We start from the raw sequence: 55979 nt of genomic DNA on the forward strand, positions 1-55979 counted from the left end.
ACCTCCGCAAGTCGCCGGTCGGCGTCACGCTCCGGACCGCCGACGGCCGCGAGGCCGCGGTCAAAACCGGGCCCGACCCCGTGACGGTCGTCGGGGACCCGGTCGACCTGCTGCTGTTCGTGTTCGGCCGGGACGCCGTGAACCTGGACTTCCAGGGCGACCCGGCCGCGGTCACGAAGCTTCAGGCGGTGAAACGGGGCCTCTGAGCGCCCGGTTCACCCACCGCCCCGCCGGCAGCGCGACGACGATCGCGGCCAGCACCAGGTGCACGGCCATGAACGCCACCGCGGCGGGCACACTCGGCGGCCCGCCAAGGAACACGATCATGTGTGACGCCCACTTCAGCTCGGTCGGTTTCGTGCCCGCCGCCCAGACGTCGTTGAGCGCCCAGAACGTCAGGTCGTTGACGCCCGAGATGACGACCAGGATCGACGCGACGCCGGCCTTGAGCACGTTCACCGTCCGGCCGCCGCCGAGGCGGTAGGCCAGCAGCGCGAACAGCACGATGAACGTCGTCACGAACAGCTCGAACTGGTACACCGGCTGGAACGCGTCGTCGTTCGTCGCCGCGTCGCGGGCGAACGCCTGGACCCGCATCACCAGTTCGGTGTCCAAATAGGACATGTAGACGAAAACGGCGAACACGATCAGGGCCGGGCCCAGCTTCGTGCGCGGGAACAGCGAAACCGTGAGCACCGCGAACAGGAACGGGCACAGCTTGAACGCCCAGTCGCCGACGTTGTCCAGCGTCTGGTCCGGCGGCAGCACCACCATGATCAGCAGCGTGGTCACCACGGCCGGCACGGCGGCGGCCAGCCACAGCCACCGCCGTTGCCGGTAGAGCGCGCCGATCCAGTTCGGCGCTTCGACTGCAGGTGCGATCACAGTTCCTTCTCCACCCAGAACGGACCGAGGGCCAGCGCGTCGACGTCGGTCTTCAGGTAACACGCGATGGCGTCGGCCGGGCTTGCCACGATCGGCTCGTTGTTGTCGTTGAACGACGTGTTGACGACCATCGGCACGCCGGTCAGCTTCTCGAATTCGCTGATCATCTTGTAGTACAGCGGATTGTCCGCCACGCTGACCGTCTGCACGCGCGCGGTCCCGTCGACGTGGGTGATCGCGGGCACTTCGTCCCGCTTGTCCGGCAGGACGTCGAACACCAGCAGCATCACCGGCGACGGGTAGTCGCTGACGAAGTACTCGCCCGCGCGCTCGGCCAGGCACGAGGGCGCGAACGGCCGGAACGCCTCGCGGTGCTTGACCTTCTCGTTCATCCGCGTCTTCGACTCCGGGTCGCGCGGGTCGGCGACGAGCGAACGGTTGCCCAGCGCCCGCGGCCCGCACTCCATCCGGCCCTGCACCCAGCCGACGATCTTCCCGTCGGCGATCTTGGCGGCGGTGTGCGCGGCGATGTCGTCGACGCGGGTGTACTCGACGCCGGCGTCCTGCAGCGCCACCTCCATCTCGGCCTCGGTGTAGTCCGGGCCGGTGTAGGTGTAGCCGTCCCGCGGGCGCGGCTTGCCGTACTTGCCGACCGACACCTCCAGGGCCGCGCCGAGCGCGCAGCCGTCGTCGGCCGCCGCGGGCTGGGCGAAGAAGTCCTCGAACGGCGTCTCCAGCAGGATCCGGCCGTTCATGACGCTGTTGAGCGCGACGCCGCCGGCGACGCACAGCCGCTTCGAACCGGTCTCGCGCTGCAGCCACCGCGCCAGGTGCAGGCCGGCTTCCTCCAGCGTCACCTGCAGCGCGTACGCGATGTCGCAGTAGTGCTGGGGAACGGGATTCGCCGCCGTGACGCGGGTCTTCGGCCGCGCCGGGCCGAAGGTGTCGCTGAACTTCTTCGCCATCACGTGCTTGCCGGTGCGGTGGTGGGCGAACCAGCTCAGGTCCAGTTCGAAGCCGCCGTCGTCGTCGAGGTGGATGAGCTGCTTGAACGCGTCGACGTAGGTGTCCTCGCCCAGCGGCGCGAGGCCCATGATCTTGCCCTCGTCGCGGGTCGGGTAGAAGCCGAGGTAGCCGGTGACGCCGGCGTACATCGCGCCGAGGGAGTGCGGGAACTTGATGCGCCGCAGGTCGACGATCTTGTTGCCGCGGCCGTGCGCCAGGTACGTCGCGGTGCCGTCGCTGCCGATGCCGTCGAAGGTGAGGACGGCCGACTCGTCCCACGGCGAGATGAAGTAGCCGCTGGCCGCGTGCGCGCGGTGGTGGTCGACGAGGTGCGTCTTGAACTTCGTCGGGCCGGTCCACTCGACGGCGTCCTTGACGTCCTGCTCCAGCGTGTAGGACCGCTTGATGTGCGCCAGGACCGCGCCGCCGACGTGGTAGTCGTCGTGGCCCGAGCCGCCGCCGGTCATGAAGGTGTCGACCATGCCCGCCGAGCGGCCGCCTTCGTCGCCGTTGGTGTTGCGGAAGACGTCCAGCGTGCCCGGGAAGTAGCGCGCGAACACCTTGGCCGCGTGGATCCCTTCCTTCCAGCGCTGCCAGTAGTAGGCGACGTGGTCGACGTCGGCCAGGGTGATCCCGGCGCGCTCCAGGCAGAACTTGATGGCTTCGGCGGGGAAGTCGCCGTCGTGCTTCTTGCGGGTGAAGCGTTCCTCCTCGGCGAAGGCGATGATCTCGCCGTCGCGCACGAGTGCCGCCGCCGAGTCGTGGACCCTGCTGATGCCCAGTACGTACATGATTCTCCCAGTTCAGAACGAGTGACGGCGGTGGAGCAGGCGCCGCAGGACGGCCGCCTTGACCGCGAGCGCGAGGACCAGGGCGGCGAACCCGCCGACCGGCCCGAGCGGGGGCACGAGCAGCGCGGCGCCGACGGCGGTGGCGGCGAGCGCTACTACGGCGGTGCCCGAGGTCAGGGTCAGCACCTTGCTGTTGGTGTTTTCGATGAGGAAGCTCGCGTAGAGCCCCGTCGCGTACAGCGCCGTCTCGACGAGCACGAGCACCCCGAGCACGACGTAGCTGTCCTCGGTCATGAGCAACGCGCGCGTCGACGGCACGGCGAGACCCGCCCCGAGCAGCACGGCGAAGCCGATCCCGGCCCGTTCGACCAGCTTCAGCAGCTCCGACGCGCGGGCCCGGCCGGCCACCGCACCCGTGCCGCGCATCCGCCGTGACGCCGTCGGCTGGTGCAGTTTCAGCTGGTAGAACAGCAGCGAGCAGAACGCGCTCGACACCAGCAGCGCCAGGTAGAACGGGCCACTGTCGGTCGTCCGCCCGGACAGCGCCAGCACACCGAACACGACCGACGTCGAGATCACGTCGAGCAGTTCGGTCAGGCCGAGCAGGACCGTGCTGCGCCCGTACGCCGGCAGGAGCCGGTGCCCGGGCACGCCGCCGCCGCGCAGCCACGGCCTCGGCAGCAGGGCCACCGACGCGCCGAGGATCACGACGAGCCCGGCGAGCAGCAGCGCGAGGTGCGTCTCGGGGGACCACCGCACCGCCCAGGTCACGCACGTGACGATCCCGACGACGACCGAGCCCGCGGCGAACGCGAGCGCGTCCAAAATGGACTTGTCGCGCAGCCGGTGCAGACCGGACACGGTCATCAACAGCCCACCGGCGATCGACCACGCGGCCGCCGTCAGGTACAGCGCCGCGTCCGATTCCGGCGCGACGACCAGTGCGACGACCATGGCGGCCAGCACCACCAGCACCGGCACGGCGGCGATCCGGACCGCGAGCGCGGCGACCGCGTCCCGGGTCAGGCGCAACCGCGGCAACGCCTTGAGCGCGGACTTCTCCGCCGCGGCCGGCACGAAGTTCAGCCACGTCATCAGGCCGAGCGCGTTCGTGAAGCGCCCGTAGTCGTGGGCGCCCCACGCGGTGATCAGGACCAGCCCCATCACCTGCACCGACAGCCGGAACACCCCGCGGCCGGCGAGCAGGCGCAGCACCACCGCCGGCCGCGGCGGAGCCACGACCGGCGGGGCGGCGGGGGACAGACCCGTCACGGCAGGGGTACCGCCATGTCCTGCTCGTGGAGCAGGAACTTCAGCGTGCCGCGCACCTCGTTCTCCGCGGCGAGCACCTCGGGCACGGACCGGGCGGTGAGCACGACGTAACCGAGCTTGTAGCCCGCCTGCTCGTACGGCTTGACGTAGGACCCTTCGTCGGCGAACAGGTGTAGCCCGACCACGCCGGGCATCGCGGCGACGTCCTCGACACCGTCCACTCGGGACAGATGCCCGCCGCGGTCGGACGCGAGGATGTGCACCAGCGTCGGCTTCGCCGCGTGCAGGTCCAGGCGGACTTCGTCGCCGGTGGCGGCCGCGATCCCGGCGGCGATCAGGTCGGCGCCGTAGCAGTGCTGGATCGCCTCGGCGAGGCCGTTGCCGCCCATCCGCGCGCCCATCTCGATGAGGTAGAGCTGCCCGTCGCGGCCCAGGACGGCGTCCAGCGTGAGCGGCCCGGTCCGGTAGCCGAGCTCGGCGCAGATCAGGTCGAGCGCCTCGATCAGCCGCAGCTCGGCGTCCGCGGGCAGTTCGCCCGGCAGCAGGTGCGACGACGTCACGAAGAACGGCGGCGGCGTGAGCGTGCGTTCGGTGACGGCGTGGAAGACGATCCGGCCGTCGACGACCAGCGCTTCGATCGTGTAGTGCGTGCCGTCGAGGTGCTCCTCCACGACCAGCCGGCCGGACGGTGAGAACGCGAGCGACTCGGTGAACGCCTTGGCCAGCCGGCCGGGGCCGGAGCACGAGACGACCCCGCGGCTGCCGGACGAGTCGACCGGCTTGACCAGCGTCGGGAACCGCAGCTGCTGGGCGGCGTTGACCAGCTCGGGGCCCGGGCGCCCGGCGACACTGCGGTAACCCGGGAGTCCTAAGTGGTCACACAGCGCGCGGAAGACGGACTTGTCCGTCGAGGCCTGGACCGCGTACTCGGGCAGGGGATCCGGCAGGCCCCAGTGCCGGGTGAGCCACGCCAGCGTCGGCAGGCCGACGTCGCTCGCCGGGCAGAGCACCCCGGCGATGTCGCGACGGCCGTCGAGCGCCGCCGCGATCTGCTCCGGCGCCCGCACGCTGACCTGCAGGAACTCGTCCGCGAACGCGACCCCCGGCGCGCCGGGGCGGACGTCGACGCAGATCGTGCGGAAGCCCAGCTCGCGGGCTCGTTCGTAGGTGCTGACCGCACCGTCCGCGCCCCCCAGGATCACCAGGGTTCTCGCGGAGCCTCTCTCGGAACTTGTCACGCTGAAATGCCTTTCCCCAGTTGCACATCGATCCGCCGGGGCCCCTCGGGGTCCTCGGTGGTGAAGAGCCGGTCCTCGACGTCGACCACGACGTTCGTCTCCCGGATGTAGAACTGCCGCGGCTTCGGCTGCCCCGCGCCGACCACGACGAGGTAGCGCACGGTCAGCGACAACACCAGCAGCAGCACGGTGAGCAGCATGAAGAGCGTCACGGCCGTGGCACTCGCGCCGAGCAGCCCGGCCGCCGCGGCGGCCGCGGCGAGCACCCCGAAACCGGCGGCGAACAGCGCCGTCACCGAGGCCGCGGTGGTCAGCCGGCGGGTGAACCCGACGAAGAGCTCGATCGCGTGCGACGACAGGAAGCTCATGCCTACTTTGGACTCACCGCGCTCGCGGGCCCGGTGCGCCACCTGGACACAGGTGTAGCGGCTCGTCAGCCGCGGGACCGTGGCCAGGAAGTACGGCGTGCCGAGCCGCAGGTCCACGATCTTCCGGGCCAGCTCGGCCCGGACCAGCCGGAACGCCGTGGCGCCCGGCGGGATCTCGATGCGCAGCAGGCGGGCGCCGATGAAGTGGAACGCGGCGGTGCCCCACCGCCGCAGCCGCGGGTCCTGCCGGTTCGTGCGGACGCCGAAGACCGCGTCGTACCCCTGTTCGGCCGCCGCGATGAGCTTGTGCGACTCGGCGGCGGGGAACTGCTGATCGGCGTCGATGTGCAGCACCCAGGGCGACGACGCGTACCGGTAGCCGGCCGAGAAGGCGGCTTCGAAACCGAAATTGCGGCTGAAGGACACGTACCGCACACGCGGGTCGGACTTGGCGAGTGAACGGATCTTGCCCAGTGTTCCGTCGGTGCTCCCGTCATCGACGTAAAACAGTTCCAGTGAATAGTCGGCCAGTTCGTTGGTTATTTCCCGATAGGACGGTCCGACGTTGTCGACTTCGTTGAAGCACGGAATGACTACGGTGAGTCCGCATGCCGCCGGACCGGGGAATGCCCTGGTCATCTGCGGCGCCCGCGGGGCCGTACCGGATTCGTGTCCGTACGGTCACCGACAGTGCGAATGGTGCTCATGAATACCCCAGTTGGATCCGGTAAGACCGCTTGCCGATGCGCGGCGTTGCGGAGTTATAAGCAGATGCATCGACCCTTGGGGACGGTTTTTCTACGAATTCCTCCGTTCAGACCCAGACCAAAGTAGTAACCCATCCGTCATTCGGGGTGTCTGCGGACGAAGTCCTTCCGCTACGGCCCGCGATGGCGCAGACTCCCCGGCCATGTGGAGTCTGGGGGCAGGTGTCGGGTGGCGTGCTGCCCATGTGCGGGCGGTGCGCTCGGCGTTCGCCACGGTGCCGTTCTACCGCGAGCGCTGGGCGCTCGACGGCCGCGAAGATCCAGTGCTGGTACCGGGTCGCACCGGGACGAACGGCGGTGCGGCGCCGCTGCCGGAAGCCGTGCACAAGCTCGTGGACCTGGTCCCGCTGGCCGGGGGCGCGCAGCGGACCGACCCCGCGCGGGGTCTCGGCCGGGTGCTGCGGACGGCTCGCCGGCCCGCGCCCGGGAGCTTGATCGTCCTTTTGGGACAAGACGATCTCCGTCCCCCGTCCGACCTGCCGAAGGACGTGCGCGGCTGCGTCGCCGATCCCGACGCGCCGAGCGCGTCCGTGCTCCGCGAGCTGACGGCCGTGCTGGCGCGCGGTCACCGCGTGCTCGCGATCGGCGACGACAAGGCGATCACCACGTTCACGGCCGCGCTGCCCGAAGAGAGCGCGCACCGTGTCGAAGCCGTGCCGCACCGTGAACTCGACTCGCTGGACGCCGGCCCGTACGGCGTGCTGCACGACCCGGCGCTCGGGTACCTCGGCGCGCTGGGCGGCTGCGGCCGGTGGCACCTCGACTGGCCGCACGTCTACGCCCGGCCGACGGCCGGCGGGCTCGCGTTCACCTTGCTGCGCCAGAAGTCCCCGCGGTTCGTGGACGTCATCCCGGCCGGCGGGGTGCTCGGCCGGATCGAGTCGTGCCCGCGGCACGGCACCCCGGTCGTCGTCGCATGAAGTTCGCGTTCCACGATCCCCGCACGGACCCGGCTCCCGCGGGCTGGGCGGAGTTCTCCCGGACCGCGCGGCTGCACCCGGTGTGGGACTACGGCTTGATGGGTCTCGAAGCCTGGGGCGCGCGCAACCCGCAGCTGGTGGCCGTCGCCGTCGAGGGGGACGAGATCGTCGCGGGAATGTCCGTTCTGGTCTGTCGCCTGCCGTGGTCCTCGCGGTTCGCGCCGGCGCCGGGACGTCGGTCGCCGCGCCCGTGCTGGGCCGAGGTCTACCAGCCGTGGCTGAGTGGCTTCCCGGGCATCGTGTTCGCGCCGGACCTCCCGGCCGCCGACCGGCAGCCGCTGGTGCGCGCCTTCGAACGGCAGCTGCGCCGGCACCTGGGCCCCGGGCTGCTGGGCGTGGTCTACCGCGCGATCGGCGAGGAGTTCGCCGCCGGTGTCGGCGGCCGGGCCCGGCTGGTCAAGCGGACCGACCCGACGACAGTGCTGGAAAACCGCTTCACCACCGAAGACGACTGGCTCGCGACGCTCCCGTCCGCCCGCCGGTCGAGCCTGCGCCGCCGCGGCCGGCGGATCGCCGAGGACCCGGCGCTGGTGGTGCGCGGCGGCCCCGGCCGGGACGACGTCGACGGCGCCGAGGTCGCTTCGCTGATCAAGGTGCACCGCGAGCGGTACGGGAAGCTCCCGCTGGACACGCGCACGATGCCGTCGGCCGGCTTCCTGCACCGCTACGTCCGGCGCCCGGACGTCCACACGCTGACCTACCGCGACGCCGACGGCCGGCTGCTGGCCGTGAACACCATGCTCGACCACCCGGACAGCCCCAGCCTGCAGCACTGGGCGGCGTTGCCGCTGGACGAACGCGGCCGGGGCGCGGGGTTATATTTCGACGCGTATGTCCGCGCTGTCCGATTCATGGCGCGACGCGGGGCGAAAGAACTTTCGGCGGGCCGGGGCATGGTCGAACTGAAGCAGGAATTGGGGTTCCGGCCGCGGGCGCTCTTCACCGCGGCGGTGCCGAGGCCGGTGCTGGGCCGATGACCGCGACGGTGACCAGAGTGTCGCAAGTGGACGTCGTCGACCCGCGGATCGACCCGGTTCCGGACGGCTGGGCGGCGTTCCGCGCCCGGTGCCTGCCGCCGGTGTGGGACTACGAACTGCTGCGCCGCGAGGCGTGGTTGGCGAAGAACCCACCGGTGCTCGCCGTTGTCCGCGAGGGCGACCGGGTCGTCGGCGCGCTGTCGGTGATGGTGTGCCGGGGTTGGCGCGCCCGGGAGTTCGGCCCGCTGTCGGGTGGCCGGCTGCGGCCGCGCTGGGCCGAGGTCTACCTCCCGCTGCTGAGCGGTTATCCCGCGATCGTCTTCGACTACGGCGTCGACGAGCATGCCGCCGTCCGGCAGTTCGAACGCGCGTTGCGCGACCACGTCGGACCCGGGCTGCTCGGCGTGATCTACCGGGCGATGAACCCGGACCTGGTGCCGGCGCTGGCGGGCCGCGGCCGGGTGGCCCGCGAGATCGACCCGGCCGCCGTGCTGCGCAACACCTATTCCACAGTGGACGAATGGGAGCGCGGGCTGGCTCCAGGAATCCGGCAGCACCTCCGCCCGGACGTCGGCACCGAAGCGGCGTTCGGCCGCACCGACGTCGACCCGCACGAACTCGCCGTGCTGCTCAACGCCCACCGCGCCCGGCAGGACGAACGCGCGTGGGCGGGTGGCCAGCGGTCGCGGATCGGCGGGCTGCACATGGACACCCGAAGCCCGATCTCGCCCGGGTACCTCGACGCGCTCGTCCGCCGCCAGGACGTCCTGACCCGGACCTACCGCGACGACGCCGGTCGCCTGCTCGGCTTCAACACGATGATCGACCACCCCGCGGGCTGCGCGGTGCACCACTGGGCCGCGCAGCCGAGCGCCGCCGGGGGCCGGAAGGGGCTCTATGTCGACTGTTACGCCCGCTGCGTGGCGCACATGATCGCCGAAGGACGGCCGGAGCTGACCGCGGGCCGGGCGATGCTCGCCGAAAAGACCGCGCTCGGCTTCGGCACGCGCTCGTTGTGGTCGGTCGCCGTGCCCCGCCCGGTGCTGGGCCGATGACCTTCACCGTGCGGGTGCTCGACCCGCGCACCGATCCCGAGCCCGCCGGCTGGGCCGCCTTCCTGCACGCCCAGCAGGCGCCGTTGACCTGGGACTACAGCCTGCTGTGCACGGAGTCGCGGCACTCGCGCAGCCCGTACCTCCTGACCGTGGTCACCGACGGCGCCGCGATCGTCGCCGCGGTGCTCGCCATGCTGTGCCGCCCCGGTTCCGCGACCCATCCGGGCCCGGTCGGCGGCGCCGCGAGGTGGGGGCCGCGCTGGCTGGAGGTCCAGCACGCCTGGCTGAGCAGCTATCCGGCGTGGCTGTTCGCCGAAGACGTCGACCCGGCCGGGCAGCGCGAGATCCTGCGCCGGTTCGAGCGGGCGGTCTGCCGCGTCGCCGGGCCGGGCTGCCTCGGCGTGGTCTACCGCGCGGTCGCGCCGGACGCCACCGGTCTGGTGTCCGGGCGGGGCCGGCTCGTGCGTGAGATCCAGCCGACGCTCGTGCTGGAGAACACGTTCACCGACCTCGACGGCTGGCTCGCGACGCTGAGCCGCAACCGCCGGTCGAGCCTGCGCGGCCAGATCCGCAAGATCGCCGCCGACCCCGGCCTGACCGTCCGCGCCGGCACCGCCCGCGACGACCTCGACGGCGCCGAACTGGCCGCGATGCTGCACGCGCACCGCGCGGCCAAGGGCCCGGTGAAGTTCGACCAGCGCGGCCCGGTCACCGGCGAGTACCTGGACGAGCTGATCCGGCGCCCGGACGTCGTCACGACGACCTACCACGACGCCGACGGCCGGCTGCTCGCCTTCACCGACCTGCTCGACCACCCGGTGATGCCGCTGCACCAGCACTGGGCCGCCCTGCCGCCCGCGGAAGGCCGGCCGAAGCACCTCTACTTCGACGTCGTCGCGCGCGGGGTCGGGCACATGATCGAGCACCGCCGGAAGTTCCTGTCCCTGGGCCGCGGGGTCACCGACCTCAAGACGTCGCTGGGGTTCTCCCCGGCCCCGATGGCCGGGGCCGTCGTGCCGAGGCCGGTGATCCGATGGTGACCGACGTGCTCGACCCGCGTCACGACGCGGAACCCGCGTATTGGACGGCGTTGCGCGAGCGCGCCGGGCTCCGGGCCGACTGGAGCTGGGAGGTGCTCAAGACCCAGGCGTGGGCCGCGCGGACCCCGCAGCCGATCACCGTGCTGCGCGACGGCGACGAACCCCGTGGCGTCGTCTGCGCCGCGTGGGTCACCGGCCGGACCCGCCGTTACCGGTTCGCCTCCGCGACCGCGCGTCGCGGCCTGCTCGGTGGCCTCGACGTCCGCGGGCCCGGCGCGAGTTCGCAGCCCGGCTGGTGGTTCGCGGACGCCGGCGACGACGGGGGCGTGACGCGGCTGCTCGAGGCGTACGTCCCGGCGATCCGCGCGGAACTCGGCCGCGGGTTCCGCGGGATGCTGCTCCGGCAGGTCGGCGAGACCGGGCTGGACGCCGTCGGCGGCCGGTTCCGGCTGGTGCGGCGGACCGAGGACATCGCGGTGCTCGACGTCAGCGCGTTCGGCTCCCGCGACGACTGGATGCACTCGCTGGCCCGCAAGCGCAAGCAGAACCTGCGCAAGATCTTCCGCACGTTCGACGCCGACCCGAGCGTCGAGGTGCGGTGCGTGCCGGGCAAGGAAGCCGACCCGGTCGCCATCGCGGAAGTGTTGCGGCACAACGAACGCAAGCACCACGACGTGCCGATCGTGCCGCTGCCGCACTTCACCGGCTACCTGACCGAGCTGCTGCGCCAGCCCGACGTCACGGTGATCGAGTACCGCGACACCGCGACCGGACGGCTGCTCGCCGTGGCCACCCTGCTCGACCACCCGGAGCTCCCGATCGCGCGGCACTGGGGCGCGCTCGGGCCCGAGGCCGGCGGCCGGCCCAACCTCTACTTCCACTTCTACGGCGAGGCGGTGAGCTGGGCGATCGCGCACGGGCGGTCGTCGGTGGTGTTCGGCAAGAAGATGACCGAGATGAAGGCGACGCTCGGCGCGCGGCTCGTCCCGCAGTACGCGGCGGCCGTCCCGGTTTGCTAGCTTCGCGGCGTCTCACCCGCCGCGCCTCAGGAGAGCCCCGCCATGCCGATGATCAGTGTCTCGATGTTCCCCGGCCGCACGCCCGCGCAGAAGAGCGCCCTGGTCCGGGAGCTGACCGACGCGTTCGTCCGCACCTGCGGCGGCAAGCCGGAAGGCGTCCAGGTGACGCTCGTCGAGGTCGGCGCGGACCACTGGGCCACCGGCGGCGTCCTGCACTCCGAACGCTGAAAAGCCGTGAATGGCCCATCAAGGGACTCTGAGTCCCTCAATGGGCCATTCACGGCTTTTCGCTGGGTCAGCGCAGGCCGAGGGCCCGCTGGGCGAAGTTGACCTCGATGGCCGTCTGCTTGATCGTCTCGGCGATCACCAGCGAGCCGTGGCCGGCGTCGTACCGGTAGAACTCGTGGTGCAGCTCGCGGCCGCCGAGCCGGTCGAGGTAGTTCTCGATCTGCCGGATCGGGCAGCGCGGGTCGTTGTCGCCGGCCAGCACCAGCACCGGCGCCGTGACGGCGTCGACGTAGGTGATCGGCGAGCACTCCGCGTACACCGCGGGCACGTCCTCGGGCGAACCGCCGAAGAGGGCGCGGTCGAACGAGCGCAGCTGCTCCATCTCGTCCTCGTACGCGGCGACGTAGTCCGCCACCGGCACCCCGGCGACGGCCGCCGCCCACCGCGTCGGCTGCGTGCCGATCGCCAGCAGGGAGAGGTAACCACCCCACGAAGCGCCGTTCACCACGCACTTCTTCGGGTCACTGAGTCCACTTTGGACGGCCCAGTCGTGCACCGAGGCGACGTCTTCCAGCTCGGTCAGCCCCGGCCGGCCCTCGATGGCGTCCCGCCAGGCCGAGCCGTAGCCGGTCGAACCGCGGTAGTTGACCTCGACCACGGCGAACCCGGCGTCGAGCCAGGTCGCGCGGTACGCCGAGAAGCGGTCCTCGTCGGCCGCGTGCGGGCCGCCGTGCAGCGAGAACACCGTCGGCAGCGGGCCTTCGGGCGCTCCGGACGGGCGCGAGACCAGCGCGTGGATCCGGCCGCCGACGCCTTCGACGAACGCGTCGGTCACCGGCTCCGACCCCGGCGCCCGGTCGCCCGGGGGTGCCAGCAGCACCGAGTCGGCGCCGTCGGCGGTGCGGGCCCGGACGGCGGCCGGCTCGGCCGCGCTCGACCAGGAGTACTCGACCGTCCCGTCAGGACGGACGCCGGCGCCGCCGATCCGGCCCGCCGGAGTGTCCACTGAGGACAGTTCGGCGGTGTCGAGGTCGTAGCGGTACAACGAGCTGCGACCTTCGTGGAAGTGCACGACCAGCAGGGCGCGCCCGTCCGGGTACCAGCCGGCGACGACCTCGCCGGGCAGGTCCAGCTCGATCTCCGTCTCGGTGTCCTCCCGGACGTCCCAGACCAGCAGCTCCTCGCGGCCCCGCCGTTCGTGCAGCACCAGCAGGCGCTGGTCGCCGGGCAGCGGGGAGAACTCGAGGGCGGACAGGCCCTTGCCCTCGCCGTCCCACTTGTCGGCGACGGTGGCGAACCCGCCGGTCGCGAGGACGCGCAGCGCGGGGTGACGCGAGTCGCCGTGTTCGGAGTGCGAGATGGCGATCAGGCTCTCGTCGCGGGAGAGCGACGCGATGCCGGCGTCGTCCGCGTGGCTGTAGAAGCGGTGCGTCTCGCCGTCGATCCGGGCGAACAGCTCGCTGCCGTCGTCGGTCGAGACGCCGACCGCGACGAGGCCGGCGCCGATCTCGAGGCCGGCCGGGTAGCCGTCGTGGACGTCCGGCACCGCCTTCTCGGGCTTGCTGCCCTCGGTCGCGGCGAACGGCTCGCGCACCCACGAGCCGAACTCGTCGCCGTCGGTGTCGTCGAACCACCAGATCCACTCGCCGTCCGGCGAGGGCGTGGCGTGCATGGTGCCGTTGGGCCGATCGGTGACGCGTCGGTGCTCGTCGGTCGCCCGGTTCCAGGCGTAGACCTCCCAGACACCGCTGGAGTTGGAGACGTAGACGCATCGATCGGGGGCGTCGCGGGCCCAGTCGGGCACGGAAATGCGCGGCGCGTGGAAGCGGGCGCGCCAGCGGGCTTCGGTCTCGGCCTCGTCGAACAGCCGGTCCGGGACCACCGCGGGCGGATATTGGTTGGCTGACTGCGTGCTCACCCCTCGATCCTGCCACCTTCTGGCCGTACTGTGTGCGGGGTGCTGGAGGGTTACGCGCCGGGCTACGGGCGAGACGCGGTTTCGATGATGTCCGCGCGCACGGCTGCCGAACGCGCGACGTTCGCCCAGCCGCTGTTCGGGCCGGGGATGTGGGTGGTCGACCTCGGCTGCGGCCCGGGCTCGATCACGCTGGGGCTGGGCGCGGAGTCGCGCGTCACCGGTGTCGACGTCGACGCCGGTCAGGTCGCGATGGCCCGCGACGTCGCGCGCCGTTCCGGCCGGTCCACAGTGGACTTCGTGGTGGCGTCGGCGTACGCGTTGCCGTTCGACGACGGCAGCGTGGACGTCGCGTTCTCGCACGCCCTGTTCGAGCACCTGGCCGCGCCGCTGGACGCGCTGCGGGAGCTGCGCCGGGTCCTGAAGCCGGGTGGCCGGCTCGCGCTGTCCACTTCGGACTGGAGCAAGGCGCGGCTGCGCCCGAAGACGGCGAACGTCGACGCGGCCCTGCGCGGCCACTACCTGCTGCGCCGCCGGGCGGGCGGCGACCCGTTCGCCGGCCGCAAGATCGCCGACCACTGCGCGGCGGCGGGGTTCGCCGAGATCGTCGCGCGCCCCCGCTACCGCGAGGACATGACGTACCGGGACCTGGCGAAGTACGTCGAATCCCGGTTGGACGCGGCGATCGCCGACCCGGACTACGGCCGCGACCGCGACCAGCTGGCGAGCGCGGCCCGCTCGGCCTGGACGTGGCTCAGAAGCGGTGACGGCGACTTCAGCCAGTGCTGGGTGGAACTGACCGCGACGAGAGTGTGAGAAGCCCGGAAACCAGAAGAGCCGGTGTCCGAAGACACCGGCTCTTACTCGTCGGGGTGGCGGGATTCGAACCCACGACCTCCTCGACCCGAACGAGGCACGCTACCAAGCTGCGCCACACCCCGAGGTACTGCTTAACGGGTCGTGGAGAAGTCTAGCGGACGTTGTCACGGGCTTTCCGGCGGGCTGCCTTACGCGGTTCTGAAGCCTCCGAGCCGCGCGGGACCAGCGTCAACAGGCTCGCTTCCGGCGGGCAGGCGAACCTCGCCGGCGCCCACGGCGACGTCCCCAGGCCGGCCGAGACGTGCAGCCACATGTGCGCGCCCCAGCGCGAGGCACCGCGGGCGCGACTGCGATCCAGGTCACAGTTGGTGACGAGCGCGCCGTAACCCGGGAGGCGCAGCTGGCCGCCGTGGGTGTGGCCGGCCAGCACGAGGTCGTAACCGTCCGTGGCGAACGTGTCGAGCACCCGCGGCTCCGGCGAGTGCGTCACGCCGAGGCGGACGGCCGCGCCGCTGTCGGCCGGGCCGGAGATGTCGGCGTAGCGGTCGCGGCGCAGGTGCGGGTCGTCGACGCCCGCGGCGAACACCCGCTGCCCGCCGACGTCGATCGTCCGGCGCACGTGCGTCAGGTCGGTCCAGCCGTGCTCGACGAACGCCGCGCGCAGGTCGCGCCACGGCAGCTGGACGCCGTGGATGCGCTTCTTCTTGCCCTTCGGCATCAGGTAGCGGGCCGGGTTCTTGGGTTTCGGCGCGTAGTAGTCGTTGCTCCCGAAGACGAACACGCCGGGCCGGTCGAGCAGCGGGCCGAGCGCGCGCAGCACCGAAGGCACGGCCTGGTGGTGCGACAGGTTGTCACCCGTGTTGACGACCAGGTCCGGGTTCAGCTCGTTCAACGCGGCGACCCAGCGCTGCTTGCTGCGGTGGCTCGGCAGCATGTGCAGGTCCGAGACGTGCAGGATGGTGAACGGCCGCGACCCGGGCGCCAGTACCGGGAGCTCGGCGGTGCGCAGGGTCCAGTGGCGCCGTTCGATGCCGACGGCGTAACCGAGGGTCGCGGCGCCGAGCGCCACCGTCCCCGCGGCGAGGCGTGCCGCTTTCGCCCCGGACGTGGTTTTGTTACTGAGCGTGCTCACGGGGTCCAGGATACGTGCTCAACGGTTGGATGACTTCGCCCCCGTTCCGGGGAACCTGCCGCTTAGCATTTGCGTCGGCCCTGTCACACGGGTGTCGAGCCGGGGGGCTTGGGGAGAGCGATGGAGCAGTTCGGGCCGTACCGGATCGAAGGCCTGCTGGGCCGAGGCGGCATGGGCGAGGTCCACCGCGCCTACGACACGGCGCACGACCGCGTCGTGGCGCTGAAGCTGTTGTCCGACCCGTACGTGGCGGACGAGGCGTTCCGCGCGCGGTTCCGCCGCGAGTCGCAGATCGTGGCGCGGCTGCGCGAGCCGCACGTGATCCCGATCCACGCGTACGGCGAGATCGACGGGCAGCTGTACCTCGACATGCGGCTGGTCGAGGGCAAGGACCTGAAGGAGCTGCTCGAGGACGGGCCGCTGACGCCGGATCGCGCCGCCGGCATCGTCGAGCAGGTGGCGGGCGCGCTCGACGCGGCCCACGTGGACGGCCTGGTGCACCGCGACGTCAAGCCGTCGAACGTGCTCGTCACGAGCGGCGACTTCGTGTACCTCGTGGACTTCGGCATCGCGCGCTCGATGAGCGGCGAGGCCACGTCGCTCACCGGCACCGGCAACGTGATCGGCACGCTCGACTACATGGCGCCGGAACGCTTCGGCGACGCCCCGATCACCGGCCTCGTCGACGTCTACGCGCTCGCGTGCGTGTTCTTCGAATGCCTCACCGGGCACCGTCCGTTCCAGGCGGACGGCGCGGCCGCGCAGATGGGCGCGCACCTGACCGCGCCGCCGCCGGTGCTTTCGCAGGAGCGCCCGGGCGTGCCGGTCGCGCTGGACGCCGTGGTGGCGCGCGGGATGGCGAAGAACCCGGCCGACCGCTACCCGACGGCGGCGGCGTTCGCGGCCGCCGTCCGGAACGCCCTGGCGGCGCCGGCCGCGGCACCGATCCCGACGTGGCAGAAGACCCTGCCCGGTCCGGTGACCCCGGCGCGGCCGATGCCGACGCTGCAGGCGCAGCACGGCATGTCCGCGCCGATGACCCCGCCACGGCCGATGCCGGTTCCCGCTTACGCGGGCCCGCCGACCGGGCCGTACCCGGGCCCGCCGACGGGGCAGTACGCCGGCCCGCCGACCGGCCCGCGGCCGACGACCGGGCCGGCCCCGCTCACCGCGTCGTCGCAGCCCCGGCCGTCGAAGTCCCAGCGGGGCCGGTGGATCGCGTTGTGCAGCGCGCTCGCCGGGATCGTCGTGGTGGCGTTGCTGGTCACGTACTTCGTGAGCAAGGACAAGACGACCCAGACGGGCAGCCCGTCGCCGACCCCGCCGGTCACGGTGCCGCCGGGTTCGTCCTCGTCGCCGCCGCCCTCGGAGACGTCGCCGCAACCGTCCACTTCGGAATCTTCGCCACCGAAGCAGGAACACGACATGGCGCTGTACAACGCCCTTCCGGCTGTCTACAAGCAATACACGTGCGTCGACGCGGCCGCGCCGGCAGGCACAGCGGCTGCGGTCGAGTGCACGGATTCGAACGTCGGCGACGTCCGGATCGGCAACGTGGTGTTCCCCCAGCCGACCGGAGCGAAGTTCTACCGGTTCGCCGACGCGGCCGCGATGGACGCCTACTTCCAGAACATCGTCAAAACCCAAGGCCTCACCCGCAACGACGCACGAGGCGCGTGCCGCCCGGAGACGTACCCGAAGATCTGGGGCACGTATTACCGCGCGGAGGTCCCGAACCCGATCCCGGGCGAATACCTGACGTGCTTCCTCGGCGACCCGGCGCAGCTCGTGTGGACGGAGAAGAAGAGCTTGATCGCTGGAGTGCTGCTGTCCACGAAGGTCACCGACACCAACCAGCTGGACATGCTCTACCAGTGGTGGAACACGGAGGTCCTGTCGGAGATGCCGAAGAGCTGAGTTGATGTCGACACCAGAAGAATTGACTGCCGGCCTTGCGTCGTTGGTGCGTGCAAGGGTCACGGATTTCAGCCGGACCCTGAATATGGCAGAGGTCGGATTTCTGCGCGACGGCGTCGTGTGGCGGTTGCACGCACAGTGCCCGTTCCGTGTTCGGCAGGGTGATCGGATTCTCGTCGGCACGGTCGATATGAACTATCCGGTCGACCCGGAGGCCGATCGGATGGCGGCGTTCGACCAGTATGCGATGATGTTCGATCGTAATGCGAAGAAACTCACCGCCCGCTTCCAGCAGACGGCAAGTTTCGTTGATTCGGCTGTACTGGGCCCGGCCGGAACGGTGACGTTGGCGCTCAGCGAGTCTGTCGTGATCGAGGTCATGCCGGCTTCCGCAGGGCTGCGTGTCGAGCAATGGCGGATATTCGAACGTGGTTCGGACACCCACTACGTGTTTCCTGATTCTGCCGACCGGTGAACCGGTCGGGATGCGCCGGTGGGGCAACGGTTTCGTCGGCATTTCGGACGACGGTGCCGCCGGCTACCACAACGGCCAGCAGATCCTCGCCGGCTGGTTCTGACCGCAGGTACGTCGAAGGGGGGCCCGCGGGCCCCCCTTCGACGTCGTGACAGCTAGCGGCCCGGTCCGCCCATGTACTGCGGGTCGGGCTGCGGCAGGTCCATGTGCGGCTGGCTGGCGTCCATGATGTTCTTCATCGCGCCGAACCACGTGCGGGCCGGGGCCTTGCCACCGAACATGTTTCCGCTGCCGCACACCCGGACGTTGCCCGGGCCGGCGTCGCAGAGGCCACCCGAGCCGCCGCCGCCGAACTTGAACGTCATGGCCGCGCCCGCGAGCTGCGGGGTGCCGCCCACGAACGTCGCCGAGACGTTGCCCTGGGTCGTGCCTGTCTTGCCGATGATGGGGCGGTCCCAGCCGACCGCGGCGGCCGCGGCCGCCGACGTGCCGCCCGGCTGGTCGTCCTTGCTCATGCCGACCGCCAGGGTGTTCGCCAGGCCCTCGGGTACCGCCTGCTCGCAGCCGGCTTCCTTGATCGGGATCGGCTGGCCGTTGCGGTCGGTCACACCGGCGATCGGCGTCGGCGGGCACCAGACGCCGCCGGAGAGGATCGTCGCCGCGACGTTGCCCAACTCCAGCCCGCTCAGCGGCGAGAAGCCCAGCGTGAACGCGCCGAAGCCCGCCCAGCCTGGCCGAGGACCGTAGTACTCGGCCTGGCTCTGGCTCTTCTCCGCCTTGTCCGCCTTCGGGTCGACCGTGCCGCCGCCGATGTTGCTCGCCATGGTGTCGCGCATCCCGAGCCGCTTGGCCATGTCGATGCCGGGGGCCGTGCTGCCGAGCCGGTCTTCCAGCTCGACGAACGCGGTGTTCGGTGACGTCGCGAGCGCGGTCTGGACCGTGGCGCCCTGCGCGATGCGGCTGTAGTCGCCCGCGTTGCCGACGCAGTACCAGTTCGAATTGCCGGCCTTCGGACAGGTCTTCGCGCCACCTAGGAACACGTGCGAGGTGTAGGAGTCCGGCACGTCGACCGGCGAGTAGATCCCCGCCACGCCCTTCTCCATCGCCGCGGCCGTGGTGAAGATCTTGTACGTCGACCCGGCGCCACCGGTGTTGTAGACACCCGCCGGCAGTGCGTACGTCGTCTGACCCTGATCCGGGTCCTGCCCGTAGTCGCGGTTGGCCGCGAGCGCGACCACCTCGTGCCGGTTCTTGCCCGGTCTGATCAGCGACAACGTGTTCGCCACGTACTGCTGGGTCTTCTTGACCTGCGTCTCCGCCGAGACCTTCGCCTCGTGGTTGGCGCGCTGGTCCAGCGTCGTCTTGATCGTGTAGCCGCCGGTGTAGAGCTGGTCCTTGCTCATCCCCGACTTGATCAGGTAGTCCTCGACGTACTGGCAGAAGAACCCGGCCTCGGGGCCGGCGCCGATGCAGTTGGCCGGCGGCTTGGCCGGGAAGTCCGCCACGACACCCAGCGGTTCGCCCTTGAAGCGGTCGGCGTCGGCCTTGGCCAGCTTCTTGTTCTCGACCATCCGGTCGAGGACGACGTTGCGGCGCGCGGTCGCCTTGTCCGCGTGCTTCCACGGGTCGTTGTTGATCGGGTTGTTCACCAGGCCGGCCAGCAGCGCGGCCTGCGGCACGGTCAGCTTTTCCGGCGTGGTGTTGAAGTACGCGTGCGCGGCGGCGCCGATCCCGTAGATCTGCCGGGAGAACTCGACGATGTTCAGGTACCCGGCGAGGATCTGCTGCTTGGTCAGCTTCGTCTCGAGCTGGATCGCGATCCGCGCTTCCTTCAGCTTGCGGGCGATCGACTGCTCCTGGGCCTTCTTCTGCCCGATCGGGTCGGTCCGGTACACGACGTTGATCAGGTAGTTCTTGACGTACTGCTGTGTGAGCGTCGACGCACCCTGCGTGTCCGCGCCGGTGCTGTTGCTGACGGCCGCGCGCAGCGTGCCCTGCCAGTCGACGCCGTGGTGGTCGTAGAACCGCTTGTCCTCGACCGAGACCAGGGCCCACTTCATGGCCTCGTTGATCTGGGTCTCGTTGATCGGCAGCCGGTACTGGTCGTACATCGTCGCGATCGGCGTTCCGGCGCTGTCGGTGACCGTCGTGACCAGGGGCGGCGGGATGTCCGCGAGGTCGGACGACGTCTTCTCGACGGTCTCGCTCGCCTGGTTGGACATCACACCTGCGGCCCCCACGACCGGGAAGAGCATGCCGGCGACGAGCACCCCCGCGAGCAGACAGAGGCCGATGAGCTTGAACAAACCATCTGCTTTTCGCACGAGGGCCAGCCTACGCGGGGCGGGTCAGGCGCCGGTGACGCCGTGTCCCCGAAGATGTGAATTCAGTGACAAAAGCGACCCCCTTCGGTGACATCTGGTAACGGAAGGCATTCTAGGTCTTGGCGGGGGGAACCGAGGGCCCCTACAGTCCGTCAACGTCTCACGAAGAAAAGCCGACGGATGGATCAACGCGAGTGGGAGCTCGCCTGGTCCGAACGGAGGCACCGGCACCGGGGAGGTGTCCGGCAACCGACGTGAGCTGAGGGAGACACGCTCGCGGGGGCAAGGAGCGCAGTGCCTTTCCCCGCTGGTGCGTCGATCACCAGGGTAGGGAGCTGGGGGTATGGAAACCAACCAGTCGAGCTGGCGAATCAACGCGTCCTGCCGGGACGCGGACCCGGACGGCCTGTTCGTCCGGGGTGCGGAGCAGAACCGGGCGAAAGCCGTTTGCATGGGCTGCCCGGTCCGCACGGAATGCCTCGCCGAAGCACTCGACGGCCGGATCAACTTCGGTGTCTGGGGTGGCATGACCGAACGGGAACGGCGGGCGTTGCTGCGCCGCCGTCCCGACGTGGAGAGCTGGGCGGACCTGCTCGAGGCGGCCAAGAGGGACGCCCTGGAGCGGGTCGAAGTCGGCTGACCGCTCGTCACTTTCATGGGGAAAGTTCGCGTAGGCCCCTCGGCGACGCATCTTTCCCTATGAAAGTGACGCTTTGCGTCGCAAAGCCGGGGGTCAGCCGGCGAGCTTGGTGCCGATGTCGCGCAGGCCCTTCAGGTCGTGCACGTCGCCGGCCAGCGCGGGTACCCGGGCCAGCGCCACCTCGGGGTGGGCCCGGGTGAATCGCGCGAGCAGCCGTTCCTCGCGGGCGGCGAGGTCGACGCGGTCGGCGTGCAGCCGCAGCACGGCTTCGGCCAGCGGCGCGTTGGCGTCGCCCTCCTGCAGGGACTCGGCCGCGGCCAGCGCTTCGGAGCCGGACAGCTTCGCGAGCACCGGGTGCGTCCGGTTCGCGATCAGCCCGCCCAGCGGCATCGACTCGGCCGAGAGCCGCTCGACGAAGTAGGACGCCTCACGCAGCGCGTCCGGCTCCGGCGCGGCCACGACCAGGAACGATGTCCCGGACGAGCGCAGCAGCTCGGCCGTCTTGCGGGCGCGCTCGCGGAAGCCGCCGAACATGCTGTCGAAGGCCTGCATGAACGCCGACGCGTCGGTCAGCAGCTGGCCGCCGATGATCGTCGACACGGCCTTGGCGAACATCGAGAACCCGGCGTTGACGACCTTGCGCAGGCCCCAGCCGCCGGCCTTCGCCGGGCCGGTGAGCAGCCGGATCATCCGGCCGTCCAATGCGGACGACAGCCGGGTCGGCGCGTCGAGGAAGTCCAGCGCGGAGCGGCTCGGCGGGGTGTCGACGATGATCAGGTCCCAGTCGCCGGTGGCCGCGAGCTGCCCCAGCTTCTCCATCGCCATGTACTCCTGCGTGCCGGAGAACGACGTGGAAATGGTCTGGTAGAAGGGGTTCTGCAGCAGCTGCTCGGCGCGTTCCGGACCGGCGTGCACGCGCACCATGTCGTCGAAGGTGCGGCGCATGTCGAGCATCATCGCCCACAGCTCGCCCTTGGGCTCGAAACCCTCGACCTGCACCTGCCTCGGGTGGTTGCCCAGCTCACGCAGGCCGAGCGCCTGCGCCAGGCGCCGCGCGGGGTCGATGGTGAGCACGACGGTCTGGCGGCCGCGTTCGGCCGCGCGCAACGCCAGCGCCGCGGCGGTGGTCGTCTTCCCGACACCGCCGGACCCGCAGCAGACGATCACGCGGCTCTTCTCGTCGTCGAGCAGCGCGTCGATGTCGATGGTCGTGGTCACAACCGCACCCCCTGGTCGGTCAGAGCCTCGGCCAGCTCGTAGAGCGCCCCGACGTCGACGCCGCCGGTGAGGTCCGGCAGCTCGAGCGTCGGCAGGTCGGCTTCGGCGAGCTGCTCGCGGGCCCGTTGTTCGGCGGCGACCCGCACGGCGTGTTCGACGGTCTCCTCGACCAGCGCGTCCAGCGTGGTGTCGGGCAGCTTCAGCCCGGCCGACGCGAGCCCGGTGCGGACGCGGGAGGCGTCGACGCGCCCGTCGGCCGCGGCCAGCACCGAGCGGGCCGGCAGCCGCGGCGGGCGGACCCGGTTGACCAGCACCGCGCCGGGGCGCAGGTCGGCGCCGTCCAGCTCGGCGACGGCCTCGACGGTCTCGCGGACCGGCATCTCCTCGAGCAGCGTGGCGATGTGGATCACGGTCTCGCCGGAGTGCAGCAGCCGGACGACGCCGTCGGCCTGGCCGCGGATCGGGCCGGTCTTGGCGAGGTCGGTGAGGGCCTTGGTGACGTCGAGGAACTTGACGACCCGGCCGGTCGGCGGCGAGTCGACGACGACGGCGTCGTAGGTGTGCCGCCCGTCGGACTCGGTGCGCCCGACGCACTCCTTGATCTTCCCGGTGAGCAGGACGTCCCGCAGGCCCGGCGCGAGCGTGGTCGCGAACTCGATCGCGCCCATCCGCCGCAGCGTCCGGCCGGCGAAGCCCAGGTTGTAGAACATCTCGAAGTACTCGAGCAGCGCGGCCTCGACGTCGATGTGCAGCGCGCGCAGCTCGCCGCCACCGGGGACGGACGCGATGCGCTGCTCGGCGTAGGGCAGCGGCTCGGTGTCGAAGAGCTGCGCGATGCCCTGCCGGCCCTCGACCTCGATCAGCAGCACCCGGCGGCCTTCGCGGGCGAGCGCGAGGCCGAGCGCGGCGGCGAGCGTCGTCTTGCCGGTGCCGCCCTTGCCGGTGACGAAGTGCAGCCGGGCGCGGGCAAGCTCGTCGGTCCAGCCGGCATGGGAAGTGGTCACTTCTTCACCCTAAACCGGTGTTCAGCTGGCCAGCAGCATGACGCTGACCGCAGCCGCGACGGCGGCCACCAGCAGCCAGGTGGCGAGCCCGGGCAGCACCGTGAGCATCAGCACACCGAGGACGACCAAGAGGGTGAAGGTGACCACGCCGCCGAGCGCGACCTGCCCCGAACTCCGCGTCCGGTCGCGCACCTTCGCCATCACGACCAGCACGAGCGGCAGTCCGGCCGCGGCCAGCAAAGCCGTCGCGATCACCCGCCACGTTTCCACGTGCCCACGCTAGCGGTCCGCGCCCCGATGTGAGGTGACCCACAACGAGTGATCGTTCACTCGGACGGGGTCACCCGGACGTTAACCCTTTCCGGGGCGCTTTTCCGGCGGCGGCCCCCGGCGCCCTTGCCCGCTTGGCTACGCTCCCGGGCTATGAGCGCCACCAAGTGGGAGTACTCGACGGTCCCTCTGCTGATCCACGCCACGAAGCAGATCCTCGACCAGTGGGGCGAGGACGGCTGGGAGCTGGTCACCGTCCTGCCGAACCCGACGGGCGAGCAGCACGTCGCGTACCTCAAGCGTCCGAAGGGCTGAGCCGGTGAGCTGGAGCGAACGGCTGAAGGAGCTCGGCGTCGAGCTGCCCGGCGTGGCCGCACCGCTGGCCGCGTACGTGCCCGCCGTGCGGAGCGGAAACCACGTCTACACGTCCGGCCAGCTGCCCTTCGTCGACGGCGTGCTCGCCGCGACCGGCAAGGTCGGCGCGGAGATCAGCCCCGAGGAAGCCAAGGGCCACGCCCGCACCTCGGCGCTCAACGCGCTCGCGGCCGTGCACGCTCTGGTCGGCATTGACAACGTCACGCGGATCGTCAAGGTTGTCGGCTTCGTGGCTTCCGCGGAGGGCTTCACCGGTCAGCCCGCGGTCGTCAACGGCGCGTCCGAGCTTCTCGGCGAGGTCTTCGGCGACGCGGGTGTCCACGCCCGCTCGGCCGTCGGCGTCGCGGAGCTGCCCATCGGCTCGCCGGTGGAGGTCGAACTGATCGTGGAGGTGCAGTGATGGACCCGGACATCGAGCAGTCCACCCACGAGCTGCTGCTCCGGCTGGCCGGGCGGCTGCCCGACCAGCTGCTGTGGCGCTTCCGGGACTGGCTCGGCGAGGGCGCGATGGGCACTCTCGCCCGGACCCTCCCGAGGTCTTTGCTTAAGCACAGGATTGACCTCGACCAGACGGAGTACCGCCTGCTCGTGGCCGGGCTCATCCCGCACGGCGCCGACTGGCACCAGGTGAGTTCGACCCTGGGGGTAGACGACGTCACCGAGAACAGGTACACATTCACGTCGAGTGCGCCCGAATGGGTTAACTCGGTCGACTCCGTGTCCGTGTTGATCCACGCAACGTTGCGGGGACGCCCGGACGTGGGGGAAGTGCGGCAGAGCTGGCGGCACGTCGGTGTCGTCGGGCAAGGGACGGCCAAGCGTGTCCTGCTGATCACCGCGCTGTCGGGGCTGCCGAGGTTGACCGGCGAACTGCAGCGGGTGCTGCGGGTCCTGGGTGACGAAGAGCCCAGCGTCGAGGTCATTCCGCCGCGTTTCGACCTACCGGGCTACCACCGGGCCGCGCTGGCCGATTCAGAGCTGGTCTGCGTAGGCGCGGTGGCGGGCACCCGGCTCGTAGCCGCTTAACGCTCGCTCCGCCAGCGAGCCGGGAGGGAGCAAGGCAATGGTGGAGGTCCACGACGGCCCGCCCATGGACGGGTTCTCGGTGCCCCTGCGCCTGCACAACCTGTTGCTGGCCTTGGCGGGCCGGATCGACGACAGCGCGCTCACCGAAGCGCGCGAGCTGATCGCTCGCGCGCACATCGACGAAGCGGTCGAGCTGACCACCGGCACGCTCATCGCGGGCCGGATCCCGGTCAGCTCCGCCGAGCAGCGTGAGCTGGCGCTGGTCCTCGAGATGAGCCGGTCGGACGCCACGCTGGCGAACGACCTGCTGGTCGACGAGGCCGAGCCGGTCAGCACGCACCGGTTCACCGGTGAGAACTCCCCGGAGTTCGGCATCGCCGAGGCCCTCGACCGGACGCTGCAGGTGCTGCCGGACGTCCGGTCGGTGCACGCGGTGTGGCGCAACACCCCGGCCGGGAGCGTGCCGGGCGCGCTGCCGCAGCGCGTCGTGCTGGTCGAGCTGGGCCCGGAGGGCAACCCGCCCGCCGTCGCCTTCCGCGTCGACACGGCGTTGCGCCGGGCCGGCATCCACTCGGTCGTCGAGGTCAGCGGTCCGGGCGTCGCGCACTCCGAGTACCACCAAGCCGCTTCGGCGGCCGCGTCGCCGGCCTGGGTGACCGGGAGCGCGACGTCGACCACGTCCTCGTACCGGCCCGAGCCGGTCGCGAAGCCGGCGCCCGCGGTGTCGGCGGAATCGGTCGCGGAGTCGGGCAGCAGCCGGCACAGCATGCGGTCGAACGCCCCGATGACCACGGCGCCGGAGCCGGTCGCCCCGGTGGTGCCGATCGTGTCGCCGCCGCCACCACCACCGGCTCCCGAGCCGCCCCGCAAGGCGCGGTCGTCGGAACGGGCCGAGACGCGCGCGGAGCGCACGGCCGACCTGACCCCGGCCGAGGTCGCGCAGCTGCGGCAGGCGCTGGCCGAAGATCCGGAGAAGGGCCGCGAGATCGCCGCGGGCAAGCCGTCGATGCACGAGGTCGTCGAGCTGCCGGCGCTGGACCTGGACGACCCGAGCCTGAGCGAGCGAGACCGGGCGCTGCTGCGTGAGCTGCACGCCGAGCTGGCCGAGCGCGAGCGGGCCGAGGCGGCGAAGATGCGGCTCAACGGCGCGTCCCGCTCCGGCGGTGACCAGCGAGGCTGGACCGCCCCCTGAGGTTTGCGGGACAAAGCCGCACTTTCGCTATGAAAGATGCGTTTCTTCCAGTGTTTGGGAAACCACAACCATAGGGTGGGACGGCGGGGCCGGAGGTATGTTTCCCGGGTGGAGCAGCCCAAGGAGTTCGTCTTCGACATCCCCGTCGGCGCCGGGGTAGCCACCCGCGCCAACACCGACGGGCCGCCCGCCGTCCCCAAGGACGCGGCCACGGTGATCCTCGTCCGTGACGGTGCCGAGGGCGTCGAGATCTTCCTGCAGCACCGGGTCAAGGGCATGCCCTTCGCCGGCGGCATGACGGTCTTCCCCGGCGGCGGCGTCGACAAGCGGGACGCCGACGCGTCCGTGGCGTGGGCCGGCCCGGCGCCGTCGTGGTGGGCTTCGCGCTTCGGGTGTGACGACGCGCTCGCGCGGGCGTTGACGTGCGCGGCGGTGCGCGAGACGTTCGAAGAGTCCGGCGTGCTGCTCGCGGGCAGCGCGGACGAGGTGCTCGTGGACGTCACGCCGTACGCGGCGGCGAGGCAAGCCCTGGAGACCCGCGAGGTGTCGCTGGCCGGGTTCCTCGCCGACGCCGGGCTGACGCTGCGCGCGGACCTGCTGCGCCCGTGGGCGCACTGGATCACGCCCGAGCAGGAGCCGCGCCGCTACGACACCCGCTTCTACGTCGCGAAACTGCCCGACGGCCAGCAGGCGGACGGCGCGACGTCCGAGGCGTCGAGCTCCGGCTGGCAGCGTCCGGAGGACGCGATCGCCGACGCCCGCGAAGGCCGCCGGATGCTGATGCCGCCGACCTGGCTGACGCTGAGCGAGCTCGCCGAGTTCGCGACCGCCGACGACGTGCTGAACGCGCAGCGGGAGATCGTCCGCATCGCGCCGACGCTCGTCCGCGAGAACGACCAGGTCCGCGTCGTGCTGGAGCGCCGATGAGCGCCCCGGCCTACGGCGTCCTGCGGCCGGTGACGGCGTCGGCGTCGGTGCTGCTGGAGAACAACCCGTCGTCGATGACGCTCGAAGGCACGAACAGCTGGGTGCTGCGGGCGACGCCGGAGCGGTCGGCGGTCGTCGTCGACCCCGGCTACCGCGATCTGGACCACCTCGAACTGCTGGCCGGTGTCGGTGAGATCGAGCTGATCCTGCTGACGCACTTCCACCCCGACCACGCCGAGGGCGCGCCGTGGTTCGCCGAGCGCGTCGGCGCGCCGGTGCGCGCGTTCGACCCTTCGCTCTGTCTCAACGCGACGTCCATTGAGGACGGTGAGCTGATTTCGGCCGGGGGCTTGGAGATCCGCGTCCTGCACACGCCCGGGCACACCGGCGATTCGGTGTCGCTGGTGCTCGACGGCCAGGTGCTGACCGGCGACACCGTGCTCGGGCGCGGCACCACCGTGCTGCACGACCTCGGCGACTACCTGCGGTCGCTGCGCAAGCTGATCGAGCTGCCGGCGGGCACCCTCGGGCTGCCGGGTCACGGTCCAGAGCTCCCCGATCTGCCCGCGACCGCGCGCGAGTACCTTGCCCATCGGGAACAGCGGCTCGACCAGGTGCGTTCCGCCTTGAAGGTGCTCGGGGCGGACGCCACACCGCGCCAGGTGGTCGAAGTCGTCTACGCCGACGTCGACCGGGCACTGTGGGCGCCCGCCGAATGGAGCGTGCAGGCGCAGCTGGATTACTTGCGGTCGGAAGGACAGGGATGAGCAACGTCGAGGTGGAGTTCTACTGGCGGCCCGGGTGCGGGTTCTGCGCCGCGCTCGACCGGCCGATGTCGAAGAGCGGCTTCAACATCCGCAAGATCAACATCTGGGAGGACCCGTCCGCGGCCGCGCGCGTACGCGAGGTCGCGAACGGGAACGAGACCGTCCCGACGGTGATCGTCGGCTCGGTCGCGATGGTCAACCCGTCGTTCGCCGAGGTCGAGGCCGCCGTCAAGGCAGCTCAGGCGGCCTGAGCGCGTACCACTCCAGGCTGGGCCGCTTTCCGTGCAGGAAGGCGGCCCAGACTTCGCGCAGCCCGGCCTCCTCTTCGAAGCCCTTCGGCGCGCCTTCGAGCATCGGCGCGGCCCAGACGTCGTGAGTGCCGAACAGGAACGGCAGGTCGACGCAGTGGCACGCGCCGAACTTGTTCCCCGGTGCCTGCCAGTCGACGCGGTAGACGAACGCGTCGAGCTTGCCGGCGAGCCGCGGGATGTCGCCGGCGAAGAACGTGCTGGTCGCTTTGTCGACGACGTCTTGGGGCGCGTCGGGGACGAACGCGCGTAGTTCGTCGCGCGTCCAGCTGATGAGCGCTTCGCCGGGTGGCGCTGCTTCGATGAGGTCGTCCGCGACGAGATCGCCGTCGGCGACGAGCTGGAACGGCGGTTCGAGCGAACCGGGCTTCGTGGTCTTCGCGACGACCTTGAGCTGAGCTTCGAGCAGCTGTTCTGTTGTTGCCTTGTGGATGTCTGCTTCTTGCCGCAGCAGCAAAGCATTCTGGTTCGCATCGTCCCAAGTGGACGGTCGCATCCCGAGCGGCGCGCTCTGCAGGGCGATCCGCTTGACGAGGTTCTTCGTCCGCGGTGACGACCACAGCGCGAGCGTCGACTGCGCGCCCGCCGACTGTCCACCCAGGGTGACTTCGGCGGGATCGCCGCCGAACGCGGCGATGTTGTCGCGGACCCATTCGAGGGCGGCGAGCTGGTCGGCGATCCCGAGGTTCGGCGGGACGCCCTCGGCGGCCAAGAACCCCAGCGCGCCGAGCCGGTAGTTGAGCGTCACGACGACGGCGTCCGCCTCGCGGGCCAGTCGCGTGCCGGTGTACCAGACCTGGCCGCCCGAGCCGCTGGAGAACCCGCCGCCGTGGATCCACACGAGCACCGGGCGGCGGCCGGTGACCGACGGCGTGAAGACGTTGAGCGACAGGCAGTCCTCGCTCTGCGGCAACGGCATCGGCCCGAGCGCGTGTTCGAGCCGCGACGGCGGTTGCGGCGCCGCGGGCCCGGGTTCGAAGGCGTCGCGGACGCCGGTCCACGGCTGGGGCCGCGTCGGCAGCTCGAAGCGGTTTGCCTCCGCGTAAGGGATTCCGCGGTACGCGCCGTTCCGTCCGCGGACCTGCCCGCTGGTGGTTTCGACGATCATCAGGCCTCCTCTTCGAAGAAAACGGCGGCGCCGTACGCGTCCTCGGCGCGGACGAAGAACCCGCGGTCGCGGGTGGTGGTCGGGACGTGCTGCCCGACCAGGTTCCGCGCCTTCTCCAGATCGTCCACCGCGACCCCGTGCGCCGCAAAGTACGGCAGCCGCGGAGCCGTCTCGCCGGGCAGGACGCCGTCGAGGTCGCTCGCGCCGACGATGTCGACAAGCTGCTCGCCGCCGGTCGTCACGTCGTAGCGTTTGCGGTAGGTCTCGACCTCGTCGTCGGCCACGACCAGCAGGATCCCGGCGACCCGGCGGGCGCCGTTCGGGTGATCGAGGTAGCGCGTCTGGTGGACGTACTCCGGAGTGAGGTGCTCGGCGGTGTGCAGGATGCCTTCGGGCGTCTTGTCGCGGCTGATGTGGACACTGCGGAACCGCGCGGTGCGTGTGCCTTCCGGCAGTTCGACGTCGCGCTGCAGTGAGAGCACGCCGGACGTCGAGAGCCCGGCTTCGCGCAGCCGGCGTTCGGCTGCTTCGGAGTCGTCGCAGCCGAAGGAGACGCCGTGGAGGCCGTCGCCGCGGTCGTCCAGGATCGGCAGCACGCGCCACGGGTCGCCGGCGGCCTCGTCGACGATGCCGATCAGTTCGAGGAAGGAGCCGCCGAAGTAGGCGCAGCGGTTCGCCGTGCAGCTCGGCAGCAGTTCGCCGCCTTCGCTGCGGGACGCGAAGTGCCGCGACGGCGGGCTGAGCGTAAAGCCGAGTTCTTCGTAGCGCTGCCAGGTTTTCTCGTAGTTCCGGGTGAGGAAGACGGCGTGGTCGATGTTCATGCCCCCAACGTGCGATCTTTCGGGCAGCCGCTCCATCCGTGGCGGGATCGTGCGCGAAATCCGACGTTCTCTAGGCTGATTTGATGGATTCCGACCTCTTGGACGAGCTGGACCGCCGGCTGGCGCACGCACTCCAGCTCGACGGGCGGGCGTCGTTCAGCACGATCGCCGCGGTGCTCGGCGTCTCGGACCAGACGATCGCGCGCCGCTACCGCAAACTGCGGTCGTCCGGGGCGCTGCGCGTGGTCGGTGTCCCGGAGGCGGCGCCGCTGCGCCAGGTGCACTGGCTGGTGCGCCTGAGGTGCGTCCCGGACGCCGCGGCCCCGATCGCGGCGGCCCTGGCCCGGCGCGCGGACACGCAGTGGGTGAGCCTGATGTCCGGCGGGACGGAGATCGTCTGCTTCATCCGCGCCCCGCAACGGGAAGAAGCGGACGGCCTCCTCCTGGGCCAGCTCCCGCGGACGCCGCGAGTGGTCTCGATGACGGCGTACCGGCTGCTACGCCGCTTCGCGGGCGGCCCGGCAGGCTGGCCGGGACGGTCGAGCGCGTTGCCGGAGCCGGCGGTGGTGTCGCTACGCCGTCCCCCGCTCGGGATTCCCTATCGCCCGGAGCCGGAGGACCCGGCCCTGCTGGCGGCGCTGGCCCACGACGGTCGCGCCGACATGTCGACACTTTCCAGTGCCGTGGGTCGCTCGGAGTCGACGACTCGCCGACGCCTGGAGCACCTGCGTGACGCGGGAGTGCTGTACTTCGACGTCGAGATAGATGCAGCCCGCCTCGGCTACCCGTTGACGGCGACGCTCTGGCTGACGGTGGCCCCTTCGGCCCTGTCGTCAGCGGGCCGCGCGCTGGCGAGCCATCCACAGGTCGCTTTCGCCGCGGCGACCACGGGCCCGTCGAACCTGGTGGTGAACGTGGGCTGCCGCGACGACGCGGCCCTGTACGAGTATCTGGCCGACGACCTGGGTGGACTGTCCGGAGTCCAGCAGGTGGAGACGGCCCCGATGATCCGCACCCTGAAACGCTTCGGCACGCTGGATCCGGTGTAGCAACGGCAGGCGAGCGAGCGACTCAGTGCCTATGGACGACGAGCGCGCGATCGACTTTGTCCTCAACGGCGAGCGGCACCACCTGAGCCGCGCTCAAGTGCTGGCCGCGGCGGCACGCGGCGGACCGGAGCCGATCCACAAGCATTGGGTGTCCGTCGACGATCGGCAATGGCCGCCGAGGCAGCTGTTCGAGCGGGCCACCGGGGTGGCCCGCTCGGAGTTCATCTCGCACGCCGCGATCCGGCACCTCCGCCGGCTCGGCTTCTCGACCAGTCCGCTGCCTCAAGAGTCCGAAGTCCCGGCAGACCCGAGGCCCCGCGAGCCGAAAACCACCCCGCCACCACCGCCGATCGACATCGCCTCGGCGGTCACTTCCTTCATCGAGTTGCTGCGGTTCTTCGGCGACGAGGACTTGTCCAGCCGCGTGCTGCGACTGGAGGACCGGCTGGAAGGTGCCGACCGCGAGAATGTCGACGACCGGGTGGCGGCCGAGGGGATGACCGACGGCCTGCTTCAGGCAGCGCTGCTGGTGCGGCAGCACGCCGGCCGGATCAACGACCTCATCCACGCGGCGATGATCGTCCGTGCGCTGCCGAAGATCCTCGAGCCGGACGAGCGCATCGTCCGGCGGCCATCGCTGGCCGCCGGGAACGATCCGAGCCGGAAGTTCGACCTCGAGACGAGTCTTCGGGTGGCGGAATTCAAGGCGGGCCAGTGGAAGGGCCGCGACGCCATGCGCAAACGCGGGCTTGTAGCGGATTTGGTCGGCCTGGTGCTCGGCCGTGGCGATCGTCGTGCGGAGCTTTACGTGCTCGGCCGCCTGCCCATCGAATTCCTGCGCACCAGCAACTCGACCATGGAGTGGGCACTCGGCCGCTCGTCGCCCCACCTCCGGCGAGCCTACGAAGACCGCTTCGGGAAGGCGTCGTTCACCGTGCGCCAGTTTGCCGAGGGGCCGGCGGCGGATGTGGCTTTGATCGATCTGGCCGAGGTGCTCAAGGCCGCATGAGTCAGCGGGCCAGCATCGGCATCAGGTAGTACGTCAGCTCAACCTCCCCCTCGACGACCTCGGCCGCCCGGAGGATGCACGCTCGCATGCCCGGCTGGATCGACAGCTCCACCCGCTCTCCGGCGAACGCGCTCAACGCGTCCAGCAGGTACCGGGCCTGGAACGACGGCGACGTCCGGCCGCCGCTGACGTCCGCCTTCAGTGTTTCCTCCGCCTCGCCCGCGTCCTGGCGCGCACTCGCCAGGCGGACCTGCGCGTCACCGACCTCCAAAGTCAGCACCCGGCGGTCCTCCGCGTACACGCCGACCCGGCGGACCGCCGCCGCGAGGGTGTTCGCGTCCAACGTCACCTTGGTGTCGACCGCGCCTGACGGGATTGCCTCCTCCGACAGGAAACCCGCGTCGAGGACCGCTGTGCCCACCAACCCGCCTGCCCAGCTCACACCGAACCGGCCCGGTCCGGTGTGGAGGCCGACGACACCGCGCGCCTGCCGCGCCGCCTCCGTCAGCAAGGCCGCAGGTACCAGGACATCCAGCGAACCCGGCGACCGCAGCGGCAAGCGGGCCACCGCCATCCGGTAGCGGTCCGACGCCGTCAGCGTCAGCCGGCCGTCGGCGGCCTGGACGCGGACGCCGGTGAACAACGGCAGCGGATCGTCCTTGGCCGCCGTGCCGGCGACGATCCGCAGGGCCGACGCGAACGCCGGTCCGTCCACTTCGGACACTTGAGGTGAAACAAAAGCCGGAGAAGCGGCCGGAGAAGCGAGCAACGGCAACGCGAACCGCGCCTGGTCCAGCCGCAACGCCAGCCGGCTGCCTTCGACGACCAGGCGGACCGGCGCCGCGCCGAGCATCTTCACCGTCTCGGCCAGCGGGGCCGCGGGCACGGCCACCTCGCCGTCGGTGTGGGTGGTCGCCGGGCAGTCGAACCGGACGGCGAGATCCGGGTCGTTGCCCGCGACCGTCAGCCCGGACGCGTCCGCCCGCAGCCTCAGCGCGGCGCGCGCGGGCAGCAGGCGGGAGGCGGCGGAGACGGCCGCCGAGAGGCGGTGGGCAGGCGCGGTGACGTCCATGCCCGCAAGCTAGCGGGCACCACCGACAAAAACGACGCCGTCGCGGAGGGCGTCGAACAACCGCTCCAGCCGGACGCGGTGGTCGTCCGCCACGACGTCCGGCGATTCTCCGGCGACGAGACGACGCGCGGTCTCCGTCAGCACCGCGGCGTACCCGGCGATGAAGAAGGCGGCGAGCAACGTCCCGCCGTCGCCGAGTTCTTCGGCCAGGACTCCTTGGAGCTCGGCGGCGATTTCGCGGGCGCGCGCGATCAGCGCCGGCGAGCCCGCGACGGTCCGGAAGAACGGGATCGAGTGGTCGTTGACGCCGGAGAGCGGGTGGCGGTCGTCGAAGAGCCGGAAAGCCGTGTCGCGCAGGGACGTCAGCACGTCGACGTCCGGGGCGCGGTCGCGCACCGCCGCGCGCAGGAGCTCGACGGCGTCGTCCGCGCGGTCCAGGAAGAGGTCCTCCTTGCGCGGGAAGTGGTTGAAGACCGTCACGCTCGAGACGCCGGCCACCTTCGCGATCTCGGCGACCGTGACCGTGTCGTACCCGCGCTCGAGGAACAGCTGAGCCGCGACGGCCGCGATCTTCGCGCGCGTCTGCGGCCCGCCACGTTCACTCGTCCTGGGCATCCGGACCTCACTCTCTTGTGTAACTAAACTTAGTCGCTTAACCTAGTCGCATGCGCACCGAACTGACAGCCCGCTCGCCGCGATCGTTGCGAGAAGCCTGGGTGGCCCTGGCCGGGCTGTCCGCGGTCTTCCTCTTCGAGATGCTGGACAACTCGATCCTGAACGTCGCACTGCCCACGATCGGCCGCGAACTGCACGCGTCGACGACCTCCCTGCAGTGGGTGACCGGCGCGTACTCGGTCGTCTTCGGCGGGCTGATGCTGGCCTTCGGCGCGCTCGCCGACCGGTTCGGCCGGCGGCGGATCATGCTCATCGGGCTGGTCCTGCTCGGCCTCGCGAGCCTGGCGACCGCCTTCGTCGGCAACGCGGAACAGCTGATCGCCGTCCGGGTGCTGATGGGGATCGCGGCCGCGATGACGACGCCGGGCTCGATGGCGCTGGCCTTCCGGCTGTTCGAGGAGGACAGCCTGCGCGTCCGGGCGACCACGCTCATCTCGACCGTGGGCCTGGTCGGGCTCGCGATCGGCCCGACCACGGGTGGTCTGGTGCTCGCGATCGCGCCCTGGCAGGTCCTGCTCCTGGTGAACGTGCCGATCGCCGCGCTCGCGATCATCGGCGTGCGGGCCGGCATCGCCGCGGACGACCCCGCTGACCTCCACCGCGACCCATTGGACGTCCTCGGAGCGGTGCTGGGCACGGCGACGATCGTACTCGCGCTCGTCGCGCCCACCCTGTTCGTGAACGAAGGCACCGGATCGTGGGCGCCGTGGACGGTCACCGCCGCGGCCGTCGCCGGGGTGATCTCGTTCGTCGTCCGCGAGCGCACGGCCCGGTTCCCGCTGCTCGACCTGAAGCTCGTCGCCCGCCCGCTGGTGTCCAGCGGCCTGGCGTTCAAGTCCGCGGCCGGGCTGGCGACCGCCGGCCTCGGTTACTTGGTGACGCTGCAGTTGCAGCTCGACTGGGGCTGGCCGCCCGCGCTCGCGGCGATCGGGCTGCTGCCGCAGGTCGTCGTGCTCGTCGCGGGCGGCCCGTTCGTCGGCCCGTTCGTGGAGAAGGTCGGTCTCGAGCGGGCCGCGTGGCTCAGCGCCACGGCGGTCGTGTGCGGGCTCGCGTTCTACGCGCTGCTCGGCCGGCTCGGCTACGTCTGGGTCGCGCTCGCCCTGGCGCTCGTGGCCGCCGGGCTGCGCGTGGTCGGCGTCGTCGCGGGGGTCAACGTCCTCCGCGGCCTGCCGGAGAACCGCACGACGATCGGCGCGGCCCTCATCGACACCGCGTCCGAGGTCACCACGGGCGCCGGCATCGCCGCCGCGGGCACCATCCTCGCGGCGCTGTTCACCGGCAGCATCGCCACGTCGAACTGGACCGCTCAGCAGACCGGCGAGTTCGAAACGGCGGTCACGATCGCGGCCCTGGTGCTGACGGCGGCGGCCGCGGCACTGGTCGGCTGGGGTTTCGCCAGGTCGCGACGCGCCACGACCTAGCGTCGACGCCGGCCAGCTCGGCCGTTCGACGGCTGCGGCCGGACGACTCCCGCGAGCGCTCGCCCGGTCAGACCCGCGCCACGTCCTAGCGACCCACCCCGACCAGCTCGGTCTGCTCGGCCGCCCCCGTTCGCACCGGCCGGACGGTGCCGCGCAGCAGCCAGACCACCCCCGCCAGCACCAGCCCGGCGACGCTCGCCGCCAGGAAGGCCGTGCTCGGGCCCGCGTGCTCGACGACGTAACCGCTCACCGACTGGCCGATGGCCAGCCCCAGGGTCACCGCCGTCAGGACCCAGCCGAACGCCTCGGCGGCCGTGCCCTCGGGCGCGACCACTTCGATCGCCGCGGAGTGGGCCGTCGACTGCGGGGTGATCAACGCCCCGGCCACCAGCATCGCCAGCGCCAGGCCCCACAGCGACGACGGCCACGCGAGCAGCGCCACCAGCGCGCCGAAGCCGCCCAGCAGCACCGGCAGCCGGACGCCGAGCCGGCGCGGCCACGGTGACAGGCTGTACAGGACGCCGAACGCGACCGAGCTCAGCGACCACGCCGAGAGCAGCAGGCCACCCACCGAGGCGTGCCCGGCTTCGGTGGCCGACGCCGGCACGGCGACCTCGACGAAGCCGATCACGATGCCGAAGCCGAGCGCGGCCAGCGCGAGCGTCCGCATGCCGGGGCTCGAGAGCGCGCCCAGCAGCGAGCCGCGCGAAGCGGGCGCCGGGCCCCAGGCCCGGACGGCCGGGCTCAGCGCGAACAGCACCGCGCCGGTGAACTGCAGGGCGACGCCCAGCACCAGGCCGGTACCCGCCCACGGCGCCAGGACCAGCAGCCCGGCCACGCCGGGACCGAGGATGAAGAAGACCTCCATGCTGATCGCCTCGTACGAGAACGCCGCGTTGCGCGCGCCGCCCGGGGGCAGCAGCCGCGTCCACAGCGCCCGCGACGCCGACCCGACCATCGGTTCCGCCAGCCCGGTGGCCGCGCCCAGCGCGACCAGCACGGCGGTCGGCGCGTGCGCTTCGATCGCGGTGACGAGGGTGGTCATCATCAGCGCCAGGAGGACGGCGACGGTGAGCAGTGGCCTTGTCGGCCCGAACCGGTCGATCAGCCTGCCCTGGATCACCGCGCCCACCGAGACGCCGGCGAGCGAGCCGGCCGAGACGAGCCCGGCGGCGGCGAACGAACCGGTTTCGCGCTGGACGTAGAGCAGGGCCGAGATGCCGATCATCGCGATCGGCAGGCGGGCGAGCACGGACGCGACGGCGGGCCGCCGGGCCGCGCGGGTCGTCAGCGCAGTGCGGTAGTCGGCGAGGGACGTCCGGCTTTCGTGGTTCGAGACAGACTGGGACACGCGTACCAGTATGCCGCAGAGTGGTACGTCGGTACCAGTTATTTACCGGTCAGGTTCGTCACCGGCAGACGGGGTGCGGATCTTGGTGCCGGAGCGAGAAGTCTCGATCCGGTAACACTCACGACATTCTCCGTGGGCTCCTGCAACGAAACGGCGCAGACAGCGTCCTTGAGAGTGAATGGCCTTGAATTCGTGGGTATGGGCCGTGATGGTTGAACAACAGCACAGAACCCAGCTCCCTCCGGCATATGGGTCGGGGCCTGGCCCGGAGGGCGGGGAGCGCGGATCGTCGGGGGATGGTCCGCGCGACAAACGAAGAGCCGGTGCGCCACGTCGGGGGTGGCGCCCGGCTCTTTGTTTTGTGCAACCACTGTGTTTGGGCTGAAGACTACGAAGAAGGCCTCCTGACCCGCGGGTCAGGAGGCCTTCTTCATGCGTAGAGCCGGATCAGCGGGCGCGGCGGGCCAGGCGCTCCGGGTCCAGGATCAGGACGCTCTTGCCTTCCAGTCGCAGCCAGCCGCGGTGCGCGAAGTCGGCCAGGGCCTTGTTCACGGTCTCGCGGGAGGCGCCGACGTACTGGGCGATCTCTTCCTGCGTCAGGTCGTGCGTGACCCGCAGCAGGCCCGCCTCCTGGCTGCCGAACCGCTGCGCGAGCTGCAGCAGCGCGCGCGCCACGCGGCCCGGGACGTCGGTGAAGATCAGTTCCGCGACCATGTTGTTCGTCCGGCGCAGGCGGCGCGCGACCACGCGCAGCAGCTGCTCGGCGATCTCCGGGCGGGTCGAGATCCACTGCCGCAGCGCCGGGCGGTCCATCGTGACCGCGCGGACCTCGGTGACCGTGGTCGCGCTCGACGTCCGGGGGCCGGGGTCGAAGATCGACAGCTCGCCGAACATGTCGGACGGGCCGAAGATGCCCAGCAGGTTCTCGCGGCCGTCCGGGGACTTGCGGCCGATCTTCACCTTGCCGGACTGGATGATGTAGAGCTTGTCGCCGGGTTCACCCTCGTTGAAGATGACATGGCCGCGGGGGAACTCCACGGATTCCAAGGTCTGGGCCAGCGCCTCCGCCGCTGCCGGCTCCACACCCTGGAAAATGCCCGCACGGGCCAGGGTTTCGTCCACCTCGGGTGCCTCCTCGTCGAGAAACGATCACGCTCGGCGTCGGTCGCAGAGCGTGACGCCAGTCACTTGCGCGTCAGTCTAGGGCGTACAGCCGAGATCGCCCGCCGGGCGCGCGGCCCGGCAAACGATCTCGTCCGAACGTGGAGCCTAACTCCGCACGCGACGCGCGCGTAGCCTGGCTGCCCGTCCGCCCAGCCTACGCAGCCGGAACAGCTCCAGCGCACGGCCGATGCCGTGCCCGTAGAGGGCCCGGACCTCGTTGGGCTGCGCCTGCTCGAGGAACTCTTCGACCTCGTTCTCCTGCACCGCGACGTGCTTCAACCGGCTCTCCACCCGTTCCATGAACAGGGCGAAGAACATGATCACCAGGGGGACCAGGATGACGAACCAGACGGTCATGGCCGGACTCCTGAACACAGCCGGAAACACTCAGTGAAAAGCATCTACTCCAGATCCTCGCTCATGGCGGCCGGAAACTGCGCCGAGGTGGTGCTCTGGCGTGTCGGTCGTCCACCGGTGCTGTGCCCGGCCCGTCCGACGGCGCCCGTAGGCTATCGGGGTGCCACCTGCCACCACGAACGCCCCCCGTGAGGGCGCTGGTGAAAGCCGGTTAGCTCTGGTGAGACGCGCCAGGCGGATGAAGCGTTGCCTCGACGACGTGTATCCGGACGCCCACTGCGAGCTCGACTTCACCACACCACTGGAACTGCTGGTCGCGGTCGTGTTGTCCGCCCAGACCACCGACGTCCGGGTGAACCTCGTCACGCCCGCGCTGTTCAAGCGCTACCGGACCGCCGCCGACTACGCCGGCGCCGACCGCCCTGAGCTGGAGGAATACCTGCGTTCGACCGGCTTCTACCGGGCGAAGGCGAACTCCGTGATGGGGCTCGGCGCGGCGCTGGTCGAGCGCTTCGACGGCGAGGTGCCCGGCAAGCTCGCCGATCTCGTCACCCTCCCCGGCGTCGGCCGCAAGACCGCCAACGTCGTGCTCGGGAACGCCTTCGACGTGCCGGGGATCACCGTCGACACCCACTTCGGCCGGCTGGTCCGGCGCTGGGGCTGGACGGCGGAGGAGGACCCGGTCAAGGTCGAGCACGTCGTCGGCGAGCTGATCCCCCGCAAGGAGTGGACGATGCTGTCCCACCGGGTGATCTTCCACGGCCGCCGCGTCTGCCACGCCAAGAAGCCGGCGTGCGGCGCGTGCCCGCTCGCCAAGGACTGCCCGTCGTACGGCACCGGCCCGACCGGGTTCGAGGAAGCCGCGAAGCTGGTCAAAGGCGTCGAAAAGGACCACATCCTGGCGCTGGCGGCGCCCCGGTGACGACCGTCACCAAATGGGCGCTGGCCGCCGCCGTGCTGGTGGTGGCGCTGATCGTCGCGCTGCTGCCGCGCGGGGGTGCGGACACCGCGGCGCAACCGTCGGCGGACCTCGCGCCCGCGCGCTCGGCGGCGGCGCTGCGGCCGTGCCCGTCGGCGAGCCCGGCCGCGCCCGTGAAACAGCTCGAAGGCGTCCGCGCCGACTGCCTGGGTGACGGCACGAGCGTCGACGTCGGCAAGGCCCTCGCCGGGGCTCCGGTGCTGGTCAACGTGTGGGCGTCGTGGTGCGAGCCGTGCAAGACCGAGCTGCCCGTCCTCCAGGACTACGCGAAGCAGGCCGGCGCCGTGCGAGTCCTCGGCGTCCAGGTCCAGAGCCCGGCGGAGGACGGCTTGAACCTGCTGGCCCGGCTGGGCGTGCACCTACCGTCGGTGTTCGACGGCGACGGGCGGAGCGGGCCGGTCCGGACCGCGCTGAAGGTGCCCTCGGCGTTGCCGGCGTCCTACCTGGTCACCGCCGCGGGCGCGGTGCGGTTCATCGCGAATCCCCGGACCTTCCGGAACACTGACGAGGTGCGCGTGGCAGTCGAGGGGGCATCGTGATCGGACCGCTGGTCGAGCCGGAGTCGGTCCCGGAGTGGCTGCGGCCGCTGGTCAAGGTCAGCGGCGAGGTCGATTCGAAGACGTTCACCCGGTTCAGCCCACCCGACGGCGCCTACACGCGGTCCGCCGCGGTGCTCATCCTCTTCGGCGAGCGCGAGGCCGACGGCGAGCCCGACGTCCTGCTGCAGCGGCGCGCCGACACGCTCGGCTCGCACGCCGGCCAGGTCGCCTTCCCGGGCGGTGGCGCCGAGGACGGTGACGGCGGCCCGGTCGGCACGGCGCTGCGTGAGGCCGAGGAGGAGACCGGGGTCGTCCCGTCGGGCATCCGGCCCGTCGCGATCCTGCCCGAGCTGTTCGTCCCGGTGTCGGCGTTCGCCGTGACGCCGGTGCTGGCGTACTGGGCCGAGCCGTCGCCGGTGCACGCGGTCGACCCGGGTGAGACGGCGTCCGTGGCGCGCGTCCCGGTGGCCGACCTCGTCGACCCGGCCAACCGGTTCACCGTGAAGAAGGCCGGCGCGCCGTGGAAGGGCCCGGCCTTCGAGGTTTCGGGCCTGTTCGTGTGGGGGTTCACCGCCGGGTTGCTGTCCGTGTTGCTCGGCCTGGGAGGCTGGGAGCGCGAATGGGACTCGGGCGACGTCCGGGACCTCGACGCGGCGCTGGCCGCGTATCAGGCGCGAGTAGCAGCGTCTCACCGGGGCTCCGCCCCGGGCCGGGGGCTCCGCCACCCGGAACCACCCCAAAGCGGGATGAGCGAGGAGTGACACCGTGAACTGGGTCGATGTGCTGGTCCTGCTGCTGGCCGTGCTGGCGGCGGTGTCCGGCGCATACCAGGGCGTGATCATCGCGCTGCCGTCGCTGGTCGGCGTCGTGCTCGGCGCCGTCGTGGGCATCAAGATCGCGCCCGTGGTGGTCTCGTTCTTCGACGACCAGGTGTGGAAGGTCGCCTTCGCGGTCGCGACCGTGGTGTTCATGATCGCGCTCGGCGAGGCCCTCGGGGTGTACGTCGGCCGCAGGCTGCGGCAGAAGATCAACCCGGACAAGCTCTCCGGTATCGACAAGACGCTCGGCGCGGTCGTGCAGGCCGCGGTCGTCTTCGTGGTCGCGTGGCTGGTCGCGACGCCGCTGACGACGGTGTCCGCCGTGCCCTGGCTGCCCAAGGCGATCAACAACTCGGTGGTGCTCGGCAAGGTCAACGACGCGATGCCGGAGGCCGCGCAGGGGCTGCCGAGCCAGCTGCGGAAACTGCTCGACGCGTCCGGCTTCCCGTCGATCACGGACCCGTTCGAGAAGGCGCCCACCGCGGACACCTCACCGCCGGACCCGGCCCTGCAGAGCAGCGGCGTCGTCCAGCAGCTGCACGGCAGCATCGTCAAGATCCGCGGCACGGCCAGCTCCTGCTCGCGGTCCCTCGAAGGCAGCGGGTTCGTGATCTCGCCGCAGCGCGTGATGACGAACGCGCACGTCGTGGCCGGCACGGACACCGTCGGCATCGAGACGACGCAGGGCGACTACCCGGCGCGGGTCGTCTACTTCGACCCCGAGGTCGACATCGCGGTGCTCGCCGTGCCGCGGCTGAGCGCCCCGCCGCTGCAGTTCGCGTCGGAGACGGCCCGGGCGAGCGACAGTGCGGTCGTGCTCGGCTACCCGCTCGACGGCCCGTACCGCGCGACCCCGGCCCGCGTGCGTGGCCGGATCAACCTGCGCGGCCCGGACATCTACGAGGCCAACACGGTGCAGCGCGACGTCTTCACGGTCCGCGCGGAGATCCGCAGCGGCAACTCCGGCGGCCCGATGGTGACGCCGGACGGGCGCGTCATCGGCGTCGTGTTCGGCGCGGCGGTGGAGGACCCGGAAACCGGCTTCACGCTGACGGCCGAGCAGGTCCGCGCCGAGGTCGACGCGGCACCGTCCCAGTCGACGAACGTGTCGACCGGCTCCTGCGCCGCCTAACACCTGCTGCCGCGGCCCGTCGTGAGTGTTTAGGGCGGTTAGAACCGCCCTAAACACTCACGACCCCGTACCGCAGCGCGAGGCCGTCCAGCAGGGCGCGCAGGCCCGACTCGAAGACCTCGTCCAGGACGAGGTCGTAGCCGTTCGTGCTCAGCTCGGTCAGCATCCGGGCGAAGGTCGGGTGGCCGCTGACCATCGCCGCCATCGCGGGTGCCTGGTGGTCGATCCACTGCTCTTCGGACAGCCCGGACGCGGCCAGCGCGTGCTGCTCGCGTTCGAGGTGGATCGCGATGCCCTGGACGTAGCTGAAGAACAGCACGTGCAGGTCGCACAGGGTGGCCGCGTCGCCGGCCAGCTCGGCCAGCGCCGAGAGCGCCCATTCCGCGTGCGTCGCCAGGTTGCGCAACGGCAGCGGGCGGGTGATCGGCGTGAGCTGGGCCAGCCACGGGTGCCGCCGGTGGAGCGACCAGAGGGTCCGGCCGGCCAGCGTCAGCCGCTCGCGCCAGCCCGCCGGCGCGGTTTCCGGGTAGCCGCGCTCGCCGTACGCGGTGTCGGCCATGAGCAGCACGAGCTCGTCCTTGCCGCGCACGTACCGGTAGGGCGCCATGGCCGCGACGCCGAGCCTCGCCGCCACCCCGCGCATGGACAGCGCGGCGAGCCCTTCGGCATCGGCGATGTCGATCGCCGTGCGCACGATCCGGTCCCGCGTCAGGCCCCGGTGCCCGCCGCGGTGGTCACGAGCCGCGACGACCGTGCCGGACCGCGGCTCCGCGCGCACCAGCCCTTCCTGGTTCAGCAGGGCGAGCGCCTTCGCCGCGGTCGCCGGCGCGACGCCGTGGTCGGCGGCCAGCCGCCGGGTCGAGGGCACCCGCGCGCCCGGTGGGAGTTCGCCCCGCGCGATCCGGCCGCGCAGCTCCTCGGCGATGACCACGTACTTCACGGCGGTCTCCTGACCTAGTACAGCCAGCCATCTGTGCTAGTACAGAATTGGCCGTCGAACTGCGAAAACTCCAGTGTGGCGCAGGCAAGCGTACAACTCTGGAGGATGCATGCGGAACGTACTGATCTCGGGAGCGGGCGTCGCCGGGAGCGCCGTGGCCTGGTTCCTGGCGCGCGACGGCTGGACGGTGACCGTCGTGGAACGCGCGCCCGGGCCGCGCACCGGCGGCCAGGCGGTCGACGTGCGCGGCGTCGCGCTCGACGTCGTCGACCGGATGGGCCTGGGCGAGCGGTTACGGGCGAAGCGGACGCGGATGCGCGGGATGTCCGTGCTGGACGGGACCGGGCAGGAGCTGTACCGGTCCGAGGAGTTCACCCACAGCAGCGGCCGGCTCGACAGCGCCGACTTCGAAATCCTGCGCGATGACGCCGTCGCGATCCTGCACGAGGCGGCCGACGTCGAGTACGTCTTCGGCGACTCGGTCACGGCGTTGACCGAGGACGCGCACGGCGTGCGCGTGGAGTTCGAGCACGGCGGCTTCCGGACGTTCGACCTCGTCGTCGGCGCCGACGGCCTGCACTCGGCGGTCCGGCGGCTGGCTTTCGGTCCGGAGGAGCGGTTCAGCACGCACCTCGGCCAGTACCTGGCGATCTTCCCGGCGCCCAACTTCCTCGGCCTCGAGGACTGGCAGATGTGGTTCCGGCACGAGGAGACCGGCGGCGCGATCTACCCGGTGCGGGACAACACCGAGCTGCGCGTGACCCTCGGCTTCGGCTCGGCGCCGCTGCCCCCGATGACCGTCCCGGAGCAGAAGCGCCTGATCGCCGAGCGGCTGGCCGGGGTCGGCTGGGAGGTGCCGAAGCTGTTGTCCGCCATGACCGAAGCCGACGTCTTCTACTTCGACGCGATGGCGCAGATCCACCTGGACCGCTGGTCGGCGGGCCGGGTCGTGCTGGTCGGTGACGCCGGCTACTGCGGGTCGGCGCTGTCCGGCCAGGGCACCAGCCTCGCGCTCGCCGGCGCGTACGTCCTGGCGCAGGAGCTCGGCCGCGCCGAACACGGGGAGGCGTTCGCGGCGTACGAACGCCGGATGCGGCCGTTCGTCGCGCTCAACCAGGCGCTGGCCACGGAGAACCCGACGGGCGGACCTTCGGAGGAGTCGCTGGAGCAGGCGAAGAACGCGCTCACGCTCGGCTGAGGAAGCCCACCAGGGCCGCCGACGTGCGGTCCGGCACCTCGAGGTGGGGGAAGTGCCCGACGCCCGGCCAGAACTCCGGCTCGGCGTGCGGGCCCGCCCAGCGCGCGGACGACGTCGCCGTGTCGGGGAGGATGCAGGTGTCGTCGGCGCCGTGCAGCTGCAGCGTGGGGGCCGCGATCCGGCGGCCGACGGCGTCGGTGAACCGGCGGCCCTCACCGCGGAACTGCGCGCGGAACGCCCAGCGGTAGTACTCCAGCGCGCTGTGCGCGACGCCCGGCACGAGCATCGCCTGCCGGAACGCCGTGGTGCTGTCGGCGAAGTCCGAAGTGGACCGCCAGGCCTCGCCGGCCCACGCGTCGAACAGGTCCTCGACGGCCTGGGCGTCCGCGCGGGTCAGCCACTTCTCCGGCGCCATCGGCATCTGGAAGCGGAACAGGTGCCCGGCCGCGCGGCCCTGGCCACGCCAGAGCGTGCGGGCGATCGACGACCGCAGCGCGAGCGGGTGGGCACCCCCGATCGCCGTCACCGACGACACGAGCCGGGGGTGCAGCGCGGCGACCGTCCAGGCGAGCATGCCGCCCCACGCGTGTCCGACGAGGTGCGCGCGCCGGGCGCCGAGCGACTTGATCAGCCCGCCGATGTCGCCGGCGAGCGTCCAGGCGTCGTAACCCCGCGGCGGTTTGTCCGAGTCGCCGTAGCCGCGCAGGTCGACGGCGACCGCGCGGAACCCGGCGTCGGCGAGCGCCCGCAGCTGGTGGTGCCAGGTCCACCAGAACTCGGCGAACCCGTGCAGCAGCACCACGACCGGGCCTTCGCCGAGTTCGGCGATGTGCAGCCGGATGCCGTTCGCGGAGACGTCTCGGTGCGCCCACGGTCCGTCGATCCGGACGATCGACGGGTCGGGGGACGGGTGCAACGAATTCAGTCGCGCGTGGTGGTCAAGTCGGCTTCGGGCGCCTTCTGCGGCTTCAGCGCGGCGGCCGTCTCCTTGACGCTGGCGATCGTCCGCTCGGGTGCCTTGAACTTCTTCACCTTGCGGTAGCCGAGGAACCCGGCCGCGACCGCGACGAGCAGCATCACGACGAACACGATGCCGAACGCGCCCCAGCGGTGCAGGGACCGGAACCAGTCCGCGAAGCCTTCGGCCAGGAAGAAAAAGAAGAAGAACGAGCTGTACAGCAGGACGGTCAGCGCGATCAAGAAGTAGACGGCCCCCTTGAGGCCCTTCTTCACCTCGCCGACCAGCTCGGACTTCGCCAGCTCCATCTCGGCCCGGACCAGGGTGGAGATGTGCTGGGTCGCGTCGCCGACCAGGCGGCCGAGGGACTGGTCGCCGGGGACGTCGGTGTCGGAGGACAGCGGGAGGTAAGGCACGGCCCCCACGCCGTCGGGGCCGGTGCGTTCGTGTTTGGGGCTGCTCACCGGGTCATCGTGCCATGACGCCGTGAAGCGGGCGCGGCGGCGTGTCCGAGTGTCGGCGATCAATCCGCTTCGGCGTGGACCTTGCTCCGCCGCAGGAGCATCACCGCGGCCAGCAGGGACGCGATCCCGGACGCGATCAGCACCGCCGCCTTGGCCAGTTCGCTCGCCTCGGCGGGCAGCGCGAGGTCGGCGATCAGCAGGCTGACCGTGAAGCCCACGCCGCCGAGCAGCGACAACGCGCCGATGTCACGCCAGCCCACGTCGCGCGGTTTCTCGGCGAACTTCAGCTTCACCGCCAGGAAGCTCGCGCCGAAGATGCCGACGACCTTGCCGCCGAGCAGCCCGGCGAGCACCGCGAGCGGCAACGCCGTCGTGAAGACCTTGCCGAGCGAGTCGCCGCTGACCGAGATGCCGGCGGCGAACAACGCGAAGAGCGGTACGGCGACGGCCGCCGACCACGGCTGCAGCCGGTGCTCCAGCCGCAACGCCGGGGCCTCGGCCTCACCCTCGTCGGGCCGGACGCGGGTGAGCAGGCCCAGCGCGACGCCGGCGATCGTCGCGTGGACCCCCGCCGAGTGCACCGCGACCCAGGTGACGAGCGCGAGCGGGACGTAGATCCACGGCGTCCGGACGCGACGGTGCTGCAGGAAGGCGTAGAGCGCGAGGGCCACGACGGCGACGGCCACGGCGACCAGGTCGAAGCCGGTCGTGAAGACCAGGGCGATGACGATGATCGCGCCGAGGTCGTCCACCACGGCCAGCGACAGCAGGAACACCCGCGCGCTCGAGGGCAGGTTCGACGCCGTCAGCGCGAGGACGCCGAGCGCGAACGCGATGTCCGTCGCGACCGGGATCGCCCACGCCCGGTCGATCCCCGGCGTCCCCCAGCCGACGCTCAGCGCGACCAGCGCGGGCACGACCATCCCGCCGATCGCGGCGACGACCGGCAGCACGGCCTGCTTGAACCGCGACAGCTCGCCGATGACGAGCTCGCGCTTGAGCTCCAGCCCGGCGACGAAGAAGAAGAGCGCGAGCAGGCCGTCCTTGGCCCAGTCACCGATGGTGAGGTTCAGGTGGAGGAGCTCCGGGCCGAGCCGGAGGTCGCGCAGTGCGTGGTAGCTGTCGCGCAGCGGGGAGTTGGCCCAGACCAGGGCGAGCGCCGTCGCGCCGAGCAGGATCATCCCGCCGGTGGTCTCGGTGCGCAGGTAACGCGCGAATTCGCTCAACGGGCGGGACACGGCGGCTCCTGGGGTCGCTGATCACTGTTGCCGACCAGACTTCCCGGCGCACCTTGACGTGATTTTAACGCCGTTCGTCACCGACCGTTATGGCGGGGACCACACCTCGTGCCGGTGGTGGGTCACACGGTGGGCTCATACCATGCGAACCGACAACGAAGTCCAGACAAAGGATGACTCAGTTGTGAGCACCTCCACCGAGGTCCAGCAGGACAAGAGGTTCTTCGGGCACCCACGAGGGCTGGCGAACCTCTTCGGCGTCGAGATGTGGGAGCGCTTCTCCTACTACGGGATGCTCGGCATCCTGCCGTTCTACCTGTACTACGCGATCGACCAGGGCGGGCTCGCCCTGCCCAAGGCGCCCGCGCTCGGCATCGTCGGCGCGTACGGCGGCCTGGTCTACCTCGCGACCGTGCTCGGGTCGTGGGTCGCGGACCGGCTGCTCGGCTCCGAACGCACGTTGTTCTTCAGCGCCGCGCTGATCATGGTCGGCCACATCAGCCTGGCCGTGATCCCCGGCGTCGCGGGCCTCGGCGTCGGCCTCGCGTGCGTCGCGATCGGCAGCGGCGGGCTGAAAGCGAACGCCACCGGCATCGTCGGCACGCTCTACGCGCCGGACGACGAACGCCGTGACGCCGGCTTCACGATCTTCTACATGGGCATCAACCTCGGCGCGTTCGTCGGGCAGATCCTCACCGGCCTGGTCTGGGACCAGGCGGGCTTCCACTTCGGCTTCGGCCTGGCCGCCGTCGGCATGGCGCTGGGCCTGGTCCAGTACACGCTGGGCCGGCGCAACCTGCCGGACAAGGCGAGCGAGGTGCCGAACCCGCTGCCGGCGTCGAACCGCCTGCTGGTCGTCGGCGGCGTGGTCGTCGGCATCGCCGTGATCGTCGTGCTGGTGCTCACCGGGGTCGTCCGGGGCGACAACCTCGCCGACGCCGTGCTCTGGGCGGTCGGCGGGATCTCGATCGTCTACTTCGCGGTGATCCTCTCGAGCCGCAAGGTCGACGCCGACGAGCGCAGCCGGGTGTACTCGTTCATCCCGATGTTCATCGCCAGCGCCGCGTTCTTCTCGCTGTACCAGCAGATCTTCACGGTCCTCGCGACCTACGCCGACACCCGCCTCGACCGGAAGATCTTCGGCTGGGAGATGCCGATCCCGTGGGTCGGCTCGGTCGGACCGGTGTTCGTCATCCTGTTCTCGCCGCTGTTCGCGCTGCTGTGGACGAAGCTGGGGACGCGGCAGCCGTCGTCGCCGATCAAGTTCGTCATCAGCACGATCATCATGGGCGTCGCGTTCCTGCTGTTCCTGCCGTTCACCGGCACCGGCCCGAACGGCACCCCGCTGATCGCGATGGTGCTCATCCTGGCCGTGTTCACCCTCGGCGAGCTGGGGCTGTCCCCGGTCGGGCTGGCGCTGGCCACCAAACTGGCGCCGAACGCCTTCCGCACCCAGATGGTGGCGCTGAACTTCCTGTCGATCTCGTTCGGCACGGCGATGTCCGGCAAGCTCGCCGAGTACTACTCGGCAGACCACGAGGGTGCGTACTTCGGCACGGTCGGCGGCGTCGCCATCGTCATCGGCGTCCTGCTGTTCGTCGCGTCGCCGTTCATCCGCCGGATGATGAAGGGCGTGCACTAGCCGATCGTGACGCCGAACAGCACCCCGACGAAGTAGGTCACCACCATGGTGAGGGCGCCGACGCCGACGTTGCGGAGGATCGCGCGCCCCACCTTCGCGTCGCCGAGCCTCGCGCTGATCAACCCGGTCAGCGTGAGGCCGACGACGACCGCGGCGGCGCACGCCCACACCCTCAGGGAGACGCCGGCCCAGGCGATGGCCAGCAGCGGCAGCAGCGCGCCGACGGAGAACGCGATCAGCGACGCCCACGCCGCCTGCCACGGGCTGGTCAGATTGTCCGGATCGATGCCGAGTTCGGCTTCCGCGTGCGCCTGCAGCGCGTCGTTTTCGGTCAGCTCGCGGGCGACCTGCCGGGCCAGCTCCGGCGAGAGCCCTTTCTGCCGGTAGATGTCGGCGAGCTCCTGCTCCTCGGCCTCCGGCATGGTCTTCAGTTCCTGTTTCTCCAGCCGGATCAGCGCCTGCTCGGTGTCGCGCTGGGTGCTGACGGAGACGTATTCCCCGCCGGCCATGGAAAAGGCCCCGGCGACCAGCCCGGCGATGCCGGCGGTGAGGATCGTGGTGGCTTCGGTGGTCGCGCCGGCCACCCCGACGACGATGCCCGCGACCGACACGATCCCGTCGTTCGCCCCGAGAACCCCGGCCCGCAGCCAGTTCAGCTTCCCGCCGACACCTTCGTGCGGCTCGTGGGCGTGCGGCGTGGCGATGGTTTCGGTCACCTGACAAGTGAAACACGAACGGCAAGATCCGGGCAGCCCGGTTTGCCTTGCCTAAGTTCCTGAGAGAGTCCTCAGTGGACGTCTCGCTCACCGGGACTTTCGGTCATGATGGTCGGCATGGACGAGCAAGTGTGGCAGCCGCTGGTCACCGTCGAGGGCCTGCCGCTCAACGGGGGCGAGGGCCGGTTCCGCCTGCTGGAGAGCGCGGACAGCGGCCTGGCGTACTTGATCCACTACCCGGCCGGGGTGTCTTCACCGCCGCACGAGCACGACCATGACTCGATCGTGTACATCCTGTCGGGACGCGTGCGAGGCGTCGTGGACGGCGTGGAGTCGGTCCTGGAACCGGGCGATTCGGTGGTGCACCCGAAAGGGGTCTCGCACCAGGTGGAGGCGCTGACGGACTCGATGTGGGTGGAGTTCAAGTCCCCGCTGCCGGCCCGTCCCCCGATCGCCTGACGCCGTGTCGACGCCGGAGCCCACCCGCGATCAGGTGCGAGAAACACTCCTCGATCTCGTGGAGGGACGGCTCACTCCCGGGCAAGTCTCCGACTGGGCAACTCCCTGGCACACGGAGGAGGCCGGCGACATCCAGGACGACTTGGTGTGGGATGCGATCGAGGGCCTGGTCGTCGCGGACATGCTGGTCGCCCCGGGGCAGCACCTCTACGGGCCGCTCGACTTCCAAGCATGGCTGGCCGACTTCGACGCACGCCGGAAAGCCGGCGATTGACCGGCGCCGGAGGCTGCCCCCCCGAGTCACGCAAGCTGACCCTCCAGACATGCCGCCCGACCCCGCAAGTACGCGTGGCGGCTCCCCAGTCACGCGTGTCGGCGCCCGAATCACGCGAGTCGGCCGTCCAATCACGCTTGTTGACCGTCCCGTCACGCGAGCTGATCGCGTAGACCGCGGCGGCGAACGATCCCACCCACGCGAGCCGATCTCTGGCCGCGCCGGACATCGGCCCTACCGGAATTCGGATCACGACGCAAACGTCCATCCACAGTCGCGCAGGTTGTCCACAGATCGCCGAGCGGCCGGTTTTCGCAGGTGGTGGCCGGTACGCTGGGATCGGGGACGCCCCCCAGGGAAGGGCGGGGGCTGTTTTCAGGCCGTCGAGGCGCGAGAACTCCGCGAAAAGGTTTCACGAAAAAGTCCTGCGCAAAGCGGAAACGCCCGGCCCCGCTCAAGGCGGAACCGGGCGCTTCCTGGAGAGAAAGCCGGAAACTCAGGCGTCCAGCTCGGCGAGGGCCTGCTTGGCCTTCTCGAGCTCGGCTTCCAGCGCGGCGACCTTCGCGGCCTGCGCCTCGCGGGCCTGGTTGATCACCTCGTCGATCGGGCCGGAGAGGTCGGCGTGCAGTTCCTTCGCCGCGCGCGACACCGCGGCGGCGGGGATCTCCAGGCCCTTCGCGACCCACTTGGAGCCGTTCTTCAGCTCGGCCTGCCACTCGCCATCGGCGGTGCCGGTGACGGTGAGGATCAGCTCGACCGTGCGGGTCTTCTTCGCCGTCGACGCGGTCGCCGCACCCTTCGGGCGGCCTCGCTTCGGCTTCGGTGCCTCTTCGGCGGCGGGCTCAGCGGAAGCAGAGTCCTCCGAAGGAGCAGCAGCCTCCGAAGAAGCAGCGCCCTCCGAAGAGGTGGACGCGGACTCGGTGACGGTCGTCGCCTCGTCAGTGGCAACGGCGGGCGCCTCAGGGGTCGCCGAAGCCGTTTCCTCGTCGTGCGTCAGGACATCCACGGTCATCGTCGTGTCGTCTCCTTGCCCGGGAAGGGGGTGTGGTTCGCGGCACAGTGTAGAACATGCGTTCGAAGTGTGCCGCTCGGGGGGTTCATGAAAGAGCCCTCCCGGCGCGAAGCCGGAAGGGCTCTGACACGCAAGACGCTAGCTCACTCCTCGGACTTGCCCGTCTGCAGGCCCGACGAGATCAGGTCCATCACGGTCGAGTCGGCCAGTGTGGTGACGTCGCCGACCTGCCGGTTCTCCGCGACGTCGCGCAGCAGACGGCGCATGATCTTGCCCGAGCGCGTCTTCGGCAGCTCCGGCACGACCATGATCTGCCGCGGCTTCGCGATCGGCCCGATCTCCTTCGCGACGTGGTTGCGCAGCGCCTGGATGGCCTCCTCGCCGCCGTCCACCGCGTTGCCGCGCAGGATGACGAACGCGACGATGCCCTGCCCGGTCGTCGGGTCGCTCGCGCCGACGACCGCGGCCTCGGCCACCGTCGGGTGCGAGACGAGCGCCGACTCGACCTCGGTCGTCGAGATCCGGTGGCCGGACACGTTCATCACGTCGTCGACGCGGCCGAGCAGCCAGATGTCGCCGTCGTTGTCGTACTTCGCGCCGTCGCCGGCGAAGTAGAAGCCCTGGTCCTTGAAGCGCGACCAGTACGTCTCCTGGTAGCGCTCGTTGTCGCCCCAGATGCCGCGCAGCATCGACGGCCACGGCTGGTCGAGCACCAGGTACCCGCCGCCGCCGTGGGGAACTTCGGACGCCTGGTCGTCGACGACCTTCGCGGAGATGCCCGGCAGCGCCTTCTGCGCCGAGCCCGGCTTGGTGGAGGTGACGCCCGGCAGCGGCGAGATCATGATCGCGCCGGTTTCGGTCTGCCACCACGTGTCGACGATCGGCGCCTTGCCCGCGCCGATGTTCTCGCGGTACCAGATCCACGCCTCGGGGTTGATCGGCTCGCCGACCGAGCCCAGCACCCGCAGCGACGACAGGTCGTACTTCTCCGGGATTTCCGCGCCCCACTTCATGAACGTGCGGATCAGCGTCGGCGCGGTGTAGTAGATGGAGACCTTGTGCTTCTGGATGATCTCCCAGTGCCGGCCCTCGTGCGGGGTGTTCGGCGTGCCTTCGTAGACGACCTGCGTGACGCGGTTCGCGAGCGGGCCGTAGACGATGTAGCTGTGGCCGGTGATCCAGCCGATGTCCGCGGTGCACCAGTAGACGTCTTCGCCGGCCTTGTGGTCGAAGACGTTGTGGTGCGTGTACGCCGTCTGCGTCAGGTATCCGCCGGAGGTGTGCAGGATGCCCTTCGGCTTCCCGGTGGTGCCGGAGGTGTAGAGGATGAACAGCGGGTGCTCGCTGTCGAACGCCTCGGGAGTGTGCTCTTCGGACTGTTCGCCGACGAGCTCGTGCCACCACAGGTCGCGGCCGTCGGTCCACGGGACGTCGCCCTCGAGCTGGTCGCCGGTGCGCCGCACGACGATGACCTTCTCGACGCTGTCGGCGCCTTCGAGCGCTTCGTCGACGTTCGCCTTCATCGGCGCCGCCTTGCCGCGGCGGAACTGGCCGTCGGAGGTGATCACGATCTTCGCGGCGGCGTCGTCGACGCGGGCGCGCAGCGCGGTCGGCGAGAAGCCGCCGAAGACGACGCTGTGCAGCGCGCCGATCCGGGCGCACGCGAGCATCGCGAAGATGGCCTCGGGGACCATCTGCAGCTGGATCGCCACGACGTCGCCGGCGGTGACGCCGAGGGACAGGAGGGCGTTGGCGGCCTTGGAGACCTCGGTCTTCAGCTCGGCGTAGGTGATGTCGCGGGTGTCACCCGGCTCGCCGACCCAGTGGATCGCGACCTGCTCGCCGTGGCCGGACTCGACGTGCCGGTCGACGCAGTTGTACGCGACGTTCAGCTTGCCGCCGACGAACCACTTCGCGAACGGCGCATTGGTCCAGTCCAGTACCGTGGTCCACTTCGTGTCCCACGTCAGCCGCTCCGCCTGCTTCGCCCAGAAGGCCTCGCGATCGGCGTCCGCCTCGGCGTAGAGCTCGGCCTGCGCGTTGGCCTGAGCAGCGAAATCGTCACTGGGCGGGAAAGTACGGCTCTCGGTGAGCAGGTTGTCCAGGGCTGGGGACTGCTCGGTCATGGTTGCAAGGCCTCCTGTAGTGCGCCGATCACCGGCTAGCGGCACGCTAGCGACGTTAGTCCGCCTTGTAAAAGGTTGCACCCACGTTGCCCCGGGGTTTCACCGAGGCAGGCGAGCGCCGGTGACTAAGCGTTCAGTCAGCCGGGCCTTCGCGGCCGGCCATTCCGGCGCGAGCATCGAGTAGGTGACGGTGTCGCGCGAAGAGCCGTCCGGCCGGATCCGGTGCGCGCGCAGGACGCCTTCACGAAGCGCGCCAAGTCGCTCGATGGCGCGTTGTGAGCGCAGGTTGCGGATATCCGTTTCCCAGCAGACCCGTTGTGCGTCAAGGGTTTCGAACGCGTGCGTGAGCAGCAGCAGTTTCGACTCGGTGTTCAGCCCGGTGCGCTGCCAGTCCGCGCCGATCCAGGTGTGCCCGATCGAGAGGATCCGGTGCTGCGCCACGACCTGGTAGTACGACGTCGTCCCGGCGACCCGGCCGGACGTGACCTCGAGCTGCGCGAACGGCCGCCGGGCGGGGTCGGCCAGCGCGTCCGAGATCATCCGTTCGGCGGCCGGGACGTCCGCGGGCTGCCGGATGCTGAGCCAGGCCCAGATGCCCGGGTCGGCGCCGGCCTCGAACAGGCCCTTGGCGTGCTCGGGCGTCAGCGGTTCCAGGCGGACGTGTTCGCCGGACAGGGTCGGCAGGGTGCTCCAGTCACTCACAGGACCACCGTAAAGCCGTCATTGGCCGTTCATGATAGCCAATTTCGGAGCATTTCCAGAGGCCACTTCGGCGTTGCCTATGCTCGGTCGACCACGACCGAAGGGCGCGAACGATGGCCGAAGAGCGGGAAGAGCTGAGCTGGGAGCTGTTCGGCACGGCAGCGCGTGAACTGGCTCACACCATCGCCGACGACGGCTTCGCGCCCGACCTCATCCTCTCCATCGCCCGCGGCGGCCTGTTCGTCGCCGGCTCGCTCGGCTACGCGCTCGACGTGAAGAACCTGCACGTGATGAACGTCGAGTTCTACACCGGCGTCGACCAGCGCCTCGACCTGCCGGTGATGCTGCCGCCGGTGCCGAACGCCGTCGACCTCACGAGCAAGAAGGTGCTGATCGCCGACGACGTCGCCGACACCGGCGCCACCCTCAAGCTCGTCCGCGACTACTGCCTCGACCACGTCGCCGAGGTGCGCTCGGCCGTCGTCTACGAGAAGCCGCATTCGACGGTCAAGTGCGAGTACGCCTGGCGCCGCACCGACAAGTGGATCAACTTCCCGTGGTCGGTGCTGCCGCCCGTGGTCAAACGCGAAGGACAGGTTCTCGACGCATGAGCGATCCGCTGAAGCCCCTGCTGAACCTCGAAGGTGTGGCGGCGGCGGCGAAATCCGCGCAGGACGCCGTGTTCGCGGTGCACCGCCTCCCGGCGAACCTCCGTGGCGGTGCGGCGACCGCGGCCGAAGCGTCCGTCCGCGCGGCGCGCGCGTCGGCGGGGATCGAAGGCGCCAATCCGGAACTGCCGGCCGACGGCGGGGTCACGGACCCGGTGCTGGCGGGCGCGCTGCGCGTCGCCGAGACGCTGGAGACGCTGCTGCCGACGTGGCGCCGCGCGCCCATGCAAGCGTTGGCACGCATGCACGTTCTCGCCGCGGCGGACCTCGTCAGCGACCCGGATGCGTTGGGGCGCCCGCATTCCGGCGGTGGCCGCTTGGAGATGCTGGCCCAGCTGGTCACCGGCGCGACCTCGGTGCCGGGCCCGGTCCTGACGGCCGTCGTGCACGGGGAACTGTTGGCGCTCAAGCCTTTCGGCAGCGCGGACGGCGTCGTGGCGCGGGCCGCGGCGCGGCTGACGATGGTCGCGACAGGCCTCGACCCGAAGGCGTTGAGCATTCCGGAGGTCGCGTTCTTCCGTCGCGTGCCGCGCTATCTCGAAGCGGCGGAAGGATTCGCGAGCGGGACGTCGGAGGGCGTACGCGCGTGGCTGCTCTTCAACTGCGAAGCGTTCGAAGCCGGTGCGCGCGAGGCGAAGAGCATCTCGGACGCGGCTTCTTAAGCCAGCACAGCTTAAGCAAGCACGGCGTCCAGCAGGCCGGGGAACCGCGCCTGCAGGTCGTCACGCCGTAGTTCGACCCAGCGCCGGCGTCCGTCGACGAACGTCGTCGTCAACCCGGCTTCGCGCAGCACGCGCCAGTGGTGCGACAGCGTCGCCGCCGTGATGTCGACGTCGTACGCCTCGAGCGAGCAGCTGCGCGGCTCCGTCACCGTCGACAGTTCGCGGATGACCTCCAAGCGCACCGGATCGGCGAGCGCCTGCAGCACCGTCACGATCTCGATCGCCTCGCGCGCCGGCTGAGGCAGCGTCCTGGGCACCGCGGCCTCCCAACAGTTGGATCGTTTGACAACGATCGAAGTATAGCTCCATCATGACCGTATGACGATTCGACGATCATCTAATGATCGGCTGGGGATCCTGCTCGTCCTCGCGGTGGGCACGTTCACCGTCGGCACCGACGGGTTCGTGCTCAACGGCCTGCTGCCGGTCATCGCCGCCGACCTGCACGTGACGGAGTCCGTCGCGGGCCAGCTCACCACCGTCTTCGCCCTGACGTACGCGGTCGCGTCGCCGCTCATCGCCGCGTTCACCGGCACCTGGGACCGCCGGTGGGTGCTGGCCGGCGGCATGGCGCTGTTCACCGTGGGCATGGCCGGGCAGGCGCTCGGGACGTCGTTCGCGGTGGTCGCCGCGGCCCGGCTGCTCGCGGCGGTCGGCGCGGCCGCGTTCCAGTCCAACGCCTACGTCCTCGCCGGGGCGCTCTCGTCCGAAGAACGCCGAGGGCGGGCGCTGTCCACGGTCGCCGCCGGGATGAGCGTGTCGATGGTGCTCGGCGTCCCGATCGGCGTGCTCGCCGGGCACTGGTTCGGCTGGCGCGCGGTGATGTGGGGGATCGGCGTGATCGCGATCGTCGTCGCGGCCCTGATCCCGATCATCCCCGAGGTCCGCGTGCCCGCCGCCGGGCTGCGCGAACGCCTCGCCGTCGTCGTGCGGCCGGCGGTCGCCCGCGTCCTGGTGGTGACGGTCTTCGGCACGCTCGCCGGGTTCACCGTGTTCGTCTACCTGCCGGTGCTGGTCGCGCCGGTCGCGACCGGCGCGGTGCTGTCGTGGGTGCTGGTCGGGTTCGGGCTCGGCCAGCTCGCCGGGACGACGTTCACCGGCCGCGCCACCGACCGCCTCGGCCCGGCACGGGTCCTCGCGCTTTCGCTGGCCGGCACCGCCGTCGTGCTCGCCGTGCTGGATCTCGCCGTGCTGACGCTGCCCGGGGCGTTGCTGCTCGCGCTGTTCGCCGGCGCGTTCGGCGGGATGATGATGGTGCCGCAGCAGCACCGGCTGTTCACGATCGCGCCGGACGTCCCGACCGTCGCACTGGGCGTCAACGGCTCGGCGATCTACGTCGGCGGCGCGCTCGGCTCGGTGCTCGGCGGCGTCGTCCTCGCCGAAGCGGGCCCGGCGTGGGTCGGCCCGGCCGGCGCGCTCGCCGCCCTGGCC

58 protein-coding genes, 1 tRNA gene and 1 pseudogene (2 of these 60 cut by a window edge) are annotated in these 55979 nt (G+C 70.9%); 32 read left to right on the forward strand and 28 right to left on the reverse strand.

The features are described 5' to 3' along the window. Window positions 1–206, forward strand: partial view of a TIGR03085 family metal-binding protein gene (locus OG494_RS39720; protein ID WP_328447634.1) — the 3' portion only. The gene continues 421 nt to the left of window position 1, outside the view; the window shows 206 of its 627 coding nt (coding positions 422–627); its start codon lies beyond the left edge, outside the window; the stop codon is at window positions 204–206. Here OG494_RS39720 and OG494_RS39725 read toward each other — a convergent pair. Genes OG494_RS39725 through OG494_RS39745 form a run of 5 tightly spaced genes read right to left on the reverse strand, consistent with a single transcriptional unit; the run spans window position 172 to window position 6198 of the window. Further along, entirely contained in the window at window positions 172–885 is a 714-nt protein-coding gene (locus tag OG494_RS39725; RefSeq protein WP_328447636.1) for a hypothetical protein, read from the reverse strand. The two genes, OG494_RS39720 and OG494_RS39725, sit on opposite strands and share 35 nt — an antisense overlap. Further along, the gene (locus OG494_RS39730) at window positions 882–2681 is read right to left on the reverse strand and encodes a carbamoyltransferase family protein (protein WP_328447638.1); all 1800 of its coding nucleotides are present in this window, start codon (window positions 2679–2681) and stop codon (window positions 882–884) included. Before OG494_RS39730 ends, OG494_RS39725 begins: the two co-directional genes overlap by 4 nt. Before the next feature lie 12 nt (window positions 2682–2693). Continuing rightward, window positions 2694–3953: a hypothetical protein gene (locus tag OG494_RS39735; RefSeq protein ID WP_328447640.1), complete on the reverse strand. Its 1260-nt coding sequence runs from the start codon at window positions 3951–3953 to the stop codon at window positions 2694–2696. Next, window positions 3950–5155, reverse strand: coding sequence for an ATP-grasp domain-containing protein (locus OG494_RS39740; RefSeq protein WP_442874340.1), 1206 nt, complete (start codon window positions 5153–5155; stop codon window positions 3950–3952). The genes OG494_RS39735 and OG494_RS39740 overlap by 4 nt, the downstream gene beginning before the upstream one ends. Before the next feature lie 32 nt (window positions 5156–5187). Then, window positions 5188–6198 (reverse strand): glycosyltransferase family 2 protein, encoded by a 1011-nt coding sequence (locus OG494_RS39745; RefSeq protein ID WP_328447644.1) that lies wholly within the window; start codon window positions 6196–6198, stop codon window positions 5188–5190. A 322-nt stretch (window positions 6199–6520) separates the two neighbouring features. Between OG494_RS39745 and OG494_RS39750 the strand changes: the two genes are divergently transcribed. The 6 genes and pseudogenes from OG494_RS39750 to OG494_RS39775 form a co-directional block, all read left to right on the forward strand. Beyond that, window positions 6521–7246: a hypothetical protein gene (locus tag OG494_RS39750; protein WP_328447646.1), complete on the forward strand. Its 726-nt coding sequence runs from the start codon at window positions 6521–6523 to the stop codon at window positions 7244–7246. After that, a complete protein-coding gene (locus tag OG494_RS39755) occupies window positions 7243–8283 on the forward strand; it encodes a GNAT family N-acetyltransferase (RefSeq protein ID WP_328447648.1) in 1041 nt (346 codons plus the stop codon). Before OG494_RS39750 ends, OG494_RS39755 begins: the two co-directional genes overlap by 4 nt. Before the next feature lie 26 nt (window positions 8284–8309). Next, complete coding sequence (locus OG494_RS39760) at window positions 8310–9338, forward strand: hypothetical protein (RefSeq protein ID WP_328459166.1); 1029 nt, start codon at window positions 8310–8312, stop codon at window positions 9336–9338. Beyond that, window positions 9335–10378, forward strand: coding sequence for a GNAT family N-acetyltransferase (locus OG494_RS39765; RefSeq protein WP_328447650.1), 1044 nt, complete (start codon window positions 9335–9337; stop codon window positions 10376–10378). Before OG494_RS39760 ends, OG494_RS39765 begins: the two co-directional genes overlap by 4 nt. Then, on the forward strand, window positions 10372–11397 hold the full coding sequence (locus OG494_RS39770) for a GNAT family N-acetyltransferase (RefSeq protein ID WP_328447652.1): 1026 nt from the start codon (window positions 10372–10374) through the stop codon (window positions 11395–11397). Before OG494_RS39765 ends, OG494_RS39770 begins: the two co-directional genes overlap by 7 nt. Window positions 11398–11436: 39 nt before the next feature. After that, a pseudogene (locus tag OG494_RS39775) lies at window positions 11437–11625 on the forward strand (tautomerase family protein); the annotation flags it as partial. A gap of 67 nt (window positions 11626–11692) precedes the next feature. On the opposite strand, the gene OG494_RS39780 reads toward OG494_RS39775, so the two are convergent. After that, complete coding sequence (locus OG494_RS39780; RefSeq protein WP_328447654.1) at window positions 11693–13543, reverse strand: prolyl oligopeptidase family serine peptidase; 1851 nt, start codon at window positions 13541–13543, stop codon at window positions 11693–11695. Window positions 13544–13582: 39 nt separating this feature from the next. Between OG494_RS39780 and OG494_RS39785 the strand changes: the two genes are divergently transcribed. Beyond that, complete coding sequence (locus OG494_RS39785; RefSeq protein WP_328447655.1) at window positions 13583–14356, forward strand: methyltransferase domain-containing protein; 774 nt, start codon at window positions 13583–13585, stop codon at window positions 14354–14356. Window positions 14357–14407: 51 nt separating this feature from the next. On the opposite strand, the gene OG494_RS39790 is transcribed toward OG494_RS39785, so the two are convergent. Together OG494_RS39790 and OG494_RS39795 are read right to left on the reverse strand one after the other, a co-directional pair. Next, window positions 14408–14481, reverse strand: a tRNA-Pro gene (locus tag OG494_RS39790). A 29-nt stretch (window positions 14482–14510) separates the two neighbouring features. After that, window positions 14511–15491: a metallophosphoesterase gene (locus OG494_RS39795; protein WP_328447657.1), complete on the reverse strand. Its 981-nt coding sequence runs from the start codon at window positions 15489–15491 to the stop codon at window positions 14511–14513. A gap of 120 nt (window positions 15492–15611) precedes the next feature. Between OG494_RS39795 and OG494_RS39800 the strand changes: the two genes are divergently transcribed. Beyond that, complete coding sequence (locus tag OG494_RS39800; RefSeq protein ID WP_328447659.1) at window positions 15612–17408, forward strand: serine/threonine-protein kinase; 1797 nt, start codon at window positions 15612–15614, stop codon at window positions 17406–17408. 4 nt (window positions 17409–17412) lie between these two features. Then, the gene (locus OG494_RS39805) at window positions 17413–17883 is read left to right on the forward strand and encodes a hypothetical protein (RefSeq protein ID WP_328447661.1); all 471 of its coding nucleotides are present in this window, start codon (window positions 17413–17415) and stop codon (window positions 17881–17883) included. Between the two features lie 155 nt (window positions 17884–18038). Here OG494_RS39805 and OG494_RS39810 read toward each other — a convergent pair whose 3' ends face one another. Continuing rightward, window positions 18039–20207 carry a transglycosylase domain-containing protein gene (locus OG494_RS39810; RefSeq protein WP_328447663.1) on the reverse strand — a complete coding sequence of 723 codons (2169 nt, stop codon included), beginning with the start codon at window positions 20205–20207 and terminating at the stop codon, window positions 18039–18041. Window positions 20208–20550: 343 nt separating this feature from the next. Here OG494_RS39810 and OG494_RS39815 point away from each other — a divergent pair, with 343 nt between their 5' ends. Then, window positions 20551–20847 carry a WhiB family transcriptional regulator gene (locus OG494_RS39815; RefSeq protein ID WP_328447665.1) on the forward strand — a complete coding sequence of 99 codons (297 nt, stop codon included), beginning with the start codon at window positions 20551–20553 and terminating at the stop codon, window positions 20845–20847. Window positions 20848–20940: 93 nt separating this feature from the next. Here the strand turns inward: OG494_RS39815 and OG494_RS39820 are convergent, their stop codons facing one another. From OG494_RS39820 to OG494_RS39830, 3 genes are read right to left on the reverse strand one after another with little or no spacing between them, the layout of a single operon-like run. After that, window positions 20941–22065: an ArsA family ATPase gene (locus tag OG494_RS39820; RefSeq protein WP_328447667.1), complete on the reverse strand. Its 1125-nt coding sequence runs from the start codon at window positions 22063–22065 to the stop codon at window positions 20941–20943. Further along, window positions 22062–23069: an ArsA-related P-loop ATPase gene (locus tag OG494_RS39825; protein WP_326945000.1), complete on the reverse strand. Its 1008-nt coding sequence runs from the start codon at window positions 23067–23069 to the stop codon at window positions 22062–22064. Before OG494_RS39825 ends, OG494_RS39820 begins: the two co-directional genes overlap by 4 nt. Window positions 23070–23090: 21 nt before the next feature. Beyond that, window positions 23091–23339, reverse strand: a complete 249-nt coding sequence (locus OG494_RS39830) for a hypothetical protein (RefSeq protein WP_328447668.1) — start codon at window positions 23337–23339, stop codon at window positions 23091–23093. A gap of 153 nt (window positions 23340–23492) precedes the next feature. Between OG494_RS39830 and OG494_RS39835 the strand changes: the two genes are divergently transcribed. The 7 genes from OG494_RS39835 to OG494_RS39865 all read left to right on the forward strand — a co-directional run bounded on the left by OG494_RS39835 (window position 23493) and on the right by OG494_RS39865 (window position 27877). Next, window positions 23493–23654, forward strand: a complete 162-nt coding sequence (locus OG494_RS39835; protein ID WP_020642049.1) for a DUF4177 domain-containing protein — start codon at window positions 23493–23495, stop codon at window positions 23652–23654. Window positions 23655–23658: 4 nt separating this feature from the next. Beyond that, a complete protein-coding gene (locus OG494_RS39840) occupies window positions 23659–24114 on the forward strand; it encodes a RidA family protein (protein WP_328447670.1) in 456 nt (151 codons plus the stop codon). Continuing rightward, a complete protein-coding gene (locus OG494_RS39845; RefSeq protein ID WP_328447672.1) occupies window positions 24114–24740 on the forward strand; it encodes a hypothetical protein in 627 nt (208 codons plus the stop codon). The genes OG494_RS39840 and OG494_RS39845 overlap by 1 nt, the downstream gene beginning before the upstream one ends. A 37-nt stretch (window positions 24741–24777) precedes the next feature. After that, complete coding sequence (locus OG494_RS39850) at window positions 24778–25932, forward strand: hypothetical protein (RefSeq protein WP_328447674.1); 1155 nt, start codon at window positions 24778–24780, stop codon at window positions 25930–25932. Between the two features lie 108 nt (window positions 25933–26040). Next, window positions 26041–26859 carry an NUDIX hydrolase gene (locus tag OG494_RS39855; protein ID WP_328447676.1) on the forward strand — a complete coding sequence of 273 codons (819 nt, stop codon included), beginning with the start codon at window positions 26041–26043 and terminating at the stop codon, window positions 26857–26859. Beyond that, window positions 26856–27626 carry an MBL fold metallo-hydrolase gene (locus OG494_RS39860; protein ID WP_328447678.1) on the forward strand — a complete coding sequence of 257 codons (771 nt, stop codon included), beginning with the start codon at window positions 26856–26858 and terminating at the stop codon, window positions 27624–27626. Before OG494_RS39855 ends, OG494_RS39860 begins: the two co-directional genes overlap by 4 nt. Continuing rightward, entirely contained in the window at window positions 27623–27877 is a 255-nt protein-coding gene (locus OG494_RS39865) for a glutaredoxin family protein (protein WP_328447680.1), read from the forward strand. The genes OG494_RS39860 and OG494_RS39865 overlap by 4 nt, the downstream gene beginning before the upstream one ends. Here OG494_RS39865 and OG494_RS39870 read toward each other — a convergent pair. Both OG494_RS39870 and OG494_RS39875 read right to left on the reverse strand, forming a co-directional pair. Continuing rightward, the gene (locus OG494_RS39870) at window positions 27855–29042 is read right to left on the reverse strand and encodes a carboxylesterase family protein (RefSeq protein WP_328447681.1); all 1188 of its coding nucleotides are present in this window, start codon (window positions 29040–29042) and stop codon (window positions 27855–27857) included. The two genes, OG494_RS39865 and OG494_RS39870, sit on opposite strands and share 23 nt — an antisense overlap. Beyond that, a complete protein-coding gene (locus OG494_RS39875; protein ID WP_328447683.1) occupies window positions 29042–29863 on the reverse strand; it encodes a VOC family protein in 822 nt (273 codons plus the stop codon). The genes OG494_RS39870 and OG494_RS39875 overlap by 1 nt, the downstream gene beginning before the upstream one ends. An 83-nt stretch (window positions 29864–29946) precedes the next feature. Here OG494_RS39875 and OG494_RS39880 point away from each other — a divergent pair, with 83 nt between their 5' ends. Further along, on the forward strand, window positions 29947–30912 hold the full coding sequence (locus tag OG494_RS39880) for an Lrp/AsnC family transcriptional regulator (protein WP_328447684.1): 966 nt from the start codon (window positions 29947–29949) through the stop codon (window positions 30910–30912). Window positions 30913–30943: 31 nt separating this feature from the next. Beyond that, window positions 30944–31921, forward strand: coding sequence for a hypothetical protein (locus tag OG494_RS39885; RefSeq protein ID WP_328447686.1), 978 nt, complete (start codon window positions 30944–30946; stop codon window positions 31919–31921). 1 nt (window position 31922) lies between these two features. On the opposite strand, the gene OG494_RS39890 is transcribed toward OG494_RS39885, so the two are convergent. Both OG494_RS39890 and OG494_RS39895 read right to left on the reverse strand, forming a co-directional pair. Continuing rightward, window positions 31923–32993: a DNA polymerase III subunit beta gene (locus OG494_RS39890; RefSeq protein ID WP_328447688.1), complete on the reverse strand. Its 1071-nt coding sequence runs from the start codon at window positions 32991–32993 to the stop codon at window positions 31923–31925. 9 nt (window positions 32994–33002) lie between these two features. After that, complete coding sequence (locus OG494_RS39895) at window positions 33003–33608, reverse strand: TetR/AcrR family transcriptional regulator (protein ID WP_328447690.1); 606 nt, start codon at window positions 33606–33608, stop codon at window positions 33003–33005. A gap of 50 nt (window positions 33609–33658) precedes the next feature. On the opposite strand from OG494_RS39895, the gene OG494_RS39900 reads away from it, so the two are divergent. After that, the gene (locus OG494_RS39900; RefSeq protein ID WP_328447692.1) at window positions 33659–35089 is read left to right on the forward strand and encodes an MFS transporter; all 1431 of its coding nucleotides are present in this window, start codon (window positions 33659–33661) and stop codon (window positions 35087–35089) included. Between the two features lie 85 nt (window positions 35090–35174). On the opposite strand, the gene OG494_RS39905 is transcribed toward OG494_RS39900, so the two are convergent. The 3 genes from OG494_RS39905 to OG494_RS39915 all read right to left on the reverse strand — a co-directional run bounded on the left by OG494_RS39905 (window position 35175) and on the right by OG494_RS39915 (window position 37961). Next, window positions 35175–36440 (reverse strand): MFS transporter, encoded by a 1266-nt coding sequence (locus tag OG494_RS39905; RefSeq protein ID WP_328447694.1) that lies wholly within the window; start codon window positions 36438–36440, stop codon window positions 35175–35177. Window positions 36441–36887: 447 nt separating this feature from the next. Next, the gene (locus OG494_RS39910; RefSeq protein WP_003081747.1) at window positions 36888–37562 is read right to left on the reverse strand and encodes a Crp/Fnr family transcriptional regulator; all 675 of its coding nucleotides are present in this window, start codon (window positions 37560–37562) and stop codon (window positions 36888–36890) included. A gap of 147 nt (window positions 37563–37709) precedes the next feature. Next, window positions 37710–37961: a hypothetical protein gene (locus OG494_RS39915; protein ID WP_013230551.1), complete on the reverse strand. Its 252-nt coding sequence runs from the start codon at window positions 37959–37961 to the stop codon at window positions 37710–37712. Between the two features lie 238 nt (window positions 37962–38199). Here OG494_RS39915 and nth point away from each other — a divergent pair, with 238 nt between their 5' ends. From nth to OG494_RS39935, 4 genes are read left to right on the forward strand one after another with little or no spacing between them, the layout of a single operon-like run. After that, window positions 38200–38883 (forward strand): endonuclease III, encoded by a 684-nt coding sequence (gene nth, locus OG494_RS39920; RefSeq protein ID WP_328459167.1) that lies wholly within the window; start codon window positions 38200–38202, stop codon window positions 38881–38883. Further along, window positions 38880–39479, forward strand: a complete 600-nt coding sequence (locus tag OG494_RS39925; RefSeq protein ID WP_328447699.1) for a TlpA family protein disulfide reductase — start codon at window positions 38880–38882, stop codon at window positions 39477–39479. The genes nth and OG494_RS39925 overlap by 4 nt, the downstream gene beginning before the upstream one ends. Then, the gene (locus OG494_RS39930; RefSeq protein WP_328447700.1) at window positions 39476–40240 is read left to right on the forward strand and encodes an NUDIX hydrolase; all 765 of its coding nucleotides are present in this window, start codon (window positions 39476–39478) and stop codon (window positions 40238–40240) included. Before OG494_RS39925 ends, OG494_RS39930 begins: the two co-directional genes overlap by 4 nt. A gap of 4 nt (window positions 40241–40244) precedes the next feature. After that, window positions 40245–41429, forward strand: coding sequence for a MarP family serine protease (locus tag OG494_RS39935; protein ID WP_328447702.1), 1185 nt, complete (start codon window positions 40245–40247; stop codon window positions 41427–41429). A 49-nt stretch (window positions 41430–41478) separates the two neighbouring features. Here OG494_RS39935 and OG494_RS39940 read toward each other — a convergent pair whose 3' ends face one another. Then, window positions 41479–42369, reverse strand: coding sequence for a GntR family transcriptional regulator (locus OG494_RS39940; RefSeq protein ID WP_328447704.1), 891 nt, complete (start codon window positions 42367–42369; stop codon window positions 41479–41481). Window positions 42370–42478: 109 nt separating this feature from the next. Here OG494_RS39940 and OG494_RS39945 point away from each other — a divergent pair, with 109 nt between their 5' ends. After that, the gene (locus OG494_RS39945) at window positions 42479–43567 is read left to right on the forward strand and encodes an FAD-dependent oxidoreductase (protein WP_328447706.1); all 1089 of its coding nucleotides are present in this window, start codon (window positions 42479–42481) and stop codon (window positions 43565–43567) included. Here the strand turns inward: OG494_RS39945 and OG494_RS39950 are convergent. Genes OG494_RS39950 through nhaA form a run of 3 tightly spaced genes read right to left on the reverse strand, consistent with a single transcriptional unit; the run spans window position 43554 to window position 46227 of the window. Then, window positions 43554–44483 carry an alpha/beta fold hydrolase gene (locus tag OG494_RS39950; protein ID WP_328447708.1) on the reverse strand — a complete coding sequence of 310 codons (930 nt, stop codon included), beginning with the start codon at window positions 44481–44483 and terminating at the stop codon, window positions 43554–43556. The two genes, OG494_RS39945 and OG494_RS39950, sit on opposite strands and share 14 nt — an antisense overlap. Window positions 44484–44488: 5 nt before the next feature. After that, entirely contained in the window at window positions 44489–44989 is a 501-nt protein-coding gene (locus tag OG494_RS39955; protein WP_328447710.1) for a phage holin family protein, read from the reverse strand. Between the two features lie 59 nt (window positions 44990–45048). Beyond that, the gene (gene nhaA / locus OG494_RS39960; RefSeq protein WP_328447711.1) at window positions 45049–46227 is read right to left on the reverse strand and encodes a Na+/H+ antiporter NhaA; all 1179 of its coding nucleotides are present in this window, start codon (window positions 46225–46227) and stop codon (window positions 45049–45051) included. 184 nt (window positions 46228–46411) lie between these two features. Between nhaA and OG494_RS39965 the strand changes: the two genes are divergently transcribed. Further along, window positions 46412–47869: a peptide MFS transporter gene (locus OG494_RS39965; protein WP_328447712.1), complete on the forward strand. Its 1458-nt coding sequence runs from the start codon at window positions 46412–46414 to the stop codon at window positions 47867–47869. Here OG494_RS39965 and OG494_RS39970 read toward each other — a convergent pair. Next, window positions 47866–48585 carry a VIT1/CCC1 transporter family protein gene (locus OG494_RS39970; protein ID WP_328447713.1) on the reverse strand — a complete coding sequence of 240 codons (720 nt, stop codon included), beginning with the start codon at window positions 48583–48585 and terminating at the stop codon, window positions 47866–47868. The two genes, OG494_RS39965 and OG494_RS39970, sit on opposite strands and share 4 nt — an antisense overlap. Before the next feature lie 105 nt (window positions 48586–48690). Here OG494_RS39970 and OG494_RS39975 point away from each other — a divergent pair, with 105 nt between their 5' ends. Then, window positions 48691–49044: a cupin domain-containing protein gene (locus tag OG494_RS39975; protein WP_328447714.1), complete on the forward strand. Its 354-nt coding sequence runs from the start codon at window positions 48691–48693 to the stop codon at window positions 49042–49044. A gap of 4 nt (window positions 49045–49048) precedes the next feature. After that, window positions 49049–49318, forward strand: a complete 270-nt coding sequence (locus OG494_RS39980; protein WP_328447715.1) for a hypothetical protein — start codon at window positions 49049–49051, stop codon at window positions 49316–49318. A 496-nt stretch (window positions 49319–49814) separates the two neighbouring features. On the opposite strand, the gene OG494_RS39985 is transcribed toward OG494_RS39980, so the two are convergent. The 3 genes from OG494_RS39985 to OG494_RS39995 form a co-directional block, all read right to left on the reverse strand. After that, entirely contained in the window at window positions 49815–50330 is a 516-nt protein-coding gene (locus OG494_RS39985) for a DUF6319 family protein (protein ID WP_326944976.1), read from the reverse strand. A 143-nt stretch (window positions 50331–50473) separates the two neighbouring features. Next, window positions 50474–52456 (reverse strand): acetate--CoA ligase, encoded by a 1983-nt coding sequence (acs, locus tag OG494_RS39990; RefSeq protein WP_328447717.1) that lies wholly within the window; start codon window positions 52454–52456, stop codon window positions 50474–50476. Between the two features lie 99 nt (window positions 52457–52555). Next, window positions 52556–53158 (reverse strand): GNAT family N-acetyltransferase, encoded by a 603-nt coding sequence (locus OG494_RS39995; protein ID WP_328447719.1) that lies wholly within the window; start codon window positions 53156–53158, stop codon window positions 52556–52558. 113 nt (window positions 53159–53271) lie between these two features. Here OG494_RS39995 and OG494_RS40000 point away from each other — a divergent pair, with 113 nt between their 5' ends. Then, on the forward strand, window positions 53272–53769 hold the full coding sequence (locus OG494_RS40000; protein WP_328447721.1) for a phosphoribosyltransferase: 498 nt from the start codon (window positions 53272–53274) through the stop codon (window positions 53767–53769). Beyond that, entirely contained in the window at window positions 53766–54488 is a 723-nt protein-coding gene (locus OG494_RS40005) for an oxidoreductase (RefSeq protein WP_328447723.1), read from the forward strand. Before OG494_RS40000 ends, OG494_RS40005 begins: the two co-directional genes overlap by 4 nt. A gap of 11 nt (window positions 54489–54499) precedes the next feature. On the opposite strand, the gene OG494_RS40010 is transcribed toward OG494_RS40005, so the two are convergent. After that, the gene (locus OG494_RS40010) at window positions 54500–54805 is read right to left on the reverse strand and encodes an ArsR/SmtB family transcription factor (RefSeq protein WP_328447725.1); all 306 of its coding nucleotides are present in this window, start codon (window positions 54803–54805) and stop codon (window positions 54500–54502) included. A 115-nt stretch (window positions 54806–54920) separates the two neighbouring features. Here OG494_RS40010 and OG494_RS40015 point away from each other — a divergent pair, with 115 nt between their 5' ends. After that, window positions 54921–55979, forward strand: the 5' portion of a protein-coding gene (locus OG494_RS40015; RefSeq protein WP_328447726.1) for an MFS transporter. It continues 90 nt past the right edge of the window; the window shows 1059 of its 1149 coding nt (coding positions 1–1059); its start codon is at window positions 54921–54923; its stop codon lies off the right edge, out of view.

Source organism: Amycolatopsis sp. NBC_00438, assembly GCF_036026695.1.
Taxonomy (GTDB): domain Bacteria; phylum Actinomycetota; class Actinomycetes; order Mycobacteriales; family Pseudonocardiaceae; genus Amycolatopsis.

Coding starts and splice junctions, on each gene's coding strand:
- OG494_RS39900 (WP_328447692.1), top strand. CDS start 33,659: ATGCGCACCGAACTGACAGCCCGCTCGCCGCGATCGTTGCGAGAAGCC.
- OG494_RS39860 (WP_328447678.1), top strand. CDS start 26,856: ATGAGCGCCCCGGCCTACGGCGTCCTGCGGCCGGTGACGGCGTCGGCG.
- OG494_RS40000 (WP_328447721.1), top strand. CDS start 53,272: ATGGCCGAAGAGCGGGAAGAGCTGAGCTGGGAGCTGTTCGGCACGGCA.
- OG494_RS39765 (WP_328447650.1), top strand. CDS start 9,335: ATGACCTTCACCGTGCGGGTGCTCGACCCGCGCACCGATCCCGAGCCC.
- OG494_RS39845 (WP_328447672.1), top strand. CDS start 24,114: ATGGACCCGGACATCGAGCAGTCCACCCACGAGCTGCTGCTCCGGCTG.
- OG494_RS39865 (WP_328447680.1), top strand. CDS start 27,623: ATGAGCAACGTCGAGGTGGAGTTCTACTGGCGGCCCGGGTGCGGGTTC.
- OG494_RS39985 (WP_326944976.1), bottom strand. CDS start 50,330: ATGACCGTGGATGTCCTGACGCACGACGAGGAAACGGCTTCGGCGACC.
- OG494_RS39815 (WP_328447665.1), top strand. CDS start 20,551: ATGGAAACCAACCAGTCGAGCTGGCGAATCAACGCGTCCTGCCGGGAC.
- OG494_RS39850 (WP_328447674.1), top strand. CDS start 24,778: ATGGTGGAGGTCCACGACGGCCCGCCCATGGACGGGTTCTCGGTGCCC.
- OG494_RS39875 (WP_328447683.1), bottom strand. CDS start 29,863: ATGAACATCGACCACGCCGTCTTCCTCACCCGGAACTACGAGAAAACC.
- OG494_RS39745 (WP_328447644.1), bottom strand. CDS start 6,198: ATGACCAGGGCATTCCCCGGTCCGGCGGCATGCGGACTCACCGTAGTC.
- OG494_RS39805 (WP_328447661.1), top strand. CDS start 17,413: ATGTCGACACCAGAAGAATTGACTGCCGGCCTTGCGTCGTTGGTGCGT.
- OG494_RS40005 (WP_328447723.1), top strand. CDS start 53,766: ATGAGCGATCCGCTGAAGCCCCTGCTGAACCTCGAAGGTGTGGCGGCG.
- OG494_RS39835 (WP_020642049.1), top strand. CDS start 23,493: ATGAGCGCCACCAAGTGGGAGTACTCGACGGTCCCTCTGCTGATCCAC.
- OG494_RS39880 (WP_328447684.1), top strand. CDS start 29,947: ATGGATTCCGACCTCTTGGACGAGCTGGACCGCCGGCTGGCGCACGCA.
- OG494_RS39890 (WP_328447688.1), bottom strand. CDS start 32,993: ATGGACGTCACCGCGCCTGCCCACCGCCTCTCGGCGGCCGTCTCCGCC.
- acs (WP_328447717.1), bottom strand. CDS start 52,456: ATGACCGAGCAGTCCCCAGCCCTGGACAACCTGCTCACCGAGAGCCGT.
- OG494_RS39975 (WP_328447714.1), top strand. CDS start 48,691: ATGATGGTCGGCATGGACGAGCAAGTGTGGCAGCCGCTGGTCACCGTC.
- OG494_RS39755 (WP_328447648.1), top strand. CDS start 7,243: ATGAAGTTCGCGTTCCACGATCCCCGCACGGACCCGGCTCCCGCGGGC.
- OG494_RS39870 (WP_328447681.1), bottom strand. CDS start 29,042: ATGATCGTCGAAACCACCAGCGGGCAGGTCCGCGGACGGAACGGCGCG.
- OG494_RS39945 (WP_328447706.1), top strand. CDS start 42,479: ATGCGGAACGTACTGATCTCGGGAGCGGGCGTCGCCGGGAGCGCCGTG.
- OG494_RS39885 (WP_328447686.1), top strand. CDS start 30,944: ATGGACGACGAGCGCGCGATCGACTTTGTCCTCAACGGCGAGCGGCAC.
- OG494_RS39800 (WP_328447659.1), top strand. CDS start 15,612: ATGGAGCAGTTCGGGCCGTACCGGATCGAAGGCCTGCTGGGCCGAGGC.
- OG494_RS39770 (WP_328447652.1), top strand. CDS start 10,372: ATGGTGACCGACGTGCTCGACCCGCGTCACGACGCGGAACCCGCGTAT.
- OG494_RS39730 (WP_328447638.1), bottom strand. CDS start 2,681: ATGTACGTACTGGGCATCAGCAGGGTCCACGACTCGGCGGCGGCACTC.
- OG494_RS39915 (WP_013230551.1), bottom strand. CDS start 37,961: ATGACCGTCTGGTTCGTCATCCTGGTCCCCCTGGTGATCATGTTCTTC.
- OG494_RS39895 (WP_328447690.1), bottom strand. CDS start 33,608: ATGCCCAGGACGAGTGAACGTGGCGGGCCGCAGACGCGCGCGAAGATC.
- nth (WP_328459167.1), top strand. CDS start 38,200: ATGAAGCGTTGCCTCGACGACGTGTATCCGGACGCCCACTGCGAGCTC.